Annotated in this window: 55 protein-coding genes and 1 pseudogene (2 of these 56 running past the window's edge); 24 read left to right on the top strand and 32 right to left on the bottom strand. The window is 70.1% G+C overall.

Annotated elements, in window-relative coordinates:
• Positions 1-420, top strand: the 3' portion of a protein-coding gene (locus QSK25_RS35660; protein WP_285644959.1) for a Pr6Pr family membrane protein. 159 nt of this gene lie to the left of the window's left edge; the window shows 420 of its 579 coding nt (coding positions 160-579); its start codon lies off the left edge, out of view; the stop codon is at positions 418-420.
• A 28-nt stretch (positions 421-448) separates the two neighbouring features.
• Positions 449-1,654 (top strand): MFS transporter, encoded by a 1,206-nt coding sequence (locus QSK25_RS35655; protein ID WP_285644957.1) that lies wholly within the window; start codon positions 449-451, stop codon positions 1,652-1,654.
• Here QSK25_RS35655 and QSK25_RS35650 read toward each other — a convergent pair.
• A complete protein-coding gene (locus QSK25_RS35650) occupies positions 1,564-2,385 on the bottom strand; it encodes an alpha/beta fold hydrolase (protein ID WP_285644954.1) in 822 nt (273 codons plus the stop codon). The genes QSK25_RS35655 and QSK25_RS35650 overlap by 91 nt on opposite strands.
• Positions 2,382-3,065 carry an SRPBCC family protein gene (locus tag QSK25_RS35645; protein WP_285644949.1) on the bottom strand — a complete coding sequence of 228 codons (684 nt, stop codon included), beginning with the start codon at positions 3,063-3,065 and terminating at the stop codon, positions 2,382-2,384. Before QSK25_RS35645 ends, QSK25_RS35650 begins: the two co-directional genes overlap by 4 nt.
• Positions 3,066-3,205: 140 nt before the next feature.
• On the opposite strand from QSK25_RS35645, the gene QSK25_RS35640 reads away from it, so the two are divergent.
• Complete coding sequence (locus QSK25_RS35640) at positions 3,206-3,790, top strand: DUF998 domain-containing protein (RefSeq protein WP_285644947.1); 585 nt, start codon at positions 3,206-3,208, stop codon at positions 3,788-3,790.
• A gap of 58 nt (positions 3,791-3,848) precedes the next feature.
• On the opposite strand, the gene QSK25_RS35635 is transcribed toward QSK25_RS35640, so the two are convergent.
• Positions 3,849-4,073: a zinc-ribbon domain-containing protein gene (locus QSK25_RS35635; RefSeq protein WP_285644946.1), complete on the bottom strand. Its 225-nt coding sequence runs from the start codon at positions 4,071-4,073 to the stop codon at positions 3,849-3,851.
• Positions 4,074-4,159: 86 nt separating this feature from the next.
• Here QSK25_RS35635 and QSK25_RS35630 point away from each other — a divergent pair, with 86 nt between their 5' ends.
• The 8 genes and pseudogenes from QSK25_RS35630 (at position 4,160) to QSK25_RS35590 (ending at position 9,960) form a co-directional block, all read left to right on the top strand.
• Complete coding sequence (locus QSK25_RS35630; RefSeq protein WP_285644945.1) at positions 4,160-4,660, top strand: GNAT family N-acetyltransferase; 501 nt, start codon at positions 4,160-4,162, stop codon at positions 4,658-4,660.
• Between the two features lie 36 nt (positions 4,661-4,696).
• Positions 4,697-5,287 (top strand): nucleotidyltransferase family protein, encoded by a 591-nt coding sequence (locus QSK25_RS35625; protein WP_285644944.1) that lies wholly within the window; start codon positions 4,697-4,699, stop codon positions 5,285-5,287.
• Positions 5,250-5,498: a BON domain-containing protein gene (locus QSK25_RS35620; RefSeq protein WP_093592439.1), complete on the top strand. Its 249-nt coding sequence runs from the start codon at positions 5,250-5,252 to the stop codon at positions 5,496-5,498. The genes QSK25_RS35625 and QSK25_RS35620 overlap by 38 nt, the downstream gene beginning before the upstream one ends.
• Positions 5,495-6,214: a metallophosphoesterase family protein gene (locus QSK25_RS35615; protein ID WP_285644939.1), complete on the top strand. Its 720-nt coding sequence runs from the start codon at positions 5,495-5,497 to the stop codon at positions 6,212-6,214. The genes QSK25_RS35620 and QSK25_RS35615 overlap by 4 nt, the downstream gene beginning before the upstream one ends.
• Positions 6,214-7,971 carry a thiamine pyrophosphate-requiring protein gene (locus tag QSK25_RS35610; RefSeq protein ID WP_285644937.1) on the top strand — a complete coding sequence of 586 codons (1,758 nt, stop codon included), beginning with the start codon at positions 6,214-6,216 and terminating at the stop codon, positions 7,969-7,971. The genes QSK25_RS35615 and QSK25_RS35610 overlap by 1 nt, the downstream gene beginning before the upstream one ends.
• Positions 7,968-8,918 carry a TIGR03557 family F420-dependent LLM class oxidoreductase gene (locus QSK25_RS35605; RefSeq protein ID WP_285644935.1) on the top strand — a complete coding sequence of 317 codons (951 nt, stop codon included), beginning with the start codon at positions 7,968-7,970 and terminating at the stop codon, positions 8,916-8,918. The genes QSK25_RS35610 and QSK25_RS35605 overlap by 4 nt, the downstream gene beginning before the upstream one ends.
• 27 nt (positions 8,919-8,945) lie before the next feature.
• A pseudogene (locus QSK25_RS35600) lies at positions 8,946-9,610 on the top strand (DUF6766 family protein).
• Between the two features lie 152 nt (positions 9,611-9,762).
• Positions 9,763-9,960, top strand: coding sequence for a hypothetical protein (locus QSK25_RS35590; RefSeq protein ID WP_285644928.1), 198 nt, complete (start codon positions 9,763-9,765; stop codon positions 9,958-9,960).
• A gap of 74 nt (positions 9,961-10,034) precedes the next feature.
• On the opposite strand, the gene tuf is transcribed toward QSK25_RS35590, so the two are convergent.
• Together tuf and QSK25_RS35580 are read right to left on the bottom strand one after the other, a co-directional pair.
• Positions 10,035-11,216, bottom strand: coding sequence for an elongation factor Tu (tuf, locus tag QSK25_RS35585; RefSeq protein ID WP_285644926.1), 1,182 nt, complete (start codon positions 11,214-11,216; stop codon positions 10,035-10,037).
• A 204-nt stretch (positions 11,217-11,420) separates the two neighbouring features.
• The gene (locus QSK25_RS35580; protein WP_285644924.1) at positions 11,421-12,290 is read right to left on the bottom strand and encodes a LysR family transcriptional regulator; all 870 of its coding nucleotides are present in this window, start codon (positions 12,288-12,290) and stop codon (positions 11,421-11,423) included.
• Between the two features lie 70 nt (positions 12,291-12,360).
• Between QSK25_RS35580 and QSK25_RS35575 the strand changes: the two genes are divergently transcribed.
• A complete protein-coding gene (locus QSK25_RS35575) occupies positions 12,361-13,356 on the top strand; it encodes an FAD-binding oxidoreductase (RefSeq protein WP_285644922.1) in 996 nt (331 codons plus the stop codon).
• Positions 13,357-13,458: 102 nt separating this feature from the next.
• Positions 13,459-13,842, top strand: coding sequence for an STAS domain-containing protein (locus QSK25_RS35570; RefSeq protein WP_285644919.1), 384 nt, complete (start codon positions 13,459-13,461; stop codon positions 13,840-13,842).
• Positions 13,843-13,857: 15 nt separating this feature from the next.
• Here the strand turns inward: QSK25_RS35570 and QSK25_RS35565 are convergent, their stop codons facing one another.
• The 7 genes from QSK25_RS35565 to QSK25_RS35535 form a co-directional block, all read right to left on the bottom strand.
• On the bottom strand, positions 13,858-15,003 hold the full coding sequence (locus tag QSK25_RS35565) for a glycosyltransferase (RefSeq protein WP_285644916.1): 1,146 nt from the start codon (positions 15,001-15,003) through the stop codon (positions 13,858-13,860).
• Between the two features lie 36 nt (positions 15,004-15,039).
• Complete coding sequence (locus QSK25_RS35560) at positions 15,040-16,134, bottom strand: nucleotide disphospho-sugar-binding domain-containing protein (protein WP_285644914.1); 1,095 nt, start codon at positions 16,132-16,134, stop codon at positions 15,040-15,042.
• 20 nt (positions 16,135-16,154) lie between these two features.
• Entirely contained in the window at positions 16,155-16,673 is a 519-nt protein-coding gene (locus QSK25_RS35555; RefSeq protein ID WP_285644912.1) for a TetR/AcrR family transcriptional regulator, read from the bottom strand.
• Between the two features lie 77 nt (positions 16,674-16,750).
• Positions 16,751-17,671, bottom strand: coding sequence for a hypothetical protein (locus tag QSK25_RS35550; RefSeq protein ID WP_285644910.1), 921 nt, complete (start codon positions 17,669-17,671; stop codon positions 16,751-16,753).
• 143 nt (positions 17,672-17,814) lie between these two features.
• Positions 17,815-20,574, bottom strand: coding sequence for a helix-turn-helix transcriptional regulator (locus QSK25_RS35545; RefSeq protein ID WP_285644907.1), 2,760 nt, complete (start codon positions 20,572-20,574; stop codon positions 17,815-17,817).
• An 86-nt stretch (positions 20,575-20,660) separates the two neighbouring features.
• Positions 20,661-21,584, bottom strand: a complete 924-nt coding sequence (locus QSK25_RS35540) for an LCP family protein (RefSeq protein WP_285644905.1) — start codon at positions 21,582-21,584, stop codon at positions 20,661-20,663.
• Complete coding sequence (locus tag QSK25_RS35535; protein WP_285644903.1) at positions 21,581-22,087, bottom strand: SigE family RNA polymerase sigma factor; 507 nt, start codon at positions 22,085-22,087, stop codon at positions 21,581-21,583. The genes QSK25_RS35540 and QSK25_RS35535 overlap by 4 nt, the downstream gene beginning before the upstream one ends.
• A gap of 162 nt (positions 22,088-22,249) precedes the next feature.
• Between QSK25_RS35535 and QSK25_RS35530 the strand changes: the two genes are divergently transcribed.
• Positions 22,250-23,863 (top strand): RICIN domain-containing protein, encoded by a 1,614-nt coding sequence (locus QSK25_RS35530; protein ID WP_285644902.1) that lies wholly within the window; start codon positions 22,250-22,252, stop codon positions 23,861-23,863.
• Here the strand turns inward: QSK25_RS35530 and QSK25_RS35525 are convergent.
• The 4 genes from QSK25_RS35525 to QSK25_RS35510 all read right to left on the bottom strand — a co-directional run bounded on the left by QSK25_RS35525 (position 23,860) and on the right by QSK25_RS35510 (position 29,336).
• Entirely contained in the window at positions 23,860-24,663 is an 804-nt protein-coding gene (locus QSK25_RS35525; RefSeq protein WP_285644901.1) for an SAM-dependent methyltransferase, read from the bottom strand. The genes QSK25_RS35530 and QSK25_RS35525 overlap by 4 nt on opposite strands.
• A gap of 57 nt (positions 24,664-24,720) precedes the next feature.
• The gene (locus QSK25_RS35520) at positions 24,721-25,734 is read right to left on the bottom strand and encodes an NsdA family TPR-like regulatory protein (RefSeq protein WP_285644899.1); all 1,014 of its coding nucleotides are present in this window, start codon (positions 25,732-25,734) and stop codon (positions 24,721-24,723) included.
• A complete protein-coding gene (locus QSK25_RS35515; RefSeq protein ID WP_285644897.1) occupies positions 25,727-26,197 on the bottom strand; it encodes an RNA polymerase sigma factor in 471 nt (156 codons plus the stop codon). Before QSK25_RS35515 ends, QSK25_RS35520 begins: the two co-directional genes overlap by 8 nt.
• Before the next feature lie 130 nt (positions 26,198-26,327).
• Positions 26,328-29,336, bottom strand: coding sequence for a TIR domain-containing protein (locus QSK25_RS35510; protein WP_285644895.1), 3,009 nt, complete (start codon positions 29,334-29,336; stop codon positions 26,328-26,330).
• A gap of 287 nt (positions 29,337-29,623) precedes the next feature.
• On the opposite strand from QSK25_RS35510, the gene QSK25_RS35505 reads away from it, so the two are divergent.
• Positions 29,624-30,094 (top strand): DUF4262 domain-containing protein, encoded by a 471-nt coding sequence (locus tag QSK25_RS35505; protein WP_285644893.1) that lies wholly within the window; start codon positions 29,624-29,626, stop codon positions 30,092-30,094.
• On the opposite strand, the gene QSK25_RS35500 is transcribed toward QSK25_RS35505, so the two are convergent.
• Entirely contained in the window at positions 30,083-31,036 is a 954-nt protein-coding gene (locus tag QSK25_RS35500) for a helix-turn-helix transcriptional regulator (RefSeq protein WP_285644891.1), read from the bottom strand. The two genes, QSK25_RS35505 and QSK25_RS35500, sit on opposite strands and share 12 nt — an antisense overlap.
• A gap of 85 nt (positions 31,037-31,121) precedes the next feature.
• Between QSK25_RS35500 and QSK25_RS35495 the strand changes: the two genes are divergently transcribed.
• Positions 31,122-31,595, top strand: a complete 474-nt coding sequence (locus QSK25_RS35495; protein WP_285644889.1) for a VOC family protein — start codon at positions 31,122-31,124, stop codon at positions 31,593-31,595.
• Between the two features lie 274 nt (positions 31,596-31,869).
• Here QSK25_RS35495 and QSK25_RS35490 read toward each other — a convergent pair whose 3' ends face one another.
• From QSK25_RS35490 to QSK25_RS35470, 5 genes are all read right to left on the bottom strand, one after another.
• A complete protein-coding gene (locus QSK25_RS35490) occupies positions 31,870-32,256 on the bottom strand; it encodes a hypothetical protein (protein ID WP_285644887.1) in 387 nt (128 codons plus the stop codon).
• A complete protein-coding gene (locus tag QSK25_RS35485) occupies positions 32,256-33,623 on the bottom strand; it encodes an NAD(P)/FAD-dependent oxidoreductase (RefSeq protein ID WP_285644885.1) in 1,368 nt (455 codons plus the stop codon). The genes QSK25_RS35490 and QSK25_RS35485 overlap by 1 nt, the downstream gene beginning before the upstream one ends.
• Positions 33,624-34,838, bottom strand: a complete 1,215-nt coding sequence (locus QSK25_RS35480) for an MAB_1171c family putative transporter (protein ID WP_285644883.1) — start codon at positions 34,836-34,838, stop codon at positions 33,624-33,626.
• Positions 34,825-35,382, bottom strand: a complete 558-nt coding sequence (locus tag QSK25_RS35475) for a hypothetical protein (protein ID WP_285644878.1) — start codon at positions 35,380-35,382, stop codon at positions 34,825-34,827. The genes QSK25_RS35480 and QSK25_RS35475 overlap by 14 nt, the downstream gene beginning before the upstream one ends.
• Positions 35,383-35,446: 64 nt before the next feature.
• Positions 35,447-36,154: a hypothetical protein gene (locus QSK25_RS35470; protein ID WP_285644872.1), complete on the bottom strand. Its 708-nt coding sequence runs from the start codon at positions 36,152-36,154 to the stop codon at positions 35,447-35,449.
• Between the two features lie 216 nt (positions 36,155-36,370).
• Here QSK25_RS35470 and QSK25_RS35465 point away from each other — a divergent pair, with 216 nt between their 5' ends.
• Positions 36,371-37,318: a GGDEF domain-containing protein gene (locus QSK25_RS35465; RefSeq protein WP_285644869.1), complete on the top strand. Its 948-nt coding sequence runs from the start codon at positions 36,371-36,373 to the stop codon at positions 37,316-37,318.
• Positions 37,319-37,378: 60 nt separating this feature from the next.
• On the opposite strand, the gene QSK25_RS35460 is transcribed toward QSK25_RS35465, so the two are convergent.
• From QSK25_RS35460 to QSK25_RS35450, 3 genes are read right to left on the bottom strand one after another with little or no spacing between them, the layout of a single operon-like run.
• Positions 37,379-37,984: a TetR/AcrR family transcriptional regulator gene (locus tag QSK25_RS35460; RefSeq protein WP_285644868.1), complete on the bottom strand. Its 606-nt coding sequence runs from the start codon at positions 37,982-37,984 to the stop codon at positions 37,379-37,381.
• The gene (locus tag QSK25_RS35455) at positions 37,981-39,123 is read right to left on the bottom strand and encodes a glycosyltransferase (RefSeq protein WP_285644867.1); all 1,143 of its coding nucleotides are present in this window, start codon (positions 39,121-39,123) and stop codon (positions 37,981-37,983) included. Before QSK25_RS35455 ends, QSK25_RS35460 begins: the two co-directional genes overlap by 4 nt.
• A gap of 43 nt (positions 39,124-39,166) precedes the next feature.
• Complete coding sequence (locus tag QSK25_RS35450) at positions 39,167-40,477, bottom strand: DUF2252 domain-containing protein (protein ID WP_285644866.1); 1,311 nt, start codon at positions 40,475-40,477, stop codon at positions 39,167-39,169.
• Between the two features lie 173 nt (positions 40,478-40,650).
• Between QSK25_RS35450 and QSK25_RS35445 the strand changes: the two genes are divergently transcribed.
• On the top strand, positions 40,651-40,800 hold the full coding sequence (locus QSK25_RS35445) for a hypothetical protein (protein WP_285644864.1): 150 nt from the start codon (positions 40,651-40,653) through the stop codon (positions 40,798-40,800).
• Here the strand turns inward: QSK25_RS35445 and QSK25_RS35440 are convergent.
• Positions 40,755-42,746 (bottom strand): ArnT family glycosyltransferase, encoded by a 1,992-nt coding sequence (locus QSK25_RS35440; RefSeq protein WP_285644863.1) that lies wholly within the window; start codon positions 42,744-42,746, stop codon positions 40,755-40,757. The genes QSK25_RS35445 and QSK25_RS35440 overlap by 46 nt on opposite strands.
• Positions 42,743-43,960, bottom strand: coding sequence for a bifunctional glycosyltransferase family 2/GtrA family protein (locus QSK25_RS35435; RefSeq protein ID WP_285644861.1), 1,218 nt, complete (start codon positions 43,958-43,960; stop codon positions 42,743-42,745). The genes QSK25_RS35440 and QSK25_RS35435 overlap by 4 nt, the downstream gene beginning before the upstream one ends.
• A 152-nt stretch (positions 43,961-44,112) precedes the next feature.
• Between QSK25_RS35435 and QSK25_RS35430 the strand changes: the two genes are divergently transcribed.
• From QSK25_RS35430 to QSK25_RS35420, 3 genes are read left to right on the top strand one after another with little or no spacing between them, the layout of a single operon-like run.
• On the top strand, positions 44,113-44,778 hold the full coding sequence (locus QSK25_RS35430; RefSeq protein ID WP_285644858.1) for a response regulator transcription factor: 666 nt from the start codon (positions 44,113-44,115) through the stop codon (positions 44,776-44,778).
• Positions 44,775-46,088: a sensor histidine kinase gene (locus QSK25_RS35425; RefSeq protein WP_285644856.1), complete on the top strand. Its 1,314-nt coding sequence runs from the start codon at positions 44,775-44,777 to the stop codon at positions 46,086-46,088. The genes QSK25_RS35430 and QSK25_RS35425 overlap by 4 nt, the downstream gene beginning before the upstream one ends.
• A 55-nt stretch (positions 46,089-46,143) precedes the next feature.
• Positions 46,144-48,228, top strand: a complete 2,085-nt coding sequence (locus tag QSK25_RS35420; RefSeq protein ID WP_285644854.1) for a M6 family metalloprotease domain-containing protein — start codon at positions 46,144-46,146, stop codon at positions 48,226-48,228.
• 99 nt (positions 48,229-48,327) lie between these two features.
• Here the strand turns inward: QSK25_RS35420 and QSK25_RS35415 are convergent, their stop codons facing one another.
• Positions 48,328-48,804: a hypothetical protein gene (locus tag QSK25_RS35415; protein WP_285644853.1), complete on the bottom strand. Its 477-nt coding sequence runs from the start codon at positions 48,802-48,804 to the stop codon at positions 48,328-48,330.
• Between the two features lie 57 nt (positions 48,805-48,861).
• Complete coding sequence (locus tag QSK25_RS35410; protein WP_285644852.1) at positions 48,862-50,256, bottom strand: LLM class flavin-dependent oxidoreductase; 1,395 nt, start codon at positions 50,254-50,256, stop codon at positions 48,862-48,864.
• A 64-nt stretch (positions 50,257-50,320) separates the two neighbouring features.
• Between QSK25_RS35410 and QSK25_RS35405 the strand changes: the two genes are divergently transcribed.
• Both QSK25_RS35405 and QSK25_RS35400 read left to right on the top strand, forming a co-directional pair.
• Positions 50,321-50,800 (top strand): MarR family winged helix-turn-helix transcriptional regulator, encoded by a 480-nt coding sequence (locus tag QSK25_RS35405; protein ID WP_285644850.1) that lies wholly within the window; start codon positions 50,321-50,323, stop codon positions 50,798-50,800.
• A gap of 612 nt (positions 50,801-51,412) precedes the next feature.
• The gene (locus QSK25_RS35400) at positions 51,413-52,261 is read left to right on the top strand and encodes an ArsR/SmtB family transcription factor (RefSeq protein WP_285644849.1); all 849 of its coding nucleotides are present in this window, start codon (positions 51,413-51,415) and stop codon (positions 52,259-52,261) included.
• Positions 52,262-52,264: 3 nt separating this feature from the next.
• Here QSK25_RS35400 and QSK25_RS35395 read toward each other — a convergent pair whose 3' ends face one another.
• The 3 genes from QSK25_RS35395 to QSK25_RS35385 are packed head-to-tail and all read right to left on the bottom strand — an operon-like array spanning position 52,265 to position 54,757.
• The gene (locus QSK25_RS35395) at positions 52,265-52,471 is read right to left on the bottom strand and encodes an MbtH family protein (protein ID WP_285644848.1); all 207 of its coding nucleotides are present in this window, start codon (positions 52,469-52,471) and stop codon (positions 52,265-52,267) included.
• Between the two features lie 17 nt (positions 52,472-52,488).
• On the bottom strand, positions 52,489-53,544 hold the full coding sequence (locus QSK25_RS35390; protein ID WP_285644847.1) for a histidinol-phosphate transaminase: 1,056 nt from the start codon (positions 53,542-53,544) through the stop codon (positions 52,489-52,491).
• Positions 53,545-53,551: 7 nt separating this feature from the next.
• On the bottom strand, positions 53,552-54,757 hold the full coding sequence (locus tag QSK25_RS35385; protein WP_285644845.1) for a class I SAM-dependent methyltransferase: 1,206 nt from the start codon (positions 54,755-54,757) through the stop codon (positions 53,552-53,554).
• A 118-nt stretch (positions 54,758-54,875) separates the two neighbouring features.
• Between QSK25_RS35385 and QSK25_RS35380 the strand changes: the two genes are divergently transcribed.
• Positions 54,876-55,224, top strand: partial view of a non-ribosomal peptide synthetase gene (locus tag QSK25_RS35380; RefSeq protein ID WP_285644844.1) — the start only. It continues 8,876 nt past the right edge of the window; 349 of the gene's 9,225 nt are visible here — the first part of the coding sequence; the start codon lies at positions 54,876-54,878; its stop codon lies beyond the right edge, outside the window.

Raw genomic sequence — 55,224 nt, 5'->3', positions numbered from 1 at the left:
TTCCAGCCGGTGTCGGCGCAGATCAGGGGCGCGGCCGTGGTCTACATGGCCACGACCGGGCTCGTGTACCAGTTCTTGCTGAGAGGCATCGACGTGCAGACGCCCGCGTACGCGAACTGGGTGCTGCACATCATCGTGCCGATCCTCGTCGTCGTGGAGTGGCTGCTCGCGCCGGAGAAGACGCGGCGGTGGTGGACCTGGCTCGCGTTCCCGGCGGCGTACCTGGTGTACACGCTGGTCAGGGGCCCGATCGTCGGCTGGTACCCGTACCCGTTCATGGACCCGCGCGCGAACGGCTACGGCTCGGTGGCCCTGGGCTGCGTGTTCGTGACGGTCGTGTTCGTCGTGCTGTCGTTCGCGGTGTCCTGGGCCGGCACCAAATTGGCCCAGAGAAAGTCTGCGACTTTGTCCCGCAGCTAGGGCCAATGGTCGACCTACGGTCAGAGGCATGACCAGGCGACTCGCGTACGCGCAGCTGACGAACTCCATCGGGGACGGCGGTTTCCTCGTCGTCTCGGCCCTCTACTTCACCCAGGTCGTGGGCCTGAGCGCGGCGAAGGTCGGCCTGGCGCTCACGCTGGCGTGGGGTGTCGGAGCCGTCGCCGGGGTCGCGTTGGGACACGTTGCCGACCGGTTGGGGCCGCGGACCACGGCCGTAATGCTGGCCCTCGCGACGGCCGCGAGCATCGGGATCCTGTTGTGCACGCGGAACTTCGCGGCGTTCGTGGTGGTCATGTGCCTGTACGCGAGCTTTCAGAGCGGGTTGCAGGCGTCCCGGCAGGCACTCCTCGCCGGCCTCACGACTCCCGGGGAACGCACGCGGGTCCGGGCACGGATCCAGTCGACCGCCAACGCGGGCATCGCGATCGGCGCGGCGGCGGGCGGGTTCGCGCTGCACCTTGGCACCGAGATCGCCTACACGGCCGTGTTCGTGCTCGACGTCGTCGCGTTCCTGATCGCGGCCGCCGTGCTCGGCACTGTGCCGGAGACCGTGATGACCAGGGCCAAGGGCAAGTTCGACGTGCTGAAGGACCGTCCGTACGCGCTGGTGACGCTGATCAACGCGGTGATGCTGCTCTACATGCCGTTGCTCAGCCTGATCATCCCGCTGTGGATCGTGCAGCGCACCGAAGCGCCGACGTGGCTCGCGGCCGGGTTGCTGGTGCTCAACACCGCGGCCGTCGTGCTGTTCCAGGTGCGGATCGCCCGCCGGGCCACCGGGCTGGGCGCGGCCTCGACGCTCGTGCGGCACGCCGGACTGGTCATGCTCGCGTCCTGCGCGGTGTTCGCGGTGACGGCGTTCAGCTTCGGCGCCTGGCCCGCGGCGGCGTTGCTGGTCGCGGCCGCCGCGCTGCAGGTGCTCGGCGAGATGATGCTCGCCTCCGGGGCGTGGGAGATCAGCTTCGCCCTCGCACCCGCCGACCGGCAGGGCCAGTACCAGGGCTTCTTCGCGACCGGGACGGCCGTCGCGCGCATGGTCGGCCCCGCCCTGCTCACCACCGTCGTGCTCGGCTGGGGAGCGCTCGGGTGGCTCGCGGTCGGAGGGCTGTTCGTCGTGGCGGGCTACGCGATGGGACCGGCGGTGCGCTGGGCCCGTGCGAAGAACGCCACCAACTCCGGTGCCATGACCGACGACTTGTACATGTGCGTCTGACCGGGCAACGTCTTGTGCTCCGCTCCCAGCACCTCCGCGACGTTCTTCATGGTGTTGCGGAGGTACTCGGGGCTCTTGCCGCCGTCCATCGCGAGCGTCGGCACCTTGACGGTCCAGCGGTCCGCCGGCAGCTTCGTGCCGCGGCCGTCGTCGCCGAGGATCGTGAGGTCCCACGGCAGGGTGTGCGCGACGGGCTTGAGCTTCTTCCACACGGGCGTCAGCTTCATGACCGCGAGCCCGATCCCGGGCACGCCCACCATCTTCATGAACGTCGAGAGCATCCCGCCCCGGTCGCCGCGCGCGAGCATGTCGTTCATCTGCCCGACGATGTCGGCCGGACGCGGCTTGTAGGTGTCGTCGACGACGAACGGCGCCTCGTAGAGCGCGAGCCGGGAGATGCCGGGGAGCTTCGACGCCGCTTCCATCGCGAGCACCGCGCCGGAGGAGACGCCGAAGACGAACGCGCTGCCGCCCGCCTCCTTGATGACCGCGTCGATGTCCTCGATCTCGCGCTCCAGCGACCACGGCGTCGCGCCGTCACCGGTCTCGCCACGACCGCGCCGGTCGTAGGTGTAGACCGTGAAGTTCTTGTCCAGCACCGAGGCCAGCTCGGTCGACGGGCCGAACATGCGGTGGCACATCGCGCCGTCCACGAGGACCAGCGCCGGACCGGAGCCCGTGATCGAGTACGCGACCTCGGTGCCGTCGGCGGAAGTCGTGAAGCGCGTCATTTCTGCTCTCCCAAGGTGCTGTCGAGGAAGTCCTGCCAGTCCTGTTCGGACTCGTCGCCCTCGAAGACGTGGTGCGCGGCGATGACCGGCCCGAAGAAGCCGCGCATGAACCGGTAGATGGCCTTGTCGGTGCGCAGGGCCACCGTGTGGGCGTTGCGGTGGAACTCGACGGCGTCCGGCAGCTTCTCGGCGACGGCCGCGTCGAGCTTCTTCCAGGCCTCGTCCCAGTCGCTGATCATCGGCCCGAAGACCGTGAGCGGACGGGCCGTGCGGCCGGGGAAGTGCGTCAGGTACTCCAGCAGCGTGCGGCGGAACAACGCGCCACCGAGCGTCATGGCCTCGAACTCGTCGGCCCAGTCGTCGCCGGGCAGGAAACCGCTCGTGACCATCCGCAGCACGGTGCTCGCGTGGTCACGGCCCTCGACGAGGAACTCGTAGGCGACGAACCGGCCGTCAGGTGCCTTGCCGGAGTCGTACGCGAAGTGCTTCAGGTGTTCCTCGGCGGTGATCCCACTGGTCGGCGTGTAGCCGCCGAAGGCCATCTTGACCTGGCCGTTCTCGACCTCGTTGCGGCCCATGAACCACGAGTCGATGCCGGGTCCGGTGGCGATGGCCGTCCACACGTCCTCGACGGACGCCGGCACCTCCATCTCGTCGGTGCTCCTGAACTCGTGGCCCATCAGCTCTCCTCTTCCCGGTTCGTGGATGGTGCCATCCTGCTCCCGACGATTCTCTTCGTCAAGACAGTGAAGCTCGTCTTGACAAAAAAAATTGTCGGAGGTTCCGTTCTGGTCGTCACCGAGACCTCCTGGAGGAACCCATGTCCCGCATCGCCTGTGGTGTCGTCGCCGGTCCGCTCCACCTCGTCGTCGGGTACGCCCAGGCGTTCACCCGAGAGGGCTTCGACCTGGCGAAACACCCGTTCAGCATGTTGAGCCTCGGCTCGCTCGGCTGGATCCAGATCGCGAACTTCGTCGTCAGCGGCGCGTTGTTCCTGGTCGCCGCCACGGGCATGGCGCGCTTCTCGAAGTGGGGCGCGCGGCTGATCGGCCTGATGGGGGTGGGGATGGTCCTCGGCGGCGTCTTCGTCGCCGATCCGGCCATGGGCTTCCCCGCCGGGGCGCCTGCCGGTCCGCCGGAGTCGTTGTCGTGGCACGGCGCGTTGCACGCGGTCGCGTTCGGGGTCGCGATGATCGGTTGGATCGGGGCGTGCTTCGTGTTCGCGCGTAGGCTCGGTGGATGGCTGGCGGTGCTGAGCGGGCTGACGGGCGTGCTGCTGATGGCGCCGATGGCGTTCCTGGGCAACCCCGGCGGGACGATGCTGCTCTACGTGGTCGCGACGATCGGCTGGCTGTGGACCTCGGCCGTGTCCCTGAGGCTGAGCCGGCCTGCCTTCTCGAGCTGATCTGCCCGGAGTGCGGGCGCGTCACCACCGACTCGGGCGCGCCCGGATGCCCGGCCTGTCAGACCAGCTGATGCGCGTGCGTCTTGCTGATGTCGTACTGCACCCCGCAGAACGTGCACTGCAACCCGTAGTGGCTGCTGATGGTGAACAGCGGGATGAAGAAGATGGTCGGCTTCGTGTAGCGCCGGAACAGGTTGTGCGCCGACTGGTGGTGGCAGTTCCCGCACACCAGCGTCAGCATGCGCACCGTCTCGATCGTCGTACGCCAGCCGAAGATGACCATCAGCGCTCCTGGTGTCGGGTTGCTCCTAAGACGCACGGCGAGGCATCTGAGTTGCGATCGGGTCTCCTTCTTCAGAAGGTGGACAGGTGGACATCCTGCTGCGGCCCTGGACCCTGGACGACGCCCCGACCATCCTGGCAGCCGCGGCGGAACCGGTGATGAGCCGCCAGTTCACCATCCCGATCGACTCGCTCGCGGCCGCCGAGGACTGGATCGCCCTGCTCACGGCCCGCCGCGCCGAGGACACCGCCTACTCGTTCGCCGTGCTGGACGCCGGCGTGCCCGTCGGCAACGTGGCCGTGTCGAGCGTGGAACGCCGTCACCTCACCGGGTGGATCTCGTACTGGACGCTGGAAGCGGCGCGGGGTCGTGGGATCGCGACCCGGGCCTGCCGGGCGGTCAGCGAGTTCGCGTTCGGCGAGCTCGGGCTGTTCCGGCTCGAACTCGCGCACCGCGTGGACAACCCCGCCTCCTGTCGTGTCGCGACGGGGGCGGGGTTCGTCGTCGAGGGCGTCGAACGGGCCCGGCTGCTCTACGACGGCGTTCGCCACGACACCGAGACCCACGCGCGACTCGCCACGGACTGAGGTTCACCCGGCGTCGCGGCGGGTAGCCCGGAGTGCATGAGCGACGTGCAGGCCGAACTGCTGATGACGTTGACGAAGGTCGCCAAGGTCTTACGTGCAGCGGAGATCCCGTTCGCCCTGACCGGCGGCTGTGCCGGTTATGCGCGCGGCGGTCCCGTGAGCGAGCACGACGTCGACCTCCTGGTGAAGGAGGAAGACGTCAACGAGGCCGTACGAGTGCTGGTGGAGGCGGGCCTGCGCGGCGCGGAGCCGCCGGAGGACTGGCTGCTGAAGGTCTACGACGGCGATTCGCTGGTGGACCTGCTGTTCCGGCCGAACGAACGGCCGGTGACCGACGAGGTCCTCGCGATGGCGGAGGAGATGCCGGTCGGTTCCGTGATGCTGCCGGTCATGCCGGCGACGTTCGTGCTGAGCAGCAAGCTGCTCGTGCTGGACGGCCACCGCTGCGACTTCAGCGAGCTGCTGCCGTTCGCGCGGGCGTTGCGGGAACAGATCGACTGGGAGCAGGTGCGTGAGGAGACCAAGGCTTCTCCTTACGCGGAAGCGTTTCTGATGCTCATCGAACGTCTCGACATCATCGGGAGGGGCCATGAGTTCCGAGCAGTACCTGGCGGCAAATCTGCGTAGGGCGGTGGCCGAGGACCCGCGGACCGCCGAGCTGGGCGTCCGGGTCACCGTGCGCGGTGACCACGTGATGCTCTCCGGCGACGTGGCGTGCGCGGACCGCCGGGCCGCGCTGGAGGAGGTCCTGCACGAGGCCGCCCCCGAGCTGACGATCTTCAACGACGTGCGCGTGACACCTGCGGGCGAACCGGAGGGTGAGGAGGACCTGCGATGATCCGTGTTGCTGCGGTCGGGGACATCCACCTCGGCGAGGACATGCGCGGGCACCTCCGGCCGGCGCTCGAGAAGGTCGGCGAGCACGCGGACGTCCTGCTGCTGGCCGGTGACCTGACCCGCCACGGGACCGTCGCCGAGGCGGAGGTCGTCGCGGACGAGTTCGCGGACCTGCCGGTGCCCGTCGTCGCGGTGCTCGGCAACCACGACCACCACGACGACAAGCCCCTCGAAGTCACCAAGACGTTGCAGGACAAGGGCATCCACGTGCTGGAGGGCACGACGTTCACCCACCGGGTGAACGGGTGCTCGATCGGCATCGCGGGCGTGAAGGGGTTCGGCGGCGGCTTCGCGGGCAAGTGCGGTAGCGCGTTCGGCGAGCGCGAGATGAAGGCGTTCATCCAGCACACCTGCGAGATCGCGGAGAACCTGCAGGGCGCACTGTCCGAACTGGACACCGACATCAAGGTCGCGCTGACGCACTACGCGCCCGTGCCGGACACGTTGCGCGGCGAACCTCCGGAGATCTACCCGTTCCTCGGCTCCTACCTGCTCGGCGAGGCCATCGACGCCACCGGCACGCACCTCGCCGTGCACGGTCACGCGCACTTCGGCACCGAGCAGGGCATGACACCCGGTGGCGTGCGCGTGCGCAACGTCGCGCAGCCGATCATCCGCTCCGCCTACACGGTCTACGTGCTGGAAGGGAACTCCTGATGACCGTCGGGGACTTCGTCGTCCAACGCCTGCGCGACTGGGGTGTGCAGCAGGTCTTCGCCTACCCCGGTGACGGCATCAACGGCATCGTGGCCGCGTTCGGCAAAGCGGACAACGACCCGAAGTTCATCCAGACGCGGCACGAGGAGATGGCCGCGTTCGCCGCCGTGGGCTTCGCGAAGTTCAGCGGCGAGGTCGGCGTGTGCCTCGCGACGTCCGGTCCGGGCGCGATCCACCTGCTGAACGGCCTGTACGACGCGAAGCTCGACCACGTGCCGGTCGTCGCGATCGTCGGCCAGACCGCCCGCACCGCGCAGGGCGGCAGCTACCAGCAGGAGGTCGACCTGCACTCGTTGTTCCGCGACGTCGCCTCCTACCTGGTCGACGTGACGGTGCCCGAGCAGCTGCCGAACGCGCTGGACCGGGCGATGCGCACGGCCGCGGCCGAGCGCGCGCCGGCCGTGCTGATCATCCCGAACGACGTGCAGGAGCAGGAGTACGCGCCGCCGAAGCACGAGTTCAAGTACATCCCGTCGAGTCCGCCGTCGCGGCCGACCTCGTCCGTCGTGCCGGCGTTGGAGGAGGTCGAGCGCGCGGCCGAGGTGCTCAACAGCGGCGAGAAGGTCGCCGTGTTGATCGGCCAGGGCGCCCGGGACGCCGCCGACGAGGTGCGCGCGCTGGCCGAGATCCTGGGCGCGGGCGTCGCGAAGGCGTTGCTGGGTAAAGACGTGCTGCCCGACGACCTGCCGTACGTGACGGGGTCGATCGGCCTGCTCGGCACCCGGCCGTCGTACGAGATGATGCGCGACTGCGACCGGTTGCTGATCATCGGCTCGAACTTCCCGTACTCGCAGTTCCTGCCGAAGTTCGGGGCCGCGCGGGGCGTTCAGATCGACCTCGACGGCCGGGCGATCGGCATGCGCTACCCGACCGAGGTGAACCTGGTCGGCGACGCGGGCGCGACCCTGCGCACGCTGATCCCGTTGCTGGAACGCAAGACCGACCGCTCGTGGCGCGAGACGATCGAATCGAACGTCGCGCGCTGGTGGGAGGTCGTGGAACGGCAGGCGCAGGTGCCCGCCGACCCGGTCAACCCGATGCGGATCGTCTCCGAGCTCTCGAAACGCTTGCCGCACAACGCGATCGTCACCGCGGACTCCGGTTCGGCGACGAACTGGTACGCGCGGTTGCTCAAGATCCGCGGCGGCGTGCGGTCGTCGTTGTCCGGCACGCTGGCCACGATGGGGTGCGCCGTTCCGTACGCCCTGGGTGCCTCCTTCGCGCAGCCGAACCGGCCGTTGATCGCGTTGGTCGGCGACGGCGCGATGCAGATGAACGGCATGGCGGAGTTGCTGACCCTGCGGAGATACGGCGTCCGTTGCGTCGTGTGCGTGTTCCACAACAACGACCTCAACCAGGTCACCTGGGAACTCCGCGCGATGGGTGGCGCACCGAAGTTCGAGGAGTCGCAGACACTTCCGGACATCTCCTACGCCGCGTTCGCCCGTTCCATCGGCCTGCAGGGCATCGAGGTCAACGACCCGGCGTCGCTGGGCACCGCGTGGGAGACCGCGCTCGCGTTCGACGGTTCGACCGTCCTCGACGTGCGTTGCGACCCGAACGTGCCGCCGATCCCGCCGCACGCGACGTTCGAGCAGATCAAGGACATGACCGAGGCCGTGCTGCGCGGCGACCCGGACGCGTGGGACCTCATGACGCGCGGCCTCAAAACCAAGATCCAGGAGTTGCTGCCGTGATCACCGGCTATTTCCTCTCGTCAGAAGAACACGGCCCGCGCGAGCTCGTCCAGAACGCGCGCATGGCCTCGGACCACGGCTTCGAGTCGTTGTGGATCTCCGACCACTACCACCCGTGGAACGGCGAACAGGGCCAGTCCCCGTTCGTCTGGGGCACGATCGGCGCCCTCTCGGAAGCCGTCACGCTCCCGATCACCACGGCCGTGACGTGCCCGACCGTCCGCATCCACCCGGCCGTCATCGCCCAGGCCGCCGCCACCGCCGCCGTCCAGACCGAAGGCCGCTTCGTGCTCGGCGTCGGCAGCGGTGAAGCCCTGAACGAACACGTGCTGGGCGACCGCTGGCCGTCCGCCGACGTCCGCCTGGAGATGCTGGAGGAGGCCATCGGCCTGATCCGCACGCTGCACCAGGGCGACGAGGTCACCCACCACGGCAAGCACTACACCGTGGAGAACGCCCGCCTCTACACCATCCCCGAACGCCCGGTGCCGATCTACGTCTCGGCGTTCGGCCCGAAGGCCGTCCGGCTGGCCGCGCGCTGCGGCGACGGCTACGTGTCGGTGGGCCCGGCCGGCGACCTCGTGTCGCAGTACCGCGCCGAAGGTGGGCGCGGGCCGGCGCAGAGCGGCCTGAAGGTCTGCTACGCGCAGTCCGAGGACGAGGCCGTCGCGACCGCGCACCGGTTGTGGCCCAACGACGGCCTGCCCGGTGAGCTCGCGCAGGTGCTGCCGACGCCGCGCCACTTCGAGCAGGCGTCCGAGTTGGTCACGTCGGACATGATCCGCGACGCGATCCCGTGCGGCCCCAACCCGGAGAAGTACGCGGAGAAGGTCCGCGAGTTCGCCGAGGCCGGGTTCGACGAGGTCTACGTGCAGCAGATCGGGCCCCAGCAGCAGGAGTTCTTCGAGTTCTGGGCCAAGGAAGTGGTGCCCCTGCTCGATGTTTGATGATGTTTGCGCAGGGCACCCGGTCCTATGAGGAGATTCCTGCGCGAGCACAGCCTGACGCTCGTTTTCGGCGGGCTCTTCCTCGCGGCGCTGGTCGGCCAGTTCTTCGCCGGCCACGCCGACTACAACGAGCGTCAGGCCGCGCTGGGCGAACCACTGATGTCCCTGGGCTCCTACCTGTTCTCCGCCGACTTCCTGGTCGACGTGGTGGAGAACTGGCAGTCCGAGTACCTGCAGTTCTTCCTGTACGTCACCGCCACCGTCTGGCTGATCCAGCGCGGCTCGACCGAGTCGAAGCCCGCGGAGAAGGCAGGCCGCGAGACGGATCGCGAACAGCAGGTGGGCGCCTACGTGCAGCCGGACTCGCCGAAGTGGGCGCGAGCCGGGGGCTGGCGCACGGCGATCTACTCGAAGTCGCTGGGCCTCGCGATGCTGGTGCTGTTCCTGTTCTCGTGGACCATGCAGTGGATCGCCGGTTGGCACGCGAACAACTCGGACCGCTGGCCCAGAAGGCCGGCCTCTTCGAGTACTTCCTGAGCGCCGACTTCTGGAACCGGTCGCTGCAGAACTGGCAGTCGGAGTTCCTCGCGATCGCGTCGATGGCGATCCTCAGCGTGTACCTGCGGCAGCGGGGGTCGCCCGAGTCGAAACCGGTCGGCGCACCGCACTCGGTCAGCGACAGGTCGGGTTAAGATCGTGGCCATGACCAACCGAAAGGGTTATGCCGCGTAGGCGCCCCGTCCGCGCACAGCGGACAGACCTGGCTGAGGTCGAGCGTGCGCTCGCCCACTGGAGCCGGTTCGTGCACGGACCCCGACGTCTCATCGTTCTCCACGAACTCGGCGTGGGATGCCTTCCGTGCTGCGAGCGCGAGTCAGCCGACTGGAACCGATCACTGCTGAAACTCGCCCTGCACACCCTGCCCGCGAAAGCGGCGCGCGAACTGTTCCACCGGATCCGGCCGCTCGACGAGCTCTACCTCGCCCGTTCCGTCCCCACCTACGACAACGCGGAACTCCGCGCCATGCTCACCGTGCAGTGAAAAGCGCGGCGGGACAAGCATCCCGCCGCGCTCTCCAAGGCGGCGCGACCACCTTCTCGGGCCGTCACCACCGCCTAAGCGAGGATCTCGCCGACCGTGCCGGCACCCACGGTCTTGCCGCCCTCGCGGATCGCGAAGCCCAGCCCGGTGTCCATCGCCACCGCCTTGCCCAGCTCCACCGTGACCTCGACGGTGTCCCCCGGCATGGCCAGCGTCCTGTCGAGCTCCACCACGCCGACGACGTCGCCGGTGCGGAAGTGGAACTGCGGGCGGTAGTTCGACGCGATGCCGGTGTGCCTGCCGCCCTCGGCGTGTGAGAGCAGGTACACCGACGCGCGGAACCTGGTGTGCGGCGCGACGCTGCCCGGCAGGGCCAGGACCTGGCCGCGCCGGACGTCACCACGACGAACACCGCGCAGCAGGATCGCGGCGTTGTCTCCCGCCTGGGCCTGCCGCATGGGCTTGCCGAACGTCTCGATGCCGGTGGCGACCGAGGTCACCGCCGCGCCGAGACCGAGCACCTCGACCGTGTCGCCGAGGCCGAGCACGCCGCGTTCCACCGCGCCGGTCACGACGGTGCCGCGGCCGGTGATGGTCATGACGTTCTCGATCGGCATCAGGAACGGGCCGGTCACGTCCCGCTCGGGCACCGGGACGTGGGAGTCCACGGCGTCGAGCAGGTCGGCCACCGACCGCACCCACACCGGGTCGCCCTGCAACGCGCGCAGGCCGGAGACGCGGACGACCGGGGTGGCGTCGCCGTCGAAGCCGTACTGGGAGAGCAGGTCGCGGATCTCCAGCTCCACCAGGTCGAGCAGCTCCGGGTCGGTCACCGTGTCGGCCTTGTTCAGCGCCACCACCACGTACGGCACGCCTACCCGATGCGCGAGCACGACGTGCTCACGCGTCTGCGGCATCGTGCCGTCCTCCGCGGACACCACCAGGATCGCGCCGTCCAGCTGCGCCGCACCCGTGATCATGTTCTTCACGTAGTCGGCGTGGCCGGGCATGTCGACGTGCGCGTAGTGCCGCGTGGGCGTCTCGTACTCGACGTGCGCGATGTTGATCGTGATGCCGCGGGCCAGCTCCTCCGGCGCCCGGTCGATCCGGTCGAACGCCGTGAAGGTCGTGCCCGAAGGGTCCTTTTCGGACAGAACCTTGGTGATGGCCGCGGTCAGCGTGGTCTTGCCGTGGTCGACGTGACCCATGGTGCCGATGTTGAGGTGCGGCTTGGCGCGCACGAACTCCTGCTTCATCTCTGTTCCTCGAAGGCGAACCGGTGGCTCAGAACCGATGGACCGCTGCCACCCTCCTCCAGCGGTCCTGAAGGAGGGACTGGAGAAGGGTCAGAGTCGGGCGCCGGCCGACGGTGCCACTGCGACGGCGAGCGCGCCCGCGGGAACACCCGCGTGCGTGTTGAGCTCAGCCGTCAGGAACATGCGGTGATCGTGACAGGCGGTCTAGACCGCTGTCACCCCATTTTCGGCCAGCCCGATCAACGCCCGCGCGGCCGGGCTGTGCGGGCCGGTGGCACGCCACGCGAACGCGAGCCTGCTGTGCGGCACGGGATCGGTGATCCGCACGGCGTGCAGCGCGCCCACCATCGACTCGGCCAGGACCGCCGGACCGAGCCCGCGTTCCGCGAGCGTGATCACCATCGGCGGTGCGGAGGCCTCGAACGCGATCCGCGGCGAACGTGAGCCGCAGGCGGCGTCCAGCGCTCCGCGCAACCCGGTTCCCGGCGGCAGGCTGATCAACCCGCGCTCCAGCAGTTCGTCCAGTCGAACGGATTCCCTGCCGTACCAGGGGTCCTCCGCGCAGACGGCCGCCACCAGCGGTTCGTCGGCCAGCACCCGGACGGCCAGCCCGTCCGGCGCGGCACCCGCGTACCCGATCAGCGCGAAGTCCAGCGAACCGTCCACAAGGGACGAGATCAGCGCGTCGGAGTTGGCCTCGGACAACGTGATGTCCACCGCCGGGAACGACGAGTGGAACGCCGCCAGCAGTTCGGGCAGGTCCATGATCCCGCACGACACGACCATCCCGGCGCGCACGGACCCGCGCACCAGCCCGGCCATCTCCTCCACGGTCCGCCGCGCCGACTCGACCGACCCGAGCGCCGCCCGCGCCAGCGGCAGCACCGCCGCGCCCACGTCCGTCAGCGTCACGGTCCGCCCGGAGCGGTCCAGCAGGTCGTGCCCGAGTTCCCGCTCCAGCCGCCGGATCTGCGCGCTCACCCCGGGCTGCGCGACGTGCACCCGTTCCGCCGCCCGCGTGAACGACCCGGACTCCGCGACCGCGACGAAGTACTCCAGCTGCCGAAGCTCCATAACCAACGATTATAGAAGACAGCATGACTAGATCTTGGACATATAAGAGCAGGCCAAGCACGCTGGAAACATGCAGATCTTCTACCCCGGAGACGCCGGTTACGACGAGGAACGCAGCGGCTTCCAGACCGGACTCCGCCACGAACCGCAGGTGGTCTTCGCCGTGCAGAGCGTGCGGGACGTCGAGGAGGCCGTCCGGTACGCCGAGGTCCACGGCCACGAGTACGCGGTCCAGGCCACCGGCCACGGCCTGACCACGGCCACGACGGGCGTCCTCATCTCGACCAGGCGCTTCAACGAGGTCGAGATCGATCCGAAGACCAGGACCGCCAGGGTCGAAGCAGGCGCGGTCTGGCAGCAGGTGATCGACCAGGCAGCCGGGCACGGCCTCGCCCCGCTGAGCGGCGACGCGAGCGACGTCGGTGTCGTCGGCTACACCCTCGGTGGCGGGTTCAGCGTGCTGGCGAGGGAGTTCGGCTTCGCGAGCGACCGCGTCACCAGGACGGAGCAGATCGGCGACGTCGTCACCTCGCTGGAGTTCGAACTCCTGCCGATCCGCGACGTCCACGCCGGCGAGTTGTTCTACGCGGCCGAGCACGCGGGCCGGGTCTTGGAGGCCTTCCAATCCTGGGACCTGCCGGACCACGTCACCCCGGCGTTCACCACCCTCGGCGACGTCGTGCGCGTCACCTTCGCCAGCACGAGGCCGTTCGACATCGGCCACCTCCGCGTCGCCCCCACCCTGAAGGAGGAGTTCAGCGTCAAACCGTTCGCCCAGGCGGCGGGCAGGCCACTGCCCCCGCACGCCTACAGCGGCGACAACGTCCTCCTGAAGGACGTGCCCTTGGAGGCGCTCCAAGCAGCGCGTGAGACCGCCGGGAACTCCAGCGCCGAGATCTTCTTCGGTCTCCTCCCGCTCGGCGGCGCGCTCGACACCGACGCCACCCACCTGCTCAAGCTCGTCTCACCGGTGCTCGGCGTCGAGCAGCAGCACGAAGAGGTGTTCGACCAGGCACGACCGTTCGTGGTCGGACGTTCGCGCAACTTCCGCTACGCAGCGGGGTAGGTTGTGGGAGGGAAGCAACGGCCGTAACGTCGGGGATGTAGCCGGGTTCAGCAGCGTGCTCGGAGTCGTAGTCTCGTGCGCTTCGGCCACCGGGGAGTGCTGGTGAACGAAGAAGAGTTCCAGGAACCACCGCTGCTCACGGCACACGCCACGGAAGTGGCCGGAGTGGTGGTCATCGCGGTCGAAGGGGAGATCGACGTCGACACGGCCGATGAGGTGCTGGACGCCGTTCGGCTCGGTTTCGCCACCGCGGGGCCTGCCCTCGTCGCGGACCTCACGCTGGTCAGCTTCTTCGGCTCGACCGGCATCTCGACGCTGATCACGGCACACGAGATGGCCGAACAACGGGGCAAGAAGCTGCACGTCGTCGCGCCGCAGCGGACCGTCAGGAGACCGTTGCAGGTCACCGGCGTGGCCGACGTCCTCGCGCTGTACGACTCCGTCGACGAGGCGTTGTCGGCGTTGAAACCGGTGCCCAGCGAGTAGGCACCGGTCCCGTGCTCATCCGGCCAGGTCGACCAGCTTCGGCACGACCTCGCCGGGGGCGGGCATGGCGGCGATCTCCGCCTCGATGGTCGCGTTCGCGGCCTTGATGTCGTTGTCCCGCAACAACTTCCGCGCCAGCTCGTGCAGTGCGTCCGAAGTGAACTCCTCGCCGACGAGCCGGTCACCCAGCCGGGTGTCCCGCACGATGTCGGCGTTGCGGAACTGGTCGGCGCCCTGCGGCAGCACGAGTTGCGTCAGGCCGTTCGTCATCGCGGCGACCGTGGTGCCGGCGCCGCCGTGGTGCACGACGAGATCTGCGTGCGCGAGCAGATCCGCCTGGGGCACCCACGGCAGCACGTGCACGTTGCCCGGCACGTCGGTCAGCGCGGACGGGTCGACCTGCGGCCCCGTCGCGACGAGCACCTCGGCGTCGAGCCCGGACAGCCCCGCGACCGCGGTCTTGAGCACCTCCGGGTTCGAGAACGCCGTGCCGAACGTCAGGTAGACGAGCGGCTTCTCGTGTGCCACCACCCAATCGGGCAATTCGCCCGACTCGGCGAACGGAACGGGTCGCATCGGAATGCGATCGACGTCTGAAAGAAAGTCCAGGTCCTGCAAAGACGGCGGGAAGACGTCCAGATAAGGCGATCCGAGACCGTAATGATGCCCATTCGGCAAGGTGATGCCGAGCTCGGCGACGTACTCCAAAAGGAGGTTGCTCATCGCCTCCGGAACGAGTTCACCGTCCATCTTGCCGAATCCGTGGCACACCGCCGGGATGCCCGCGCGCATCGCGGCGAGGCCCGCGCCGGGGTTGATGAGCTCGAAGACCACGAGGTCCGGCTTGTCCCGCTCGAGCACCGGCTCCAGATCGTTCACGAACGCCCTGGGCAGCACTGATCCGAACGCGTCGACGGCCGTCTGGCGCAGCATGTCGCGCCGGAACTCCCCGGTGCCGTGCAGTTCGTTGGCCTGGCGGAACGCGTCCCAGATGCTGATGCCCGCGTCGACCACCGTCAGGCCGAGCTTTTCCACCGTCGCGTGGAATCCGCTGTCGACGGCGTAGAGGACGTCGTGTCCCTGCTCGCGCGCGGCGATCGCGAGCGGAAGTATCGGATACACGTGTCCGTGCGAGCCCAGGCTCGAAAAGAGAATGCGCACGCCGACACATTAGGTGCTCCCCGAATGGAGCGGGAGTCATTCGCGTGAATTTTGCGCCTGTTGCAGGACACTTTCCCACCGATCGGCGACAGCGGCCGGCGACGGCATGGCGGCGATCTCCGCGCGCACCTCGCCCGCCGCCCGCTGGAGCTTCGCGTCCTCGATCAGCGTGGTCAGCAGGTCCGGCGTGACCTCGCGCGCCTCGGCCCGCAGTCCCGCCCCGCGTGCGGTGACGGCGGTCGCGTGCACGGTCCGGTCACCCGGCCCCGGCTCGACGAGTTGCGGCACCCCTGCCGCGAGCGCGCCGAGCACCGTCCCCGCGCCGCCGTGGTGCACGATCCCGTCGCAGAACGGCAGCACCCGCGGGATCGGCACCCACCCGACGGTCCGCACGTTCTCCGGCAGCCCGTCGGTCCGGCCGGGACGCACCAGCACGAACTCGGCGTCCACCCGCTCGGCCGCCCTCACCACGGCCGCCATCATCCGCCCCGCCCCCGGACCGGGCGCGGTGCTGCGGCTGACCAGGATGCGCGGCCTGCCGGACGGCCCGGCCAGCCAGTCCGGCACCGCACCGTCCCCGCTGTACGGCACGAACCGCATCGGCTCACCGCCGGCGAACTCCGCGAGCGATCGCGGCGAGGTGCGCAGAACCGTTGCGGGAGAACGCACTTCGGCTTTCATCCGGCCACCGACCGCGGCCGTCAGCTCCAGCCCGTCGAACAACGACACGTCGTGCACCACCGAGGGCACGCCCAGTGCGGACCCGGCGGCGGCCAGCGGCTCGTGCACCACGACGTCCGGCCGCCACCGGTCCGAGAGCGTCCGCAACGGCGCCGTCATCGCGTCCCCGACCGTCCCGAACAGCCGCGACACGAAGTCGAGCCGACCGCTGCCACGCAGCTCCCTCTTGGCCACCAACGGATGCGTCAGCATGATGCGCAACGCGATGGGTCCGAAGCGGACGTTCGAGGGCACGACGTCCTCGACCGGAAGCCCCGAATCACGCACCCGCAGCGCCTCACCACCCGTCGCCACCAGGACTTCGTGGCCCGCCTCGCGCAACGCCAGCGCCAGCGGCATCACCGGGAAGACGTGACCGAGGAGGGGAGCGGCGACCACGAGAACACGCATACCTCCACGTTAACCCTCGTTCAGGGCTCCACGAGCCGGCGAACGGCGTCCTCGACCGTCTGCCGCCGCACCACGTGGTCCGAGGTCGACGGTGCCGACGCCCACATGGAGGCGATCGCCCCGACGAGCTGCAGGACCTGCTCGGGGGCGAACCGCGCGGACACCAGCCCCAGCTCCTGAGCCGACCGGATCGCCTCGACGTCCGCCGCCCGGCTCACCGAGCCGCGCCGCTCCAGCCGTTGCCACGTCGCGAGCCGGGCGAGTTCGGGGTGCTGGTGCTGCAGGTCGTACAACCGGCCCGCGTACCCCGGCAGGTCGCGGGCGTCGAACTCCACCGACGACGCGCCCACCACCTCGGACTGCACGGCGTCGAACAGCTCGTCCTTGCCGCCGTAGTAGGTGTAGGCGAGCCCCGCGGAACACCGGGCGATGCGGGCGATGCGTTCCATCCGGGCCCCGGCGATCCCGTAGGCGGCGAACTCGACGAACGCGGCGTCCAGCAACCGGCGGCGGGTGCGTTCCCGATCGCGGCTGGGCATCGACCCAGGCTATGACGAAGGGGCCGCGCCCATGAAGAGCGCGGCCCCAAGCTGCCTCTAGCAGTTACCCCAGGTACTTACTTCGCCATGTCGAACCAGTTGAAGCCCTCGACCATCTGACGGGTGGTGTCGCTGACGTAGCGCGGGCCGGTGAGCTCCCAGCGCGTCACCGTGCGGTAGGTGCCCGGCTGCATCGACTCGTCCTCGCGGGTGTTCTCGTCGTCCTTGACCGGGACGTACTCGGTGAAGACCTTCTTGGTCAGCGTGACGTCGAGCGACTCGTAGGCGGACTGGGTGTAGAGGTAGTTGCCCTGGCCGCTGTCACCCGCGCGGCCCGGGTCGGCGAGCTTGAGCTGGATGGTGTTGCCGTTGAACGACCCGGTGGCCGACACGACCGTGACGAGGTGACCGCCGCTGCGCTGCAACGACCCGGCCGTGGGGCCCGCCTTGTAGCGGCCGTAGACCAGCTGGATCGGGCCCTCGTTGAGCTTCTTCGCGAGCTCACCGCCGAAGTCCGAGACGTTGTTGGTGCTCACGACGCCCGAGGACGTCGTCCACCCGGCGTCGCGGGCGGGCTTGGTGGCGATGTCCCACGCCTTGCGGAGGTTCGTGAGGTTGGTGCCGCCGTCGTACTTGGCGTCCACGCCGATGCGCCAGATCGAGTTCGTGATGACGCTGAAGTCGGCCGGGTCCTTCGGGTCGAGGTTGCCGACCTTGGTGGTCAGCCAGCCGACCGGGGCGTTCTTCTCGTGGCCCCAGTAGTGCAGGACGTTGTAGAGGGAGGCCGGGCCGCAGTACGCGCCGCCGTTGTTCTCCAGGCCGGCGCGGTGCTGGTCCACGTCGCTGATCCCGCACTTCTTGACGTTGAACTGCGGTCCGACGAGGTCGGAGGCGCCGACGCACGGGACCGGCGTGCCGATGATCGGGTCGGCCACCGCGGTGGCGGGAGCGACGACGGCGGTGAGAGCGGCGGCGGCGACGAGAGCGTTGCGGATCATTTCGGTTTCCCCTTCGAGTTCCTGTGTTCCCCTGCGGTGACACAAGATTCGCCGAGGCGAACCCCCAAGGGCATGAGGGGAGAACCCTCAACGTGCAGGCCCGAAAGTTGGGTGTATCAGGGACACCCCCACGTCGCTCTGTCTCAGGCAAGGACGCGGGCGAGGTCCCTGCGACCTGCGATGCCCAGCTTCGTGTAGATGCGGCCGAGGTGGTTCTCGACCGTCTTGGGCGTCACGAACAACTCCTGCGCGATCTCCCGGTTCGCCCGGCCCGCCGCGGCCAGGTCGGCCACCCGGCGTTCGGACGCCGTGAGCGCCTCCGCCCCCAGCACGACCTGCCTGCGCGGCCGGTCTCCGAGCGCCTCCAACGCCTCGGAGGCGCGGGTCTGCAGGACGGTCGAACCGCACGCCTGCGCCAGTTCGATGGCCCGGTGCAACGGCTCGCGCGCGTCCGTCCTGCGCCTGGCCACCCTCAGCGCCTCGCCCAGGTCGACGAGCGAGCGGGTGAGTTCCAGCCGTGCGGGGGACTCCTCGAGCACCCGGACGGACTCGGTGAGGAGGTCGAGGCGATCGCCGGGGGAGGCGTGCGCGAGCAGGCGCTGGGCGGCGCCGAGTTCGGTCGCGGCACCCCACCTGCGGGCGACGTCGAGCTGTTCGGCGGCCAGTTCCTCGGCCAGTTCGTGCTGGTTGAGCAGGAGAGCGGCCCTCGTCGCCGGGGCACGCCAGGGGATCGTCGGCGGGTCCACGTGCACCTGGTGCATGGCGTCGCGCTGGCGGTAGGCCTCGGACATGGCGCGCCTCGCGTCGCCTTCGGCCAGCGCGGTGAGCGCGCGGACCTCGTGCAGCCAGATCATCGGCATGGTCAGGCGCGCGTCGGCGTGCCTGCTGTCGAACGCCGTCGTGAACGCCTTCGCGGCGGCGACGTCACCTCGTTCGAGAGCCGCGTAGACCGCGAAGTGCGTCGAGGTCGCCCTGAGGCTGATCACCTCGGACACCGGGTCCTCGTGCGCGACGGCGGCCAGCGCGCCCTCGGCCTCCGCCTCGACGGCCCGCATGTGGCCGCAGCGCCAGTTGAGGAACAGCGACGCGTTCGCCACCATCGCGAACTCGATCGGCGAGCCGTGGGCGCGGACCTTCAGCCTGGCCCGGTCGATCTCGTGCCGGGCGGTGTCGACGCCGTCCGCGGCCATCAGCGCGAGCAACGCCACCAGCCAGGCGACCATCGCGTCCGTGCTGCCCGTCGCGTCGTCGAGGTAGGCACCGTTCGCGAGCGCGCGCGTTGCGGTCGTGGCGACCTCGTCGTGCGGCCACACCTCGTAGCGGCCCATCTGGGCGAGAAGGCCGAGGAGCGTGCGTTCGTCCGGGGTGCTGCCTGCCAGGCCCGCGTACGCGCTGAGGTGGGCGGACGCTGTCTGGCGCTGGTCGGGGAGGAACGAGCGGAACACCGCGAGCCGTGCTTCGAGGTGCAGGCGTGACTCGCCATCGGGCCGTGCGGCGATGGCCTCGGTCAGTTCGGCGATGGCTGCCGCCGGACCTTCGAGCGCCGCCGTTGCCGATGCCGCCGCTGCGACGAGTTCGGCGTCCGGCAGGCCCTGTGCCGCTGCCTTGAGGTGACGGTGGGCGTTGACCGCGTCGCCGACCCGCAGCAGCGCCCGGCCGAGTTCCGCGCGCAGTGCCGCGTCCGCGGGCTTCTCGTCGACGGCCCGGGTCAGGTGGCCTGCGGCCGTGCGGGGGTCGCCGGCCGCGAGCAACGCCGCCGCGGCCTTCCTGAGCACCTCGGCGGCGTTCGGGAGCGTCCCCTTGGGAGCGTGCACGAGGTGCGCGGCGATCCGGTCGGCCGGAGCGTGGGCTTCCTGGAGTTTCTGAGCGGCCCGCGCGTGCAGCGAGGCGCGGGCGATCGGGCCCAGGTTCGCCAGCACCGCTTCCCGCACCACGGGATGCACGAACTCCAGCTGTTCGCCGGTAACCAGGACGTTGGCCGCGGTGAGCGCCTCGACGGCGGCCGGGAGGTCGGTGACCTCGGCCAGTTCGGCGGACTGCCAGGGATCGGCGTGCGTGCCGAGCACCGCGACCGCGCCCGCGAGCGCCACCGCTTCGGCCGGCAACCGCCCGAGCGTGGCGCGGAAGACCGTGCTGGGGCCGAGGGTGCCGACCTCCTCCGCCGTCTCCGGCACGTCGAGCGGCAGGCCGAGCGCGTTGAGCTCGTCGACCAGAACGCCGGACAGGAAGGGGTTTCCGCCGCTCGCCGCGTGCAGGGCGGTGATCACCTCGGGGTGCCCGCCGACAAGTTCACCGAGCGCGTCCGCCGTGAGCGGGCGCGGCAACAACCGGTCGGCGGACACGCTGAGCTGCGCGAGCGGTCCGAAGTTGTCGAGCGGTGGCCTCGTCGCGACGACCAGCGCGATCGGCAGGTCCGCGATCCGGCGCGACAGGTAGACGAGGAACTGCAGCGACGAGTGGTCCGCCCAGTGCGCGTCGTCCACCGTGATCAGCAGCGGGCGGGTGGACGAGAGGTCCACCGCGACCCACCACAACGAGTGCAACGTGCGAGCGAGCTCAGCCTGGCTCGGGTCGAGCGCGGCGTCGTCCAGGGCCTTCAGCGCCGCCCCGGACGGCCCGGCGAGGATCTTCTCGCGGATCTCGCCGGAGTACCGCGACACCGACCGTTCGACCATCTGCCGGACGACGCCCCACGCCATGGCGCTCTCCAGGGCGTCACCCACCGCCTGGAGCCTGCCGAACCCGCGCTCCTTGGCCAGCTCACGGCACTCGTGCACGAGCCTGGTCTTGCCGATGCCCGCACGGCCCTCGATGACGACGACGCGACCCTCACCACGGGTGGCTGCGTCCAGAGCTTCACGAATGTGCGCGATCTCGGAGTCACGTTCAAGTGGTTCGCGCACGAATTGATCGTAGCGGCCGCTTCCCTCGCTACACGCAGGTCATCGGCTGCGCAGAAGGGCGACTTGATGCTCCATCCGAGTGATCGTCAGTCGACGCAGCCCGGCTCGGCCGGACCCTTGCCGCTGAACTGGTCCGCGACGAACTGCTTCGCCTGGGCGGGGTCGACCCCGAGCCCGAACGTGCCGCCCCGCTCGACCTCGGGTTGCACCGGCAGCGTCGCCGTCCGGATCTTCACCGGCCCCTGGAACCGCGCCGCGAACTCCACCACGTCGAAGCCCTCGTCGACCTGGATCGTGTCCTTGACCTGGCGGGCGATCATCAGAGCCTGGTCTCCGGAGATCTTCGCGGCGAGCCCGGCGAGGAACGCCTGCTGCCGCTTCGTCCGGTCCAGGTCCCCGTTCTGCAGGCCGTGCCGCTGCCGCAGGAACCCGAGCACCTGGTCGCCGGCGATCTTCTGCTTGCCGGCGGGCAGGTCGGTGCCGCTGTACTCGTCCTTCGCCGGTGCGTTCAGGCACACCTCGACCCCGCCCACCGCGGCCGCGACCTGTCCGAACGCGGCCATGTTGACGGCAGCCCAGTGGTCGATCCTCGCCCCGGTCATCTGCTCGACCGCGTCCGTCAGCCTGCGCGGGTCCTCCATGTACAGGCTGTTGATCCGGTCGGGGCTCGACCCCACGTAGACGTCGCGGGGCAGGGAGACGACCGCGACCGACCCGTCGCCCTCGAACCGGGCGAGCACGAGCGCGTCGCTGCGGTGGTCCGGGTCCGTGCCGATGAGCAGGACGTTCTGCGCCGCCGGGGGCTGCGCGGCGGGCGCGGCGTCGGTCTTCTTGATCGTCGTCGGGATGATGACGGCGGCCGCGGCGGCAGCGGCCGTCAGCGTGGCGACCCCGACGATCAGGCCGAGCGGCTTGCGCTTCTTGGCCTTGTGCAGGTTCGCGAGCACCGTCCGGGAGTCGACGCGCTCCCCGGCCTCGGCCTCGATGGCCTGACGGATCAGGTCGTTCATGCTTGCACCCCCAGGGTGGCGGATCGGGCGAGTTCGTGGGCACGCAACGTCTGCAGCGCACGAGAGAGTTGGCTGCGCACGGTCGATTCCGTGCACCCGAGCACCTGTGCGATCTCCGCGTCGGAACAGTCCTCGTAGAACCTGAGCACCAACGCGGCACGTTGCTTACGTGGCAGCACGGCGATCCGCGCGCGCATGGCGTCACGTTCGGCGTGTGCGTCGGCCGGGTCTGCCATCGACGGCACGTGCTGCGCGAGCTCCGCGCGTTCGACGGCTATCTCTCTCGCGGCCCTGCGGCGACGCCACGACAGGTAGTCGTTGGTCACCATGCGCTTCACGTAGAGGTAGGGCGCGTCCATCGCCCCGATGCGTTCCCACTTGCCCTGCGCGCGCATGAGCACGTTCTGCACGATGTCCTGCGCCAGGTGTTTGTCGCAGGTGATGGCCGTGGCGTACCCCAACAGCCGGTCCAGCCGATCAGCGACGAACTGGTCGAACCCCACGCCGCCCCCTTCTCGTTCGCGGTCGCTTGCGGAGTGGGAAACCCCTCCCGCGACCCGATCCGCTGCATCGACTTCTGTGGCCCGGCTCACCGATGTCTCGGTTCGGACGGATTTCGGCATGAATCCTTTTCATGTTCACGTCCATGAGCGAGCCTTCACCCCATGCGCATCATCCCTGCACTCGCGCTGGTGCCGCTGCTGCTCGTCCCGGTGGACGCAGCCGCCGCCCCCAATGGCGACTACTACCTGCAAAGCGCCGTGACCGGCCAGAACGCGGCCGTCTCCGGCACCGCCGTCCAGCAACACCGCCCCAAGGGCAACGAGGACCGCCAGCAGTTCTCGTGGAACGGCAGCACCCTCTCCGAAGGCGGCCAGTGCCTCGGCCGCAGCGGCGACACCGCCCAGATGACCAGCTGTTCCAGCCCCGACGCACAGTGGGTCGGCCAACTCGACGACCAGGACAGATACCGCTTCAAGGACCCCGGTGCCGACCGCTACCTGATCGCGTCCGGCACCGACCAGGTCCGCGTCGGCACCGGCGACGACACCTGGTACCTGACCCCGGTCACCCCGGTCCGCGTGCCCGTCCCCGCCGACCCGCGCCTGGACGAGATGACGTTCCTGACCTCCCACAACGCCTACGCGAACGGCGTAGACGGCGGCTTCATGTTCGCCAACATCGCCCCGAACCAGTCCCGCGGCATCGTGCAGCAGCTCAACGACGGCGTCCGCGGCTTCATGCTCGACATCCACCAGACCCCCGACGGCGCCATCCTCTGCCACAACAGCTGCACCGCCGTCATCCGTCCGGTGGCCCTGAACGTCGACCTCCAGCGCATCGTCGACTTCCTGAAGTCCCGCCCCACCGAGGTCGTCACGGTCTTCCTCGAGGACTACGTCTCCGCCGACGTCCTGCGCGCCGAACTGGCCCGTGTCCGGGGCCTGAACGACGTCCTCTTCCGGGCCGAGGGCGTCCGCGAGCACGGCTGGCCGACGTTGTCCCAGATGAGGGCCTCCGGCAAGCGTTTGCTCATCTTCACCGACCACGGCCGCGACGGCCGCGAGGACTCCGGCGTCCTCTACCAGAAGGACTGGACCGTCGAGAACTACTGGTCCATGGGTGCGGGCGTCGACGGCTCCGACTGGTCCTGCTACTCCCGCTGGGGCGAGAAGCCCCTCACCGCCACGGAAACCGGCTTCCGCCCGCTCTTCGTCATGAACCACTTCCGCGACGTCCCGATGGAGGGCACCGTCGCCACCGACAACTCCAAGGCCGTCAACCGGGCCCAGCGCTTCTGCGAGCCGGCGGCCCGCAAGACCCCGAACTACCTGGCCGTCGACTTCTACCACCGCAACACCCCGGCCCTGCCCGCCGAACGCCTCCCGTCCGGCACCGGCACCGTCGCACTGGCCGCGAACCCGGCCCTCTGCCTGGACAACAACGCGGGCGGCACCGCCAACGGCAACCCGGTCCAGACCTGGACGTGCAACAACTCCCACGCCCAACGCTGGCGAGTCGTCGCCGACGGCACCATCGCCATCTCCGGCAAGTGCCTCGACGTCAGCAACGGCGGCACCACCAACGGCACCGCCGTCCAGCTCTGGCAGTGCAACGGCACGGGCGCGCAGCAGTGGCGCGTGCGGGCCGACGGCTCCGTGCAGAACCCTCAGTCGGGCCTGTGCCTGGACAACCCGAACGCCTCGGCGACGCCCGGCACCCGGCTGAACATCTGGACCTGCAACGGAACCGCGGCGCAGGCCTGGAAGTTCCGCTAGGGCTTGCGGCCGATGCCCACGTAGACGTCGGCGGGATCGCCAACTCCGGCCGGGCCGAGTTCCGGGTGCCACTGCGGCGCCGAGACGACGCCCGGCGGGAGGAGTTCCAGGCCGGCGAACATCGGCTCGAACTCCGGGAGGGAGCGGAAGTACATCGGGTCGCGGCTGTGCTTCATGGCGTCGACGACGGCGCCCATCTCCTGCGGCTTGAAGTCGGCGGTGAGGTGGGAGAGGGCGATGAGGCTGCCGGACGGCATGGCGTCGCGGTAGCGGGCCACGACGTCGGCCGGGCCCTTCTCGTCCGAGACGAAGTGCAGCACGGCGACCATGAGCAGGCCGACCGGCTGGGTGAAGTCGATCAGGTCCTTGACGACCGGGTCGGACAGGACGTCGTCCGGGCGGCACATGTCGGCTTGGACGACGCCCGCCTTGTCGTTGTCCTCGAGGAGGAGTTGGCTGTGGGAGACGGCCACTTCGTCGTAGTCGACGTACACGACCCGTGCGTCCGGGTTTTCCTGTTGCACGATCTCGTGGACGTTGCCGACGGTGGGGATTCCCGAGCCCAGGTCGAGGAACTGGGTGATGCCCTTCTCCATCATCAGGAGGACGGCTCGGCGCATGAACGAGCGGTTCGACGAGGCGATGGCGCGGCCGTCGCGCAGGACGTGCAGCACCTTCTCGCCGACCATGCGGTCCGCCGCGAAGTTGTGGCCACCTCCCAGCAGGAAGTCGTAGACGCGTGCCGCGCTGGGCACGTCCGTGTTGATTCCTGCGGGCACCCATGCGAACGGCTCGGCCATGCCGACGAACCTACTCGCTTGTGCGCAGGCGTGTATCGGTCTGGATCGGGTGAAGGATCAGGAAAGCTGTTCCGCCAGTGCCGTTGCACCTGATGCGCGGGCTTCCGCTGCCAGCCAGGCCAGGTGGTCGTCGGCACGGGCCGATCGCAGATTCCTGCCCGCGTCGACTGCCTGGGCGGCGAACTCGGTGGCTCGCGCGAGGTTGCCCAGCGCGAGGTGGTTGCGGGCCAGGGCGGTCAGGGTCAGCGTTCGGGCGCGGCCTTCGCCGTACGTGCCCAGTTTCGCCGTCAGGGCCGTGATGGCGGTGGGTGGGTCGTCCAGCGTGCGGCGGTCCGCCCAGGCGTTGTGCGCGGCGACGAGGCCCAGCTGGAACGCCCGGTAGGCGTCGTCGGGTGCGTTGTGGTGCAGGAACATCCGGCCCGCTCGGGTGAGGACGGACGCGATCAGCGCCTCGTCCTCGGCCTGGCGGGCGAGGGTCAGGGCGTGGGCGAAGTGCGGCAGGGCGGTGCCGGGCAGGCCGCTGTCGAACGCCGTCCAGCCCGCCAGTTCGCAGACCTCGGCGACGGCGGTCCAGGTGGGAGGGTCGCCTGCGACGATCATCGGTTCCACCTCGGCGAGGTGTTCGAGAACCGCGCTGTGGCAGGCGATTCCGCCGTAGCGTTCGTCCAGGGCGCGCAACGCCCTGGTGCGTGCGGCGATCGTGGCGGCCGGTGTCTGAACGGACGGCACGCCGGACGGGACCCAGTCGAACGTCGGCGCGCCGACCATGATCCGGGCCGCGTGCTCCAGGAAGCGCTGCCGTGCGGCCGCGTTCTCCTCGGCCAGGTCCGCTGCCTCGGGGAAGCCGTCGGCGACGGCGGCCCGGCACCACGACAGGGCCTCGGTTTCCTCGCCGAGGGCGAACAGGACGCGGGCCAACCGCACCGCGGCGTCGCCGAGGCGTTGGTCGGCGGCCACCCGGAAGTGCACGGCCGCGTCCCGCAGGCGTCCGGCCCGTTCGGCCTGGGCGCCCAGGTGGTACTGGTGTTCGACGGCCTCGTCGAGCTCGAAGTCGTCCAGCAGCTCACTCATCACTGCCTCCGAGGATGCGCCGCAGCTCGGCCCGGCCGCGGGTGAGGTGCGTGCGCACGGTGGACTCGCCGACGGTGAGGACGGCGGCGATCTCGCTGACCGAGTAGCCGAGCAGGTGGTGCAACGCCACGGTCTCGCGGTGCCGGGGCGAGAGCTCGCGCAACGCGGCGTGCAGCGCCTCCGTTTCGAACGACGGCTGCACGACTTCAGGCACCGAAGCCACTAACGCCTCGTGCGAGTGCTTCTGCTGGTAGCGACGCATGAGTCGTATCGCGACCTTGAGCACCCACGCCTCGGGCTTGTCGTACGCGTGGATGTCCGCCCATCGGTGCTGAGCGATCACGAACGCGTCCTGCGCGATGTCGTCGACCACGCGCGTGTCGCCGCTCAACGCCGTGAGCGTCCGCGTGACCACGGGCCTGCACTCGCGGAAGAACTCGGCGAAGCCCTGGTCCACTGTCATCCCTTCAACGCCCGCGAGTGCCGTTCACCGCCCTGAGGCGACCTTCACCGGTGACAGGCGGTGAATGCGGCAAAGGCTGAGAAGAGGTCGCCGAATTCACCCGTTCGGGTTCATGCTGCCGCGGAGCGGGCTAGGGGAGCAGGTGGCGGAAGGCGGCGACGAGCAGCATCCGTTGCTGGTCGACGTCCAGCCCCTCGTCGGTCTCCTGGTCCTGCTTGAACGACTCGACGCGGACGGCGATGTCCACCACGTCGGAGGCGAGCTCCACAGTGGACTCGTCGTCCGCGATCGGTTCGTTCTGCTGGTACAGCTCGTAGGTGAAGCGCATGCCGATCGTGCCGTCGAACGTGATCTGCTCGGTCGGCAGCTGCAGCGCCTCGAACACCGACCGGTAGAGCGCGGAGCCGGTGAGGTGCAACGGGGTCATGACGACGTGCGTGGTGCCGAGGTCGTGGCTGCGCACCGAGATCGCGACCGTCGGGCCGTCCGGCGTGGGCGGGACCGGTTGCGGGAACACGGGGAGCTCGGACTTGCGATCGGCCCGCCAGGTCGCGACCAGGCGGTCGGCCGCGTCCACCAGGTCGATGTGCTTGCGCGGCGCGAGCAGCGGGGGCAGCGGTTCCTCGTCCAGCCGCACGATGAACAGGAAGGCGCGGCGGCGGGTCATCTCGAGGTTGAACGCCGCCGTCCAGTCCGCCGCGACCCACTCGCGGTGCGGGGTGTTCTCCGACCACAGCAGCACGTAGTAGTCCGACGTGGCCAGCGCCTCGTCGATCGCGGCGGTCGCGGTGTCGCCGGCCTCGGCCTCGTTCTCGTCCAGGTACGCGTTGACGTTGCGGGCCTCCAGTTCGGCGCGGAGCTTCTCGGCGTGGCCGCGGTCCTTCCCGGCGAACGACAGGAACACCTTGGGGCGGGTTTCGAGCGGCACGGGGTCTCCGTCCTTCCTGAGTCTTCTGCGCAGCGGGCCCGCTGAGGTCTGCACGCCCGCGTCGCCGTGCAGGGACCAGCAGGCCCAGTCGGCCGGGTGCCGGTCGGCGACTTCCTTCAGCGCGTGCTGCAGTGCGAGGTCTCTCGGGAACTTGGCCAGGTGGTGGTCGAACGCGTCGAGCACCTTGCGCCGCGCGTCGGCCGCCGGTTGCCAGCGGGCGGCGAGGACCGACGACGTGCCGGCGGTGATGGTCGCGTGGGCGAAACCGAGGTCGGCGGCGCCGAGCACGACCGTGCCGAACGCGCTGAAGTCCAGCTCCGCCAACGCTTCCGCGGACACCTGTTCGTCGGTGAACTGGAGCCACGACAACTCGGGGTTCATCCGGTCGTGCATGCCGTGGGCGTTGATGCGCACGCGCTGGCAGCGTCGTTCGTCCAGGACCCGTTGCAGTTCTTCGGCTTTCCCGACGATCTCGGCCTGGTCGCCGCGCTGCCCGCGGGCGCGGCGGTGCAACGGGCGCAGCGCCGACAGGTTCGGCAGGCTGGACAACGCGAGGACCCGGCCGAGGTGCGTGCCGGCGACCGGCAGGCCCGTCAGCGGGACGTCCGCCAGCAGGCCGTCCGCCACCACGACGACCCTGGTCGCGCCGGCAGGCAGGGCTTTCACGACCTCGTCCAGCGCGATCTGGTGGCTGAGCTCCTGGAGCAGCGCGCTGAGGACCGCCGGGTCGTAGCGGGGTTTCCAGGCCTTGATGCGGCGGATCGTGTCGGTGAGGTCGCCGACGTGCACGTCGGTCGTGAGGTGCGTGATACGGCGGCCCTTGACCAGCACGTGGTGCAGCCGGTCCGGGGTCGCGTGCATCATCCACACGACCTGGTCCCCGGCGAGGTGCCGGGTGGCGCGGGAGAGCCAGCGCCGCGCGGCCTTCAGTTCGGCGAACCCCGGCAGGTCGCGGTGGTCGGCCAGCGCCGTGCCGCGGGCGGCCTCGACGGCGACCACCAGTCCCGGCAACGCCTTCGCGCCCTCGCGGTGGACGCGGCGGGCGGCCGCGCGCACCCGGCCGTCGCGCACGTCCGGGGCGGTGCGCAGCATCCTGAGCTTGACGCTGGAGCTGTCGCGGTGGTCGGCGACGCTCTCCTCGACCCGGTGCGACTCGGCCCAGTGCCGGGTCGCGAGGGCCTCGTGGCCCGCGTCGGCGAAGGTGTCGCCGAGCTTGCGCAGGGCGAGCGCGGTGAGTTCGGCGTGGCCCGACCTGCTGGCGACCTCGAAGTGCTTCGCGGCCTGTTCGAGTTCTCCCTGTGCGTAGGCGAGTTCGGCGGCGGTGAGGTGCCACAGCGGGGAGTTCCCCTCGCCCAGCATGCCTTCCGCCTTCAGCAGTTCGTCGTCGGCGATCAGGCGGCGCACGTGGGTGAGCCTGCGCTCCGGGCGCAACGTCTGCGTGGCGTCGGGGAGCCGGGAGATGGCGTCCGGGCCCGCCGCGGCGACGAGCAGCGGGAACAGGCGCCGGGCCGCACCCGCCTGCCTGGTCATCACGAGCAGCACGGTCAGCTCGAACAGGACCGCGAACCGCAGCGCGGGTTCGATCTGGTAGCTGGTGGCGCACCTCGTCATCAACGCCAGCGCCTCGTCGTAGCGGACCTCGCGGCGCAACGCGGTGGCCCGTTGCAGGAACTCGGCGGGACTGCTCGGCGGGGTCGTGGTGATCTTCGAGACGCGGCTGCCCCTGCGGACGTCGAGCAGGACCCGGTCCCGGCTGACGTGCTCGAGGTGTTCCGGGCGGCCGGCGCGGCGGAAGTGGCGTTCGGCGGCGTCGAACTCGCTCTCCGCGGTGGGGTAGTCGTAGCGGTCGGCGGCGGCGAGCGCGGCGACGCGGGCGAGCCGCGCCTGTTCGAGTTCGGTGAGCTTGAGCTTGCGCAGTTCGCGGACGTCCTGCTCGGCACCGGTGTGATCCGTTGCGGCACTGCGGATCTGGGCCCGCAGGATGCGCAGGGTGGTGTCCTTGGTGCGGTCGAGGTACTCGTCGCAGCGTTGCGCGGCCTTGGTGACCGCGCCGAGGTTCAGCAGGGTGGCGCAGTGGTCGTGGGCCACCAGCGGGCTGATCCGGGCGGCCCGGCGGTAGGCGAGGTCGACGCCGAGCACGTTGCCGCGCAGCGCCGCGGACCTGGCGGCCTTGACCGCGTCCGCGAGCGGGGTGCCGGGTTCGAAGTGCATTCAGGCCCCGCAGCCCCTGGCGTCCATTGTGGGCCGTGGCGCATTACCGGGTCCTATGTCGCCCATGTCTCCGTCCGATCGGGAGGACCGGCGGGTGGACACGGCCGCGGCCGCTACGGCCGCGGTGAGACGCGTTCGTTGGCGCATGCACGATCCTCCGTGCGTCGCAGATTAACGATCCAGACGGCCCACAGATCGTTTGTCCACTTTCTGTCAACGAACTGCCCAAACGATCTTGTCGGTGCTCCTCGGCACACTGGATCCACCACCGATCCGAGGAGACCACGATGTGCTGGGACTGCGACCACCCCGCCGACCGCATGGAGGAGCACCTGGCGACCCTGCGCCGCTGCATCGACGCGCGCGGGTGGGCCGTGCAGGCGATGGACCGGGACAGAGCCCATCCGCCCTGGGCCTACACGGTCGGCCTGAGTCCGCACGGGCTGCCGGAGCTCGTCGTGACGGGCCTGCCCGTGCTGGAGGCGGGGCGCCTGCTCGACGCGGCGGCCGATCACGTCGTGCGCGTCTGCCTGCCGTCGCCGGGGGACCGCTTCACCGTGTCCGGGCAGTTGCTGGAGGTCGTGCGCGTCGAACGGCCGTGGGCGCACCTGCTGGTGTCCGCGCGGTTGTACGGCGAGGGCATCTCGGCGTTGCAGCTCGTGCACGCCGACTCCGCGGGGCGCTGGCCGTGGGACCGCGCGTACTCCGGCGTGCGGGGAGGGCAGCCGGTGCTGGGGATCAGGGCCTCACCGGACTGAGCGGGAGATCCGCTCGCCCAGGCCGCGCAGGTGCTCGACGAGTTCGCCGGGCCCGTGCACCACGAAGTCACAGCCCAGCAGGGTGAGCCGGAACGCGAGGTAGTCGATCGTGTCCTCGACGCTGTGCCACGTGCACGAGTCGTCGTCCACCGGCGTGATGTCGCCGGCGAAGTCCGCCAGGCGCGCCCGCGCGAGGTCCGCGGGCAGCCGCAGCGTCGCGTGTGCCCGGTAGGTGGGCGCTGAGTCGTACATCCTGCGTGCCACGAACTCCGCGGCGTCGCCGCCGGGTGGCACGCGCGGGGTGAACCGCGCCCCGGTGGCGAACGCCTCGGACACGCGGTCCAGCCGGAAGATCCGCCAGTCGTCCCGTTCCACGTCGAAGGCGAGGAGGTACCAGCGCCGGCCGAGCGCTACCAACTGAACAGGCTCCACGTGCCGCTTGGCGACCGCGCTCTCGTTGGTCACGTACGCGAACCGCAGCCGCTCGCGCGCGGTGGTGGCCGCCGCGATCACGGTGAGCTGGCCGGGATCGACGAGCGTGGCGAACGACGCCTCCGCCGCCGACGTGGCCTTCGTGAGCGCCGAAACCCGCCGGCCGAGCCGGGGCGGCAGCACCTGCTGCAACTTCGCCAACGCTCGCAGCGAGGCTTCGGCGATGCCCGCCACGGGCTGCCGCGCGGCCGTCCGCAACCCGACGGCGATCGCCACCGCCTCCTCGTCGTCGAGCAGCAACGGCGGCATGGCCGCACCCGCCACGAGCCGGTACCCGCCGAGCGCCCCGAGCGTCGCCTCGACGGGATACCCGAGGTCGCGCAACCGTTCGACGTCGCGCCGCACGGTCCGCCCGGTGACCCCGAGCCGCTCGGCGAGTTCGCTGCCCGGCCACTCCCGAGGTGTCTGCAGCAGGGACAGCAGGCGCAACAACCGAGCCGCATCACTCATGGTCGCCAACCTAAGCACGAACTAGGACCGGAACGGTCCTATCTGGGCCATACGGTCTTCCTCACCGAACTCGAAGGGGAGACCGATGAACGTTGTGCCCGAGGGTTACCACACCGTGACGCCGTGGCTGATCAGCCGTGGCCGGACCGCAGACCTGATCGACTTCATCGTCGAGGTCTTCGACGCCACCGAACTCGGCCGCGTCGGCGAGGCACCGAACATCGGCCACGCCGAGGTCCGCATCGGAGACTCGGTGGTGATGCTCTTCGACCAGCCGGACTGGACCCCGACCCCGGGCTTCCTGCGCCTCTACGTGGCCGACGACGCCGAGGTCCTGCGCCGGGCGGTGGAACTGGGTGCCAGGGTCGTCACCGAGCCCACGGAACTGTTCTGGGGCGACAGGGTCAGCCGCTTCGCCGACCCCTGCGGCAACCTCTGGTGGGTGCACCAGCGGGTCGCCCAGCCCACGCCGGAGGAGATGACCGCGCGGATGACGGACCCGGTGTTCGTCGAGGCGATGAACTACGTGCAGAGCGCGGTGTTCACCCCGCAGGCGTGACGCGGCGGGCTGGTGCCGCGGTGGGCACGTCACGCGGCTGGCTGGTGACGTGGCGGGCGGGTGGCCTGCCGGGTTGGTGACGTGGCGGGCGGGTGGCCTGCCGGGTTGGTGACGTGGCGGGCGGGTGGCCTGCCGGGTTGGTGACGTGGCGGGCGGGTGGCCTGCCGGGCTGGTGGCGCGGCGGGTACGTGACCCAGCGGGCAGGTGCCGCGGTACCGGCCGAGGTCAGTCGGCGGACGTCACCCAGCGGCTGGTGTCGCGGTACCGGCCGAGGTCAGTCGGCGGACGTCACCCAGCGGCTGGTGTCGCGGTGCCGGCCGAGCCCCACGGCGTCGAACTCGTCGAGGTGCTCGCCGCGCACGGCACCGAGCCGCCGGAGGGCGAGCGAGATGGGGGAGACGTCCGGCGGCGGGTCGCCGTGCCCGCGCACCAGCGGCCCGAGCACGAGGTGGCCCTGGTCCCAGACCTCGGCCCGCTGCGTGCCCACGCCACCGAAGTACTCCGCGTCCACGAGCGCGACCGGCCCGCGCGTCGACCACTCCGCGGGCCGTGCTTCCCCCGGACCGTCGGGCAGCGGCAGCAGTTCCAGGCCTTGGGCGAGCGGCACCGCGCCGTCGCCGAGCACCCCGGCCGGAGCGATGGCGGCCTGCAGGTCGTACATCAGCCGGTCACCCGCTCGCGTTCGTCCTCGGTCAGCGTCGGCTCCGGAGATGCCGACCGGGGCCCGCGCAGGGTCGCCCACAACACCTTGGGGCTCAACAAGTTCGCCATCGGCGCAGACAACGTGAAGGCGTCCAGGAACGCCCGCGTCACCGCCGCCTCCGTGGTGGCCGTGCGCACCAGCCGGTCCACGTACCGCTGCAACACCCGCCCGGCCAGCGGAAGGGGCTTGCCCACCGCACCCGGATACAGGATGTCCTGGTTGGTGGCCATGGCCCAGGCGCCGTCGACCACCTTGCCGATCCCGCGCTGGACCTGGTGCGCCGACTGCCCGGCGGCCAGTCCTGCGTCCAGCACCTCGGCGCTCTGCGCCGCGATCGACATCCCGTGCCCGTACACGGGGTTGTAGGTGGCGACCGAGTCGCCCAGCGCCAGCAACCCGGCGGGCCAGGCGCGCAGCCGCTCGAAGAACATCCGCCGGTTCGCCGTGCTGTGCGACCCGTACACCGGCGACAACGGCTCGGCGTCCGCGATCAGGTCGCCGACCACCGGGTTGCGCACCGAGCGCGCGAACGAGACGAACTCCGACTCCGAGGTCGTGGGTTCGCCGCCGCGCGTGCCGGACAGCGTGACCAGCCAGCGCCCGTCCTCGATGGGCAGCAACGTCGCGGTGCAGCCGGGGTGCGGGTCGCGGGGGTTCGCCTGCACGTTGACGATCGGGAACCCGGACACGGCCGTGGCAGGAGCCCGGAAGATCCGCGTGGCATAAGCAAGACCGGAGTCGACGCTCTCCGAGTGCACCGCGGGCAGCCCGAGCGAGACCAGCCACGCGGGCAGCCGCGAACCACGCCCGCAGGCGTCCAGCACCAGGTCGGCCTCGAGAGTGGTCTGCGCCTGGGAGACCCGGTCCGCGACCACCACCCCGGTCACCGCGTCCGAAGACCCCAGCAGCGAGACCGGTTCGGTGCCGGTCAGCACCGAGATCTTGTCGTCTCGCAACGCCTGGGAGCGGACCACCCAGTCGAGCAGGCTGCGGCTGCACGACACGATGAACTGCATCTCGGGGAACCGCGGCACCCACCCCTGCGCGCTCAGCGACACCAGGTCGTTCGGCACGCCGATGCGGTGGGCGCCGGCCTCGAACAACGCGTCCAGCGTGCCGGGCAGCAGCGTCTCGATCGCCCGCGCGCCACCGGACATCAGCAGGTGGGCGTGCCGGGCCTGCGGGACGCCGGAACGGGACGCGGGACCCTCGGGGAGCTTGTCCCGCTCCACCACGGTGACCTCGTCGAAGTGCCGGACGAGGACGGACGCCGCGAGCATGCCGGAGAGTCCGCCGCCGAGGACCACGGCGTGTGTCGGTGCCATCTAATCCATTCCCCCTGCTGCTTGCACCCGTGCCGCATCGGCGACGGCGGCGTCGACGATCGGCGAGTGCTGGTACGCCCGCGAGATCCGCACCCACCTGTCGTGTTCGGTGGCGAGGTCGGTGCCGTCGACGATCTCCGAGGCGGGCCGGCGCTGCGCGGGCTTCGAACGGCCGGACGTCCCGGCGGCGCGCAGCTGGGCGGCCTCCACGACGGCGGCCACCTCGTCCTTGGTCAGCGCCGCCTGCGCCGCCCGCGACGACGCGGCCTCGCCGACGTTCAGGTCGAAGTAGGGCGTCAAAGCCCAGCGCCAGTCGTTCAGCTCGATGATCTGCCGCCGCACGCGGTGGTGCGGGTTGAGGAACTTGCCCGGCGCCACCAGCACGATGCCGGGGTTCACGTGCACCAAAGCGCGGTGCAACGGCCGCAACGCGAAGTACGTGCGCCAGCGCCGCAGCCACAGCGACGGCGACGGGCGGCGCGGACCGAAGACCGGCAGCGCCATCGCGATCACCAGCGGGATCATCGACAGCGATGCCATCAGCGGCGCGGTGGTGCTCAGGACGTCGAAGCTGCGCTCGCCCGCCCAGTCCATCAGCAGCACGAACAGCTTGATGACCGCGAACGCCATCGGGAACAACGCCGCCGCGCAGTACCAGCGCAGCCCGAGCCGCAGCCACGGCCGCGCGGAGATCGCCGGGTCCCGCGAACCCTGCCAGCAGTGGTACGCCTGACCGCCGCAGCCGACCATCGTGGCCACGAGGTAGATGAACAGGAACACCGCGATCGTGGGCTGCGTCGCGTAGTGGGTGTCGAAGTCGATCTGGCGTTCCTCGTCGACCTCGGACTTGAAGAACAGCACGATCATGGCCGCGACGATGGTGGTGTAGCTGACGACGATCAGCCGGACCCGTTGCCACGCCTGGGCCGCCGGGTAGCGCCAGTACAGCACCAGCGCGAACGCCGCCCCGGCGAAGCACACCACGAGGCTGTAGACGAGCAGCGCGGCGAAGTTCGGCACGCCCGAGGCCCAGTTGATCCAGGTGATGTTGGCGGGCGCCGCGAACAGCACGGCGAACGCCGAGAAGAACACGGTCGAGATCAGCGCGACGACCCGGGGGCTGCCCCAGCTCGACCGCAACGCGCGGATCTTGTACGCGAGGAGGAGCAGGCCGACGATGCCGCAGGAGAGGTAGATCAGGTTAAAGATCGCCACGACGCACCCAGCGAGATCTTCCCTCGAGCGATTCGGCCACCCGGCGCACGTGCGCGGGTTCCTCGGTCGCGGCCGTGTCGGCCCAGACCCGGTGTTCGGTCAGCCTTTCCAGCAGGTGGTCGGCGAGGTTCTCGGCCTCGCGCTCCTCGTCCTCGGTCAGCGTCGTGCGACCGGCGATGATCTTCGCCATCCTCGGCAGGAGGCTCGGTGCGAGCCGGCGCATGCCCTCGTCCCGGGTGAGCGCGACGGGTTGGTGCTTCAGCAGCACGTGCGCGAACTCGTGCAGCAGCACGTGCAGGCGGTGGTACCAGGACGGTGAGTCGGCGCAGATGACGAGGTAGGTGCCGTTCTCCAGCAACGCGGTCGCGCCGCTCAGGCAGACCGCGTTCGTGATGGCGGCGAACCGGACGTCGACGGGGCGCCCCAGCCGTTCGCTCATCAGCTCGCAGACGCGGCGGCTCGCCTCCTGGTGCGTGGCGTCGGGCGGCAGGTCGAGGTCGCGGGCGACCTCGTCGACCAGCTTGCGCAGCTTCCTGCGGTTCACCCGTCGCCTCCTCTCGATGTCGTCTGCAGCGGTCCAGGCCGAGATCTTCACGCCGTCGTCGTCATCAATTGTGGTCCGCAGGTGTACGGCGGCTGTTCAGCGGGAACGACCACCCCTCGCCGCCCTCGAGCGCCTGCCGGAATCCTTCTACCGCAGCGGCGCGGGCCTGTGGGGAGAGATCGCCCGTCCGTTCGGCCAGACGGGTGACGAATTCGACGACGCCGAGTTCGCGCAGAGCGAGGAAATCCGTCAGCTCCGAATCCACTTTCGCCGCGAGGTCGTCGTCGAAGAAGTACGCGGGGTCGGCGCCGAAATGATCCGCGAGCCCCAGAATGTGCTTCAGTCGCGGATTGTCACTTGTATTGCTCAACAATTCACGGATGTAGCTCGCCGAGATGCTGCCGAACTGACCGGACGCGCTGATCGCGGCGGCGACCTCCTCGGGCGACCACGGCCCGCGGTCCGGCGGGTGCACGGCCTCGAAGAGCGTGCTCAACGCCGCCGCGCGCCACCCCGGTCTCTCGTTCGCGTGCAGGTCACGGCGCCCGCCGAGGAACGCGGCGGGGTGCACGCCGAGCGCGCCGGCGAGGTCGACGATCGCCTGGCAGGTGGGGTTGTCCTTCACGCCGAGCCGCAGCTGTGAGATGTAGCCGTGCCCGATGTCCCCACCCCGCGATTTGACCGCGGCGGCAAGCGCTACGTTGGTGACCTTGCCTCGGTTGTCGGGCGGGTTGGTGCACAGCTCGTTGAGGACCTCGGCGAACGGCCTCACGCCACACCTCCGCTGGAGCGACTCAGGGCCCAGTGATCGTTCCACTGCTGTGGAACCAAGAGATCATATGACATCACAGGGGTTGAATCCACCTGACCGTAGTCCTATGATCACACTCCGCCGCTTGCACTGATGTGTCGCGTTTGATCCGAACGACGTCACTTCAGTTGAAAGGGGCAGATCGGGCCGGTCGGAACTGAAGTCTGGGGGGACCTCATGGCGACTGTGCGAATGGGCTTGCCGGCGGAGCGAATGGGCTTGCCGGCGGACCGCGGTTCTTTGCGGCTGCACGACGAGAGCGCTCCCTCGCGGTGTGGTTCGTGCGCACAACCCGTTGGCGCGTGGGCGACCGACCGCCTGACGGGCCTGCTCGGCCGGTGGGGCTGGGACGACCAGGCGCCCGGGACGTACCGCCGCGCGCAACGCCGCTGGGAACACGTCGCGTTGCTGATGGTCGACCTCGACCGCTTCAAGAAGATCAACGACGAGTACGGCCACCCCGCGGGCGACGTGGTGCTGTCCGACGTCGCCGCCGTGCTGACCGCCCACACGCGACCGACGGACCTCGTGTGCCGCTACGGAGGCGATGAGTTCCTCGTGCTGCTGCCGCGCACCACGGGCGGTGAAGCGGCATTGGTCGCCGAACGCATCCTGCGCGGCGTGCGCGCGTTGCAGTCCGAGATCACCACCAACGACGGCCACCATCTGACGTTGCACGGCCAGACGGCGTCCATCGGTGTCGCGGCGCACGTGCCCTCCGCCGAGGACTCGCTGCTCGACCTGGTCCGCGACACCGACGCGGCCCTGCAGCGCGCCAAGCGGGCCGGCCGCGCCCGCGTCCAGGTGCACGACCCGAGCACCCACGCGACCGAACGCACCGACTCCGCGGCCCTGCACCACCTGCTGGCGTTGCAGGACCTGATGAGCAGCGACCAGCTCCCGCAGGTCCTGGTCGGCCTGTCCGACGGCGCCAAGTCGGCGGAGGAGCTGATCGCGGTCCTCGGCCCGCGCGTGATCATGACGTTGGAACGCCTGCAGGACAACGGCTTCGTGCTCCGCCGCGCGTCCCGCTACGAGCTGACGGCCGCGGCCCGCGAGTGGATCACCGACGTGCTGCCCGCCGTCGCCGCCTGGACGAACCGGCACCACGGCAGGGTCAACTAGGGACTGCGTCCCCGGTCCCGACCACAGGTGCCTTCTGGTGCCGTGCGGACAGATCGCGGCTCAGTGCGTGAACGTGGTGATGGCCTGCTGCGCCAACCACTTCTCGGCGTCGTCCCAGGACCAGCCGCACTCCTTGACCAGCGTCCGCCAGGCCCCGAACCCGAAGCAGAACCACAGCACGTCCGTGGCCCGTTCGACGTCCATCCGGAGAAGTCCCTTGCCCTCCAGGTGTTCGGCCGCCTCGCGCAGCGCCCGCCGGTAGCTCCGGGTGCTGTGCTCCCACAACGCCGCCCCGTCCTCGTGCACCGGGAACGCCGCGAACAGCACCTCGACGACCTGCTGCTCGCTCTCGTTGCCCATCCGGGTGCCCTTGGCCAGCACGGTGAGCGCGGCCGCGATCCCCTCGGTCTCCCGGATCGCCTCGATCACCGCTGCCGCGTCACTGCGGGCGATCGACTCGCTGACCACCTTGTGCAGGATCTCCGACTTGCTCCCCGCGCTCGTGTACACCGTCTGCGGTGCCACGCCCGCCCGCTTGGCGATCTCCGCGACCGTGACCCGCGCGTACCCGTTGGCGGAGAACAACTCCGCAGCCGCCCGCAGGATGTCCCGCCGCGTGTCGGCGGCGTCCTGCGCGCGGCGCGGGGAGTGGTAGGACCGAGTCATGGACCAGCTTCCAGTTGCGCGGCCACCTCGTGCGCGTCCGGCATGGCGGCGATCTCCTTGGCCACGGTGACGATGTTCTCCCGAATGCTCGCATCCGCGAGCACCCCGCGCACAGCCTCCACCACCGCGTCGGGCGTCTGCGCGGGCGGCGCCAGCGCCACGCCCACCTGAGCCGCCGCCACCCGCTCGGCCTGGAAGAACTGGTCGGCACCCTGCGGCAGCACCACGAGCGGAACGCCCTTCAGCAACGCGGCGGCGGTGGTTCCCGCGCCTCCGTGCGTGACGACGGCGTCCACGCCGTCCAGCAGTTCCTCCATCGGCGTGAACCCGACGAACCGCACCCGTTCCCGGTCGACGTCGAACTGCTCGGCCGTCGCCGCGAGCCCCAGCGTCACCACGACGTCGACGTCCAGTTCGGACAGCGCGCGGACCAGCGGACTGAGCTTCGCGGGGTCGCTGAACCAGGTCCCGAACGTCACGAGCACCCGAGGCCGCCCGCTCACCGGCACGCCCTCGCCCCCGGCCGCTGCGGGCTCCCGGAACGCCTCGGGGCGCAGCGGCAGCCACCCGGCGGGCTGCTGCCACTCGTCGGCCCGCATGGACGCGGGCCACGTGTCGAGCAGCCACGTCCGCTCCCGCCAGGCGAGCCCTCTGGCCTCGTGCCGGGTGCGGGCCAGGTCGTCCATGGCGTCGGTGAACACCGGCGGCAACGGCGGCCCGAACGCCAGCGTCGCCACGGGCACGTCGGACGCGGCGGCCACCAGCGGGCCGACGAAGTCGCACAACTCGGCCACCACCAGGTCAGGCCGGAACTCCGCCGCCGCGGTCAACGCCTCGTCCGCGGTCAGGTCGATCCGCGTGCCCGCGAAGAACTCCGCCACCGACTCCGGCGTGGGCGCACCGGCGGGATCGGCTCCGGTCCGCCGGGCGACCTCGGCGAACAACACGTCCGGCAGCGGTCCGGCCGGCAGGTGCCGGAGCCCCTGCGCCGCGACCACCGGCGCCATCCCCGCCGCCGTGAGCACGGCGACGTCGTGGCCGCGCTCACGGAAGGCGCGGGCGAGCGGGAAGAGGGGCAGCAGGTGACCGTGCTGAGGAACGCTGGAGAAGAGGATGCGCATATTGATCAGAGTACGCATCTAACGAATGTGGACAGTGTCGCCTGGATCACGCCCGGTGAGCCTAGGCGGTGGCGCCGACCCCCTTGATCCGGCCGTCCCGGAACGCGTCCACGAACAGCCGGTGGTCCTCGCGGGTCTGCCGGGCGTAGTCCAGCGCGAACTCCACGATCGAGGCCACGAAGTCGGTGTCGCGGTCCCCGATGGCCGCCGCGATCGCCTCCTCGCACTGGAAGTCGACGAGGGTCTGCGCCGAGTCCGAGTCGGAGACGCAGTGCATCTTGGCGGTGGCGCGGCCCAGGTAGTCGAGCACGGGCAGCATGTCGGCGGGCTCGGTGAGGTCCGACCAGTCGAGGTCCGCCTCGTAGGGCGAGAGTTCGGCGACGACGTAGCCGACGCCGTCGATCTGGGTGTGGCCGAGCCACGGGTCGGCGTGGGCCTGGAGGGCGCGCTGCGAGACGGCGGTGCGGTGGCCGTGGTCGGTGAAGTACTCGCGGATCCGGGCGTCGGGGACGATCCGGCTGGGCGCGGCGATGTTGGCCTGCTTCATGGAGAGCACGACGTCGTTCTCCAACGCCTGGGAGCGGCCCTCGACCAGGATGTTGTACGCGTGCAGGCCCGCCGAGCCGATGCCGAAGCCGCTGCGGCCGACGACGTCCTTGACGGCGTAGGTGCGCGACGACGCCCGCTTGCCGGTCGGAATGGTGTCCAGGTAGGACTCGTAGGCCGCGGAGACCTGGGCCAGGACGTCGGACGAGAGTTCGTGGGTGCCCTCGCGGTCGCGGCGGAAGCGGCGTTCGTAGCCGACGATGGTGGTCTTGTCGTCCAGCAGGCCGATCCGGGTGGCCAGCCGGGCTCGTTGCAGGACGCGGTGCAGGGCGCCTTCCGTGCTGTCCAGGCCGAGGCTGAAGAGCTCGTCGCCGGGGTGGTCGGCGAACGAGCGGACCTGCGAGACGTAGGACAGCAGGTAGGTGGTGATCAGCTCGGTGATCACGGTGTCGGGCAGGGCCTTGCGCCAGCCGAGCAACGCCATGGAGGCGGCGAAGCGGCGCAGGTCCCAGGTGAACGAACCGAGGTAGGCCTCGTCGAAGTCGTTGACGTCGAAGACGAGGGTGCCCTCGGAGTCCATGTAGGTGCCGAAGTTCTGGGCGTGCAGGTCGCCCTGGATCCACACCCGGCCGGTGCGGTCGTCGGCCCACTCGTCGGGCAGGCCGGCCATGTCGGCGTAGAACAGGCAGGCGCTGCCCCGGTAGAAGGTGAACGGCTCGGCCGCCATCTTGCGGAACTTGTGCCGGAACGCGGCGGGGTCGGCGGACATGAGGTCGGCGAACGCCTCCTCCAGCACGTGCACGATCTGGTCGCCGCGGTCGGTCATGGGTGCCCCTCTCTCCGGGTGCGAATCCCAACACGGCGGAGCGCCGCCGGAGGCGTGCGCATGCAAATTTCGTCTCCGGTTCGGCGTGCGTTCGGGTGCGAGGCCTCGCAAAACGGAAGAGCGAGCAGGAATCGAGAAGCCCGGCGCACGGACGCGCGCCTAGCGTCGACGGCGTGTGCTTCATGTTCGGAGCGAGCGAGGAGCAGGTGCGCCGCGTGCTCGAGGCGGCGCACCCGCAGGCCGGTGACGAGGAACCGGGCAGGGACGGATTCGACCGTCACACCCGGCACTCCAGCAGCTTCGAGCCCGACGAACCGCCGTAGGCGCTCGGGTCCACCTCGGAGCAGTGCGCGTCGATCCACTCCTGGCGGCCGTTGTCACCGCGGCCGTCGGGACCGCGCGCCCCCATCCGGTCGCCCGTGCCGAGCACGTACTTGAGCTTTCCGGAGGCGACCCAGGACTCCAGCCGGCCGACCGACGGCGCGTCGTCCGAGCCGGAGAACCCGCCCATGCCGATCACCACCTCGTCGGTGCCCATGATGAACGGCGACGCCATCTGCGCGGACCCGGCGACGGCCAGGGTGATCTCCGCGCCACCGCTGTTCTCCCTGGCGTAGGCCAGCATCCGCCGTTGCTCGTCGGTCAGCTCACGACCGCCCGGCGGCGATCCGATCTGCGGACGGGCGGGCCGGTCGCCGTCCTGCGGGGGCTGCCCGCCGGTGTAGAACTGCATGCCGCCGCCGCGCTGCACCGGCCCGGCCGCGGGCATCACGCCGTTGGTGCCGGCCGTCGCGGCGGTCGCCGAAGACCACACCGCCGGCACCAGCAACACCGCGACCACGGCCGCCACCAGTCCGGTCCGGCGCAGTCCGGCCAGCAGCACCGCGACCGCCGCGAACGCCACCGCGAGCACCGCCCACCGCAGCCAGCCGTGCCACGACGGGTCGCGCGAGACCACCACGAACGCCCACCCGGCCGTCACCGCCACCGACACCGGCAGCAGGAACCGCACGAAACTCCTGGCACGCCAGAACATCACCAGCCCGGCGGCGCTGATCGCCGCGATCGCCGGTGCCAGCATCGTCGTGTAGTAGGGGTGGAAGATGCCCTGGGCGAAGCTGAACACCGCCGCCGTGATCAGCAGCCACCCGCCCCACAGGAACCAGCCCGCGCGTTCGGCCGGGGCGCCGGGAACGCCTCGGCGCCACCGCAGCACACCCGCCACCGCGACGACGACCAGGACCAGCAGGCTGAGGGGCAGCAGCCAGGAGATCTGGCCGCCGACGGAGGCGTCGAACATGCGGGTGGCACCGGGCTGGCCGCCGAACATCGCGCCACCGCCGGGGCCGCCGAACTCCATCGGGCCCTGGCCGGTGGGCACAGCGCCGGAAGGCAGGCCCGAAGGTGGCCCGCCACCACGGTTCCCGCTGCCCCCGAACACCCGCCCCAGCCCGTTGTACCCGATGATCAGGTCCCAGGCCCCGCCGTCGGTGCTCCCGCCGATGTACGGCTTCGACCCGGGCCAGAACGCGTGCAGCGCCACCCACCAGAACGACGACACCACCAGCACCCCGGCCGCCGCGAGCAGGTCCAGCACCTTCCGCCGCCAGGCCCCGGAAGTCCCCACCAGGTAAGCCAATCCGAACGCGGGCACCACGATCCAGGCCTGCAACATCTTCGTCAGGAACCCGCACCCGACGAAGAAAGCGCACCACAGCAACCACTTCGTGCGAGGACGAGCCTCCACCGATCGCACCGACCGCGTGAACGCGTAGGCGGCCGCGACCAGCACCAGCACCAGCAACGTGTCCGGGTTGTTGTCCCGGTTGATCGCCACGGTGATCGGCGTCAACGCGAGGATCAACGCCGCGAGCAGGGCCACGCCCTCGTCCGCCCACAGCCGGACGGTCCGGTGCAGCAGGAACACCGCCGCCACACCCTCGACGACCTGCGGCAGCAACACCGCCCACCCGCTGAACCCGAACAGCCACACGGAGACGGCCTGCGGCCACAACGCCATCGGCGGCTTGTCGACCGTCACCACCCCGGCCGGGTCGAACGACCCGAACAGGAAGTTCGTGAACGACGTCGACATCGACTTGGCGGCGGCGGAGTAGTAGGAGTTGCCGACCTGCCCGCCCCAGATCGCCCAGCCGTACAGCACCCCGGCGAGCACGCAGATGAAGACCAAAGCCCAAGCAGGCCAACGGGAACGGCTGGCGAGGTCCGGCGGTGCGGCCGGTGGAGCCACTGCAGCAGTGGCGGTCATCGAACGTCCTTTCGTTCGGTCCTGCGGAACACCCAGCTCCGCAACAGGAAGAAGCGCCCCACCGTGCCCAGCGCCGAGGAACCGAGCAGCACCAGCAGTTCCAGCGTGCGCGGCGGTGAGGCCGAAACCGCGTGCAGCACGAGCAACGCGGCCGAGGTGAACGCGTAGTACAGCCCGAACACCACGAACCCCTGCAGGTGCGTTCTGCCGCGGGAGGCGTTGCGGGCGGTGAAGGTGAAGCGCCGGTTCGCCTCGGTGTTGAACAAGGTCGTGATCACCAGCGCGGCGAGGTTCGCCCCGAGCACCGGCCACCACAGCCGGAACATCCCGTACAGGGCCAGGTTCGCCAACGTCGAGATCACCCCGATCACCGCGAACGACAGCACCTGCCAGGAGAGCCCGCCGGAACTGCGGCTCAGCACGGCGTCCGGGTGGATGGCGCGCGGCAGCGGTCGCTGCGGCAACCCGGTCACCAGCGCCGTTCCGTTGGCCTTGGCCCGCGCCACCCGGATCAGGCCCTTGACGTCGTCCAGCGCCGTCCGCACGACGTCGACCCGGCTGTCCACGTCCTCGACCCAGTCGACCGGCACCTCGTGCACCCGCAACCCGTTGTGCTCGGCGAGGAGCAGCAGTTCGGTGTCGAAGAACCAGGCGTCGTCGGAGGCCTGCCCGAGCAACGGCCGCACGACCTCGGTGCGTGCCGCCTTGAACCCGCACTGGGCGTCGCTGAACTTCGCCCCGTGCGTCATCCTGATCAACGCGTTGTAGGCGCGCGACACCAGTTCCCGGCGAGGCCCGCGCACGGTCCGCGAACCGGGGGCGAGCCGGGAGCCGATCGCGAGGTCGGAGTGGCCGTTGAGCAGCGGCGCGACCAGCGGCAGCAACCCGTCCAGGCCGGTCGACAGGTCCACGTCCATGTAGACGACCACGGCCGCCTCGCTGGCGCCCCACGACTCCCGCAGCGCGAGTCCGCGGCCCTTGCGGTCGAGGTGGTGCACCCGGACCCGCTCGTACTTCGAGGCGAGGTTCCAGGCGACCTCCAGCGTGCCGTCGGTGCTCGCGTTGTCGACGACGACGATCGACCAGTCGAAGGGGAACTGCTCGCTCAGGAACGCGTGCAGCACCTCGACGCAGCCGGGCAGGGCCCGTTCCTCGTTGTAGACGGGGATCATGATGTCGACCGTCCCCGTGGCCTGTGCGGTGCTCACCGTCATGCCATCTCCGTTCCACTGTGGACACAGCTGTGACCGTTGTGGGACCGAGCCTGCTGATCCTTCTGTGAGAACGTCCTTGGGTTGCGCTGAGAGAATCGTGAGAGCGCGGATGCACAGCTGGCTCACAGCGAGGCGCCCTACCGTCTTCGAGCATGAGACTGCTCGTGGTGGACGACGACCCCGACGTGCGGGACAGTCTGCGGCGCAGCCTCGAGTTCGAGGGCTACGAGGTCACGACCGCCGCGGACGGTGCCGAGGCGCTGCCCCTCGTCGGGCACGCCGACCTGGCCATCCTCGACCTGATGATGCCGAACCTGGACGGCTCGGAGGCGTGCCGGCGGATCAGGGCCGCGGGCGTCCGGCTGCCCGTGCTGATGCTCACCGCCCGCGACGCGCTGGGCGACCGCGTCACCGGCCTCGACGCTGGTGCCGACGACTACCTGGTCAAGCCGTTCGCGCTGGAAGAACTGCTGGCCAGGGTGCGTGCGCTGCTCAAGCAGAACCGCCGCCGCACCGCGCCGCGGCTGCTCAGGTTCGCCGACCTGAGCATGGACCCGCAGGCCCGCGAGGTGCTGCGCGGCACCGCCAGGCTGGACCTGACGCCGACCGAGTTCGACCTGCTCGCGGTGTTCCTGAACGACCCGGACCGGCTGCTCACCAAGAAGCACCTCAAGCACGCCGTGTGGGGCAAGGACCAGGGCACCAACCTGCTCGACGTCTACATCGGCTACCTGCGCCGCAAGACCGAGTCCGGTGGCCGCCCGAGGCTGCTGCACACCGTGCGGGGCATGGGTTTCATCCTGCGCGAGTCACCGTGAGGAGCCCGGTCCTGTTGCGCGGCAAGCTCGCGCTGATCACCGCGTTCGTCGTGGCGGTCGCGATCGCGGGCATCAGCGTCGTCACCTGGATCGCCACCGAGCACAACCTCCGCTCGCAGCTCGACAAGTCGTTGCTCGCCAGCACACCGCCGCCCCGCGTCAAGATCCGCTGCGACGACCCCGCGCCGCCGCAGGGACTCCAGCAGGTGTTGCAGGGCATCCAGACCCTGGGCGTCGACGGGCACACCTGCGCCCCGCCCGGCGTCGACCCGGTCGTCACCACCGCCGGTGACCTCGTCACGACACCGATGTTCCGCGACGGCGTCACCGAAAGCGGCGCCCCGGCGCGGATCCTCGTCCAGCCGATCGGCACGGGTGACGTGCTGATCCTCAGCCGCAGCACCGCCGAGATCGACAGCACCCTCACCACCCTGGCCGGTGTCCTCGCGGCGGTGTCGATCCTGGGCGTGCTGCTCGCCGCGGGCGCCGGGCTCTGGCTGACCCGCCGCGCCCTCGCCCCGATGGAACGCCTCACCGCCGCCGCCGAACACATCGCGCGCACCGAGGACCTCGCCACACCCGTCGAGGTCGACGGCAGGGACGAGGTCGGCCGCCTCGGGCGTGCGTTCGCGTCGATGACCGCCGCCCTCGCCGAGTCCAGACGGCGGCAGAAGGACCTGGTCGACGACGCCGCGCACGAGCTGCGCACCCCGTTGACCAGCCTGCGCACCAACATCGACCTGCTGGTCCGCAGTGAACGCACCGGGAGACCGCTGCCCCAGCGCACCGAGGTCCTCGACCGCCTCCAGGCCCAGAGCCAGGAGTTCGGCGACCTCGTCACCGAACTCGTCGTGCTCGCCCGCGACGACCGCGAACTGGCGCAGGACGACGTCGAGGTCGCCGAGGTGATCGACAAGGCGGTCCGGCGCGCCCGCAGCCGTTCCCGCGACCACGTCTTCGACGTCGACCGCGAGCACTGGTCGGTGGTCGGCGACGCCGGCGCGCTGGAACGCAGCGTCCTCAACCTCCTCGACAACGCCGTGAAGTTCTCCCCGCCGTCCTCCACGATCACCGTCCGGTCGAAACCCGGCTGGCTCACCGTCAGCGACGAGGGACCGGGCGTGCCGTTCGAGCACCGCAACGCCGCGTTCGAACGGTTCTGGCGCGCCCCGGACGCCCGCCGCCTGCCCGGATCGGGACTGGGCCTCGCGATCGTCGCCGACGTGGTGGCCGTGCACGGCGGGAGCGTCCGGTTCGAACCGGGACCGCGCGGTGCGTCCGTTCGCGTGGATCTGCCCGAGTTCCGTTGAGCGGCAGACGATCGACGGGTGTTTAGCACCACCCGCTCTGCACCACGGTGTTGGCATGAAGCGCACACACCGGCGCCCTGCCCTGCTGATCACCGCGCTCCTCTCGATCGCGATGGTCACCGTCGGCAACTCCGCCGCCGCCCCCGCCGATCCCGCGAACCACTGGCAGTACGACCACTGGCCGCAGCAACAGCCCTGGCAGCAGACGAGGGACTCCGCGCGCGTCCTGTCCCAGGCGGGGTTCCCCGGCCCGATCGACCCGCAGAACTGGGTCAACCCCGACCACATGACGTGGGAACGGGACTACAAGAAGATTCCCGGCACCAACTGGGCCGACCCGTCGGTCAAGGGATCGGTGCGCAACTTCAAGGGCGCGCTCGTCCTGCTGGACTACCCGAACCAGCCGTTCGTCGTCACGCAGGCCAAGAACTCCACGGTGTTCGGCAACCCGAGCGCCGAGGCCGCGAACGTGCCGCGCGAGCAGGTCGGGCAGTTCTACCAGGACTTCCTGAACAAGCCGAACTCGCTGAACCGCGGCCACACCGTGCACGAGTACTGGATGGAGACCTCCGGCGGGCGCTACGGCGTCGAGCTGAAGGCGTTCGGCCCGTACACGATGCCGGGCAAGGACCACGAGTACGCCATGGAGTTCCAGGGCGGCACGGCCTGTCCCGCCGGGGACAACTGCAACCGCAACATCCGCACCGACGGCCGGGCGGCGTGGGTCGCGGACGCGGGCGCCGAGGTGCCGGCGGGCTACGACTTCATCTACTACCTGTCGGCGGGCCAGGACGAGTCCGGCACCTGGCAGGAGTTCGGGATGATGAAGTTCCGGACCAAGGAGGACGTCACCGACGACTTCGGCCCGCCGGACCCCGCGCTGCCGAACTGGTCGAACACCCGGTACGTCGACTGGACGTCGTGGGCGGCCGGCTCCTCGATCTGGCCCAACGCGGGCGGTGGTTCGTCGACGCAGGCCGAGAGCTCCGGCCAGGGCGTCTACGCGCACGAGCTGAGCCACATCCTCGGCATCGGCGACAACTACAACAACCCGTACGGCAACCCGCCGCGCCGTGACTACAGCGGCCCGTGGGACATGCTGTCGCGCGGCTCGTTCAACGGCCCCGGCGGCCCGCACTCGCGCTGGACGATCCCGGCGACCGGCGGCGGTTCGCTCGGCTCGCAACAGACCTTCCGCAACCGGATCAAGCTCGGCATCATCGACGAGAAGAACGTCCTGAGGCTGTCGCGGGAGGCGCTGGCGGGCTCCGGCACGGTCATCGCGAAGATCACCGCCCGCGAGGTCAACCCCGGCCCCACCGGCCTGACGGGCATCAACCTCGCGCTGGGCACCGGGGACAAGACGCCGTCCTGCAACGTCTCCACCAACCCGTTCTGCGACGGCGGCGGCTACAACAACTACACGCTCGAGGTCGTGGACCGGATGGGCGCCGACTCGTTCACCCCGGACTCCGGCGTGCTGCTCGCCAAGACCAAGAACGCCGACGCGGCACCGTTCACGTGGGTGATCGACGCGAACCCGCAGGACATCGGCATGACCGACTACGTGCTGCCGGACGGCACCAAGGTCCCGATCACGGTCGGCGACTACCGCCAGCTCTCGGACGCGCTGTTCCACGCCGGCACGAACTCCGGCAGCGAGTTCGAGTTCGTCGACACCGCCAACCGCCTGCACTTCTACGTCCTCGACGTGCAGCGGGACGCGCAGGGCGTGCTGGCGTACACCGTGGCGATCCGCTCGCTCGACGGCGCCGGGCCGCAGCAGCGCGGCGTGCGGGTCACGCCGACCGCCGCCCGTGCCGACTCGTCGGGCGTGGCGACGTGCCGCTTCCCGCTCACCAACACCGGCCGCGCGGCGACGCCCGGCGGCCAGCACCCGGAACCCGTCGACCAGTACCTCGACGGTGACGTCTACCGGGTGAGCGCGAAGGCCGAGAACGGCTGGACCGTCTCGGTGCCGAACGCCCTCGCGACCGCCAAGTTCGGCGGCCGGGTCGACGTTCCGGTGCACGCGCAGCGCGGCAACGGCCCGATCATGTCGAAGGTGACGCTGACGGCCGTGTCGGAGAGCAACCCCGGCAGGTCCGCGACCGCCACCTGCACGGTGACGAGCCGGTAGCGCCCACGCCGGACACCCACCCAAGCCGCGTGCCGTTTGGCGCGAGGCGTGTTGGGTGCGACACGCCGGGGTGTCGTCGGCGGAGGTCTGCTCGGGGCGCTAGCGGGGACGGCTCCGGACCGGCCTGCGCCGGTCCGGAACCGCTCGCTGCGGGGGTACCGGTCCCGACGTCAGCATCACGAAGCAGGCCAGCAGCACGACGGTCCCGCACGCGATCCAGGTCAGCGTGCGGACCGTCGGCACCGGCGGGATCACGCCGATGCTGAACAGCAGCAACGGCAGGCCGAGCGCGTAGCAGACACCGGCCGCGAAGGTGCGCCCAGAGCCGCCCAGCAGCAACGGAAGCGCGGCGATCGCGGTCAGCACGGCGAACGCGAGCCACGCGTACGTCATGCCGGTGTGCAGCGCGATCGTGACGTCCATGCCGTCCTTCGCGCGGATCGCGGACTCGGTGTCGGCCGCGTGGCTGAACCCGGCGGCGGCTCTTCCTCCCGCGAAGACGGCTGTGAGCAGCAGCGACGCCCCCAGGATGGTGCGACCGCGGCGTACGGGATCGACTCGCTTCCTGGTGTCCACGCACCCCAGTCTGTTGGCAGTGGACGGTCGCGCGCCGCCGCACACGCCGAAGTGCACTCAGTGGTGGTACGCGATGCGCGCCATCGGTTCGAGCAGCTCACCTTCCTCGTAGGACAGGTGCGACAGCAGGGTGTCGGTCAGCAGGTCCACCGACTCCTTCACCTCGGCGATCCGGTGCGGTTCCGCGACCGTCGCCACGAGGGCGGCGTCCAGGCGTTCGAGCACCTCGTGGATGACGTGGTGCTCCTCGGTCAGCCGGTCGAGCACGGGACCGAGCCGTCCGTCGCCCTGGCGCAGTTGCGGGTAGAGGCTCGTGTCCTCGAGCGTGTGGTGGATCGTGACGAGACGGCAGTAGCTCTCGCAGTACGCGCCCATCGTCCAGTTGTTCTGGCGCATGGTCATCGTGTTGATCTCGTCGCGCGCCTGGCCGACGTCGATGATCCCCGCGGCGGCCTGGTCGACGATCGACCTGACCTTGGTGAGCTCGTCGCGCAGGTGGTTGTGGACGCCGACCAGCTGGCGGCCGAGCGCCCTGCCCGAAGCGGTGTAGACGGCGTCCGCTTCAGGCGCCGGTGCTTTTGGGCGGGTCGACTCGTCCCACGGGAGCTTGCCACCGCGTTCCTTCTGCACGATCTCGCGCACGGCGGGAGCCGTCTCCTCGGCGAACGCCCGCAGCTCGTCCTCGGTGCCGATCATCGCGATGAACCCGCTCATGCCGTCCCGGAGCGCCAGCTCGGCGAGTTGCTGCGGCGTGAACTCGCTGCCGATGTTGTAGATGCGGCGGATGTCCTTCGGCGATCGACCGGCGTCGTGCGCGGCCTCGTCGATGATCGCGTTCATCGCCTTGAGCTGGGCCGGCGGCGCGTACGGGCTCGACGGCAGCCAGCCGTCCGCCACGCGGCCGGTGAGCTGGAGCATCCGCTTCTTGTAGGCGCCCAGCCAGATGCCGATGTCGTGGGCGGGGAACGGGCCGGGGCGCGCGCCGTTCAGCGAGTAGTGCTCGCCCTGCAGGCGCACCCCGCGGCCGGGCGTCCACAGCGCCCTGATCACCGCGATGGCCTCTGCCAGCGCCTCGACGGACTCCGGCGGGGTGCGGTGCGGGCCGCCCATCGCGGCGATGGCGTCCCAGAACGAGCCCGCGCCGAGCCCGAGTTCGACGCGCCCGCCGCTGATGATGTCCAGACTCGCCGCCGCGCGCGCAAGGACGGCCGGCGGCCGCAGCGGCAGGTTCGCGACGTTGGGGAACACGCGGACCTTGGTGGTGGACGCGGCGATGACCGACAACGACGTCCACGTGTCGAGGTTCGCCGCGTTGTACGGGTGGTCCTGGATGCTGACGAGTTCCAGTCCTCGCACGTCAGCGGCTTGTGCCAGTCGCAGCGTGGTGCCGAAGTCGGCGGCACCGGGTGGGAGGAACACCCCGAACTCCAGCGCGTGGCCGTAGTCTGTCATGCCGAAAGTATGCCACGCAGATGTTCTGTTCAACAGACGTTCTGTCGTGGCTATCATTGGCCGGGTGACCGCGCTTGAGGACGACTTCGGCTGGACCCTCGGTGTGGTGTTCCGCGCCTACGTCAAGGCGACGAACCAGGCGGTCGGCGACCTGCCCGGCGGCCACCGCGGCTACCAGATCCTCACCGCCGCCACCCGCGACCGGCCCGAGAGCCAGTCCGCGCTGTGCCAGCAACTCGGCATCGACCGGACGGTCATGACCTACCTGCTGGACGACCTGGAGCGGGCGTCGCTCGTGGAACGCCGGCCCGCCCCTGCCGACCGCCGGACCCGGTTGGTCGTCGCCACCGAGGTCGGCCGGGCTCGATTGGCCGAACTCGATTCACGGCTGGGGCACGCCGAGGCGCACGTGTTGTCCGGATTGCCGGCGGGGGACCGGAAGGCGTTCAAGGAGTTGCTCTGCCGGCTGGCAGGGCACGTGAACGAACTGGATCCGGTGCCGAGTGCGTGTCAGGTGGTCCAGGACATCGCCGAAGGTGTCTGAAGTGGACGTTTCCGGGGCAATCGCGAGTTCTGAAGTGCGATTTCGACGACGGTCATCCGTGAATCGGACGAGTTGAGCCGAACTTCACGCATGAGTGAAGTTTTTACTTTATTCATGAGTAGGTTGGCGGGCCTGCCGACTGATGTGGCGGCGATCTCTCCGCTGTACGGTGCAAAAGCTCGTGACAAGGGCGAGAAGTGTGGTATGCGCAGGTCGCAGGCGTGTGGCTGTTTCAGTTCTGGCTTAAAAATCGAGTACGCGCTTGCGCTGCTTTGGCCCGGTTCAATGATCGGCGGCAGATTCCCGGTGAGGTATGTAGGCTGTGATCGACGCACCTGGCGCGCGGTCTGGGGGAACGTGTACCCGCGCTTGGGGGATCAGGGGCTCTGTTGGTGTGTGGCTAAAGAAGAGCGGTGAGGCGCTTTACCCTCACGTGCTCCGTTCAGCCCACATAGAGGTGGTCCCGGTTCGGCGGCGCTCGCGTGCATCGCGTCCGCCGAACGGGCCAACGACCGGGGGGCAGAGTTGCAGAGGATTCATTTCACCAGCGAAGACCTCGCACGGGTGAAAGTCTCGGCGACGTTGGGCATGGGTGCGGAAACCGTGTTCGCCATGGAATCGCTGGGACGGAACAGGACGGGAGGGTTCTTCGGGATCTGGCGCGAGCGCGTGAGCGAACGGCTCGGGAGGCGTGCCGGTCGGGTCGAACGCATGGCGCAGGTGCTCAAGCCCGTTCCCGACCTGTTGTGGCTCGTCGACGGAGGGTTCAAAGCGGACGAACGCGCGCTCGGCAGAGCCGGCCTGAGCCGCGAGGAGGTCGTGGAGACCGCCCAGGGGTTCGCCAGGGTCGCGGTGTCGCCGTACTGGCGGCAGGTGCGGGGTTACCTGGAGACGGTGCGCGACGTGCGCGGCCGGCTCGCGATGACCGGAGGGGTCGAACGTCTCCTCGGGACGTTGCACCCGCGGGTGCGGTGGCGGGGCTCGGTGCTGGAGGTCCCGCACGAACGGGAGGTCGACGTCCACCTGAAGGGCCGCGGGTTGTTGCTGGCGCCGTCGTTGTTCCTGCACGACAACTCCGCCGCCGTGCTGATCGGTGCGGAGTGGGCGGAGTCGAGTCCGATCCTCGTGTTCGCCGCGCCGCCCGTCACCGCGGCCGCGAGTGCGGCGGCGGCGTTCTGGGACGTCACCGAACGCGGCGAGCAGGCGCTCGGGGCGTTGGTGGGGCGGACGCGTGCGGCGGTGTTGCAGGAGCTCGTGGAGAGCGCGACCACGGGTGAGCTGGCCGAGCGGCTCAACATCTCGTCGGCCAGCATCAGCCAGCACACCTCGGTGTTGCGGGAGGCCGGCCTGATCACCAGCCGCCGCAACCGGAACACCGTCCAGCACAGCGTGACGCCGCTCGGCACCGCGCTGCTGGAGTACACGACGTACCAGTTCATGGAAGCGGCGGCTGGTGAGTGAGCGTCACGTCCGCGCGACGGCCTCGCGCGGACGGAGGTCGGTCCAGTGGCCCGACACGTAGTCCAGGCAGTCCTGCCGGGTGCCCGGCCCGTGGACCTCGGTCCACCCGCTGGGCACCGGGATGGACTGCGGCCACAGCGAGTGCTGGCCGGGCGAGTTCACCAGCACGAGAAACGTGCCGTCGGGGTCGTCGAACGGGTTGCTGCTCATCGGTTTCTCCTTGTGGGTCAAGCGAACGTGCGGGCGACCGCGAGGAACGCGTCGTTGTCCGCCGGGCTGCCGATCGTGACCCGGACGCCCTCGGTGCCGAACGGGCGCACCATCACGCCGTCGGCCGCGCAGTGGGCGGCGAACGCCGGTGAGCGGTCCGCGAGCGGCAGCCAGAGGAAGTTCCCCTGGGACGGCAGGAACTCGTGCCCGAGTCCGTGCAGCGCCTGGCCGACGCGGTCGCGCTCCGTGCGGACGAGTGCGCACCGCTGCGCCAGTTCGTCGGCGGAGTCGAGGCTGATCAGGGCGGCGGTCTCGGCCAGCGTGCTGACGCTGAACGGGACACCGACCTTGGTGACCGCGCGGATCAGGTCGATCGGGCCCGCGCAGTACCCGATGCGCAGGCCCGCGAGGCCGTACGCCTTCGAGAACGTCCGCAGCGTCACCAGGTTGCCGCGCCCGGCGGCCTCGCGGACGAGTTCCAGCCCGTCCGGCGTGTCCGGGTCGGTGACGAACTCGCGGTACGCCTCGTCCAGCACCACGACGACGTGCTCGGGCACGGCGGCGAGGAACTTCGCGAGCGCGTCGCGGTGCAGCGCGGTTCCGGTGGGGTTGTTGGGATTGCAGATGATGATCATGCGGGTCGTCGCCGTGACGGCGGCCAGCATGGCGTCGAGGTCGTGCACGAGGTCGCCGGTCAGTGGAACCGGTCGCGCCTCCGCGCCCGAGACGCGCACCAGGATCGGGTAGGCCTCGAACGAGCGCCAGCCGTAGACGATGCTGCTCGGACCGTGCACCACAGCCTGCATCAGTTGCAGCAGCAGGGTTGCCGAGCCCGCGCCCACGGCGACCGACCCGGCGGGCACGTCGAGGTGCTCGGCGAGGCGGGTGGCGGTGGTGTGCGGGCTGACCGGTGGGTACCGGTTGATGTCGGCGAGGCCCGCGGTGAGCGCGGCGGCCACCCGCGGCAACGGCGGGAAGGCGGTCTCGTTGTTGGACAGCTGGACCCGCGCGGCCGTGGGCAGCTGCTGGTACAGCGGCAGCGCGTCGAGGTCGGGGCGGAGCAGGACGGTCATCGGTGCCTCAGCTCAGCTCGAACACGACGGCCCCGGCGAGGCTCTCGACGCGGTGCGCCTCGACGCACTTCCAGCCGGCCTCGTCGAAGACGTCCAGCCACTCGTCCAGCGTCGGCAGGTAGACGTCCATCATCGCGTGCCCGAATTCGAACGCGAGGGTGAACACCGGGATTTCGTCGTCCGGCACGTTCGTGGTCCGGACGTTGTCGCCGAGCAACAACCTGCGCGCGTTCGGGAATGCCTTGCGCAGCTGATGCAACGAGGTGATGCAGCGTTCCCTCGGCCAGAAGTCGTGGCCCATCATGAAACACGTGAGCAGGTCGACATCGGCGAATTCCGGCGCCGGTTCGAGTTTCCGGACATCGGCTTCGACGAACGAAAGACGGTCGCCCACGCCCTGCAGGTCGGCCTCGGTCCTCGCCATGTCGATCGCGGGACCGGCGATGTCGATTCCGATACCACGTGCCTGCGGGTGGCGCTTCAGGATTTGAATGAGTCGCTCACCACTTCCCGAACCGAGGTCCACCACGCCGACCGGGTCGAAATCGATCCCTTCGAGCACCGGCCAGAAAACCGGGTCGTAGAACTGCGTGTTGGCCTCCCGGCAGGCGGCGCTGATCGCGGCCGCGTCCCGGCGGTAGTAAGCACCGTCGCGGTTGGCGTTGCGCAGCACCGACGGGATCTCGGCGAACAGCGGGGCTGACCCCCGCATGAGCCAGTGGAAGAGCGATTTCGCCTGGTAGACCTCATCGAACTGCTCGCCGGGCACGACCGTGTCGCCGTCCCTGCTGACCACCCCGACACTCGCGAGCGCGACGAACAGGCCGCGTGTCGACTCCTCGTGCAAATCGTTCTTGGCGGCGAATTCCGGCACTTTCAGCGTGCCTGACTCACGTAGTTCCGACAAAGCCCCGATTTCCCAGGCCGCCGCGATGGCGGACGCGGCCACCGCGGAGTTGAAGATCTGCGCGGTCGCCCGCGTGGTCGTGCTGGTCATGGACAGCCTCCTGTCGCGCGGCGCGCCGCGACTCCGATTTTCGGAAAGCCGGAAAACGTGTCCGGTCCATCGCGGACATTGCCGTGCGCAGACTGCGAACGGCACGGTTGCCCGGCGACACCAGCCTTGCGCAGGACGCCGCAGGATTCCACCACCTTTAGCCACCACCGAAACTCCCAGCTCGCCGCCGCTGTGGCGGTGGTCCTTTTTGGGCACGGCTTAAACACGTTGCCGCCGGACCCTTGACCGAACAAGACTTCAACGGCGGGCCCACCGGGGTCGTGCAGTGCCCGCGTCTTTCTTCTCGGGGGATTCGACAGAACGGAGCAGCAGCGTGGATACCGTCATGCCCGCGGTCGTGCACGAGCTCTTCGAGCAGTGGGCTCTGCGCACGCCCGGAGCGATCGCGGTGTCCGCGGCCGGCGAGAGCCTCACCTACGCCGAACTGGACGACCGCGCCTCCCGTCTCGCGCACTTCCTCGCCGGCCGGGGCGTCGGACCCGGTGTCGTCACGGCGTTGTGCTTCGAGCGGGGCGTCGACCTCGTCGTCGCCGAACTGGCCGTGCTCAAGGCGGGTGGCGCCTACCTGCCGCTCGACCCCGGCTACCCGGCCGACCGCCTCGCGTTCATGCTCGCCGACACCGCCGCGCCCCTGGTGCTGACGTCGGCCGGACTGCGGGACC

This window comes from Lentzea sp. NBRC 102530 (genome assembly GCF_030269365.1).
Classification (GTDB): Bacteria; Actinomycetota; Actinomycetes; order Mycobacteriales; family Pseudonocardiaceae; genus Lentzea.
The sequence above is the reverse complement of the archived record's forward strand: the minus strand, read 5'-3'. Positions and strand labels throughout refer to the sequence as shown.

What these genes read in the sequence shown, in the direction of transcription:
- QSK25_RS35460 (WP_285644868.1), bottom strand. Translation starts at nt 37,984, where the DNA reads ATGACTCGGTCCTACCACTCCCCGCGCCGCGCGCAGGACGCCGCCGAC.
- QSK25_RS35635 (WP_285644946.1), bottom strand. Translation starts at nt 4,073, where the DNA reads ATGGTCATCTTCGGCTGGCGTACGACGATCGAGACGGTGCGCATGCTG.
- QSK25_RS35530 (WP_285644902.1), top strand. Translation starts at nt 22,250, where the DNA reads ATGCGCATCATCCCTGCACTCGCGCTGGTGCCGCTGCTGCTCGTCCCG.
- QSK25_RS35505 (WP_285644893.1), top strand. Translation starts at nt 29,624, where the DNA reads ATGTGCTGGGACTGCGACCACCCCGCCGACCGCATGGAGGAGCACCTG.
- QSK25_RS35580 (WP_285644924.1), bottom strand. Translation starts at nt 12,290, where the DNA reads ATGGAGCTTCGGCAGCTGGAGTACTTCGTCGCGGTCGCGGAGTCCGGG.
- QSK25_RS35645 (WP_285644949.1), bottom strand. Translation starts at nt 3,065, where the DNA reads ATGGGCCACGAGTTCAGGAGCACCGACGAGATGGAGGTGCCGGCGTCC.
- QSK25_RS35440 (WP_285644863.1), bottom strand. Translation starts at nt 42,746, where the DNA reads ATGACCGCCACTGCTGCAGTGGCTCCACCGGCCGCACCGCCGGACCTC.
- QSK25_RS35625 (WP_285644944.1), top strand. Translation starts at nt 4,697, where the DNA reads ATGAGCGACGTGCAGGCCGAACTGCTGATGACGTTGACGAAGGTCGCC.
- QSK25_RS35555 (WP_285644912.1), bottom strand. Translation starts at nt 16,673, where the DNA reads ATGCCCAGCCGCGATCGGGAACGCACCCGCCGCCGGTTGCTGGACGCC.
- QSK25_RS35510 (WP_285644895.1), bottom strand. Translation starts at nt 29,336, where the DNA reads ATGCACTTCGAACCCGGCACCCCGCTCGCGGACGCGGTCAAGGCCGCC.
- QSK25_RS35550 (WP_285644910.1), bottom strand. Translation starts at nt 17,671, where the DNA reads ATGATCCGCAACGCTCTCGTCGCCGCCGCCGCTCTCACCGCCGTCGTC.
- QSK25_RS35540 (WP_285644905.1), bottom strand. Translation starts at nt 21,584, where the DNA reads ATGAACGACCTGATCCGTCAGGCCATCGAGGCCGAGGCCGGGGAGCGC.
- QSK25_RS35520 (WP_285644899.1), bottom strand. Translation starts at nt 25,734, where the DNA reads ATGAGTGAGCTGCTGGACGACTTCGAGCTCGACGAGGCCGTCGAACAC.
- QSK25_RS35515 (WP_285644897.1), bottom strand. Translation starts at nt 26,197, where the DNA reads ATGACAGTGGACCAGGGCTTCGCCGAGTTCTTCCGCGAGTGCAGGCCC.
- QSK25_RS35430 (WP_285644858.1), top strand. Translation starts at nt 44,113, where the DNA reads ATGAGACTGCTCGTGGTGGACGACGACCCCGACGTGCGGGACAGTCTG.
- QSK25_RS35495 (WP_285644889.1), top strand. Translation starts at nt 31,122, where the DNA reads ATGAACGTTGTGCCCGAGGGTTACCACACCGTGACGCCGTGGCTGATC.
- QSK25_RS35390 (WP_285644847.1), bottom strand. Translation starts at nt 53,544, where the DNA reads ATGACCGTCCTGCTCCGCCCCGACCTCGACGCGCTGCCGCTGTACCAG.
- QSK25_RS35395 (WP_285644848.1), bottom strand. Translation starts at nt 52,471, where the DNA reads ATGAGCAGCAACCCGTTCGACGACCCCGACGGCACGTTTCTCGTGCTG.
- QSK25_RS35650 (WP_285644954.1), bottom strand. Translation starts at nt 2,385, where the DNA reads ATGACGCGCTTCACGACTTCCGCCGACGGCACCGAGGTCGCGTACTCG.
- QSK25_RS35655 (WP_285644957.1), top strand. Translation starts at nt 449, where the DNA reads ATGACCAGGCGACTCGCGTACGCGCAGCTGACGAACTCCATCGGGGAC.
- QSK25_RS35400 (WP_285644849.1), top strand. Translation starts at nt 51,413, where the DNA reads ATGGAATCGCTGGGACGGAACAGGACGGGAGGGTTCTTCGGGATCTGG.
- QSK25_RS35560 (WP_285644914.1), bottom strand. Translation starts at nt 16,134, where the DNA reads ATGCGTGTTCTCGTGGTCGCCGCTCCCCTCCTCGGTCACGTCTTCCCG.
- QSK25_RS35450 (WP_285644866.1), bottom strand. Translation starts at nt 40,477, where the DNA reads ATGACCGACCGCGGCGACCAGATCGTGCACGTGCTGGAGGAGGCGTTC.
- QSK25_RS35485 (WP_285644885.1), bottom strand. Translation starts at nt 33,623, where the DNA reads ATGGCACCGACACACGCCGTGGTCCTCGGCGGCGGACTCTCCGGCATG.
- QSK25_RS35465 (WP_285644869.1), top strand. Translation starts at nt 36,371, where the DNA reads ATGGCGACTGTGCGAATGGGCTTGCCGGCGGAGCGAATGGGCTTGCCG.
- QSK25_RS35455 (WP_285644867.1), bottom strand. Translation starts at nt 39,123, where the DNA reads ATGCGTACTCTGATCAATATGCGCATCCTCTTCTCCAGCGTTCCTCAG.
- QSK25_RS35640 (WP_285644947.1), top strand. Translation starts at nt 3,206, where the DNA reads ATGTCCCGCATCGCCTGTGGTGTCGTCGCCGGTCCGCTCCACCTCGTC.
- QSK25_RS35490 (WP_285644887.1), bottom strand. Translation starts at nt 32,256, where the DNA reads ATGTACGACCTGCAGGCCGCCATCGCTCCGGCCGGGGTGCTCGGCGAC.
- QSK25_RS35615 (WP_285644939.1), top strand. Translation starts at nt 5,495, where the DNA reads ATGATCCGTGTTGCTGCGGTCGGGGACATCCACCTCGGCGAGGACATG.
- QSK25_RS35610 (WP_285644937.1), top strand. Translation starts at nt 6,214, where the DNA reads ATGACCGTCGGGGACTTCGTCGTCCAACGCCTGCGCGACTGGGGTGTG.
- QSK25_RS35410 (WP_285644852.1), bottom strand. Translation starts at nt 50,256, where the DNA reads ATGACAGACTACGGCCACGCGCTGGAGTTCGGGGTGTTCCTCCCACCC.
- QSK25_RS35575 (WP_285644922.1), top strand. Translation starts at nt 12,361, where the DNA reads ATGCAGATCTTCTACCCCGGAGACGCCGGTTACGACGAGGAACGCAGC.
- tuf (WP_285644926.1), bottom strand. Translation starts at nt 11,216, where the DNA reads ATGAAGCAGGAGTTCGTGCGCGCCAAGCCGCACCTCAACATCGGCACC.
- QSK25_RS35620 (WP_093592439.1), top strand. Translation starts at nt 5,250, where the DNA reads ATGAGTTCCGAGCAGTACCTGGCGGCAAATCTGCGTAGGGCGGTGGCC.
- QSK25_RS35525 (WP_285644901.1), bottom strand. Translation starts at nt 24,663, where the DNA reads ATGGCCGAGCCGTTCGCATGGGTGCCCGCAGGAATCAACACGGACGTG.
- QSK25_RS35500 (WP_285644891.1), bottom strand. Translation starts at nt 31,036, where the DNA reads ATGAGTGATGCGGCTCGGTTGTTGCGCCTGCTGTCCCTGCTGCAGACA.
- QSK25_RS35420 (WP_285644854.1), top strand. Translation starts at nt 46,144, where the DNA reads ATGAAGCGCACACACCGGCGCCCTGCCCTGCTGATCACCGCGCTCCTC.
- QSK25_RS35435 (WP_285644861.1), bottom strand. Translation starts at nt 43,960, where the DNA reads ATGACGGTGAGCACCGCACAGGCCACGGGGACGGTCGACATCATGATC.